49 protein-coding genes (1 of these 49 cut by a window edge) are annotated in these 57,671 nt (G+C 55.3%); 23 read left to right on the top strand and 26 right to left on the bottom strand.

Going from position 1 to position 57,671, the window contains the following annotated elements; genetic code table 11:
* Both A936_RS03345 and ampG read left to right on the top strand, forming a co-directional pair.
* Positions 1 to 67: the 3' end of a lipoprotein gene (locus A936_RS03345; protein WP_008454604.1), read on the top strand. Its footprint begins 512 nt before the window's first position; the window shows 67 of its 579 coding nt (coding positions 513-579); the start codon falls outside the window, past its left edge; the stop codon is at positions 65 to 67.
* A gap of 57 nt (positions 68 to 124) precedes the next feature.
* Complete coding sequence (gene ampG / locus A936_RS03340) at positions 125 to 1,600, top strand: muropeptide MFS transporter AmpG (RefSeq protein WP_008454603.1); 1,476 nt, start codon at positions 125 to 127, stop codon at positions 1,598 to 1,600.
* A 78-nt stretch (positions 1,601 to 1,678) separates the two neighbouring features.
* Here ampG and A936_RS03335 read toward each other — a convergent pair whose 3' ends face one another.
* Positions 1,679 to 4,456: a flavocytochrome c gene (locus A936_RS03335; protein WP_008454602.1), complete on the bottom strand. Its 2,778-nt coding sequence runs from the start codon at positions 4,454 to 4,456 to the stop codon at positions 1,679 to 1,681.
* Positions 4,457 to 5,102: 646 nt separating this feature from the next.
* Here A936_RS03335 and A936_RS03330 point away from each other — a divergent pair.
* Positions 5,103 to 6,614, top strand: coding sequence for an anion permease (locus tag A936_RS03330; protein WP_008454601.1), 1,512 nt, complete (start codon positions 5,103 to 5,105; stop codon positions 6,612 to 6,614).
* Positions 6,615 to 6,661: 47 nt separating this feature from the next.
* Here the strand turns inward: A936_RS03330 and A936_RS03325 are convergent, their stop codons facing one another.
* The gene (locus A936_RS03325) at positions 6,662 to 7,981 is read right to left on the bottom strand and encodes a J domain-containing protein (protein ID WP_008454600.1); all 1,320 of its coding nucleotides are present in this window, start codon (positions 7,979 to 7,981) and stop codon (positions 6,662 to 6,664) included.
* A 2-nt stretch (positions 7,982 to 7,983) separates the two neighbouring features.
* On the bottom strand, positions 7,984 to 9,684 hold the full coding sequence (locus A936_RS03320) for a molecular chaperone HscC (protein WP_008454599.1): 1,701 nt from the start codon (positions 9,682 to 9,684) through the stop codon (positions 7,984 to 7,986).
* Between the two features lie 540 nt (positions 9,685 to 10,224).
* On the opposite strand from A936_RS03320, the gene cyoA reads away from it, so the two are divergent.
* The 6 genes from cyoA to A936_RS03290 all read left to right on the top strand — a co-directional run bounded on the left by cyoA (position 10,225) and on the right by A936_RS03290 (position 16,533).
* The gene (gene cyoA / locus A936_RS03315) at positions 10,225 to 11,187 is read left to right on the top strand and encodes a cytochrome o ubiquinol oxidase subunit II (protein ID WP_008454597.1); all 963 of its coding nucleotides are present in this window, start codon (positions 10,225 to 10,227) and stop codon (positions 11,185 to 11,187) included.
* 19 nt (positions 11,188 to 11,206) lie between these two features.
* Positions 11,207 to 13,198, top strand: coding sequence for a cytochrome o ubiquinol oxidase subunit I (cyoB, locus tag A936_RS03310; RefSeq protein WP_008454596.1), 1,992 nt, complete (start codon positions 11,207 to 11,209; stop codon positions 13,196 to 13,198).
* The gene (locus A936_RS03305; RefSeq protein ID WP_008454595.1) at positions 13,188 to 13,796 is read left to right on the top strand and encodes a cytochrome o ubiquinol oxidase subunit III; all 609 of its coding nucleotides are present in this window, start codon (positions 13,188 to 13,190) and stop codon (positions 13,794 to 13,796) included. Before cyoB ends, A936_RS03305 begins: the two co-directional genes overlap by 11 nt.
* Positions 13,796 to 14,125: a cytochrome o ubiquinol oxidase subunit IV gene (locus A936_RS03300; RefSeq protein WP_008454594.1), complete on the top strand. Its 330-nt coding sequence runs from the start codon at positions 13,796 to 13,798 to the stop codon at positions 14,123 to 14,125. Before A936_RS03305 ends, A936_RS03300 begins: the two co-directional genes overlap by 1 nt.
* Positions 14,126 to 14,136: 11 nt before the next feature.
* Positions 14,137 to 15,024, top strand: a complete 888-nt coding sequence (gene cyoE / locus A936_RS03295; RefSeq protein WP_008454592.1) for a heme o synthase — start codon at positions 14,137 to 14,139, stop codon at positions 15,022 to 15,024.
* Between the two features lie 147 nt (positions 15,025 to 15,171).
* A complete protein-coding gene (locus tag A936_RS03290) occupies positions 15,172 to 16,533 on the top strand; it encodes an MFS transporter (RefSeq protein ID WP_008454583.1) in 1,362 nt (453 codons plus the stop codon).
* Between the two features lie 69 nt (positions 16,534 to 16,602).
* Here the strand turns inward: A936_RS03290 and A936_RS03285 are convergent, their stop codons facing one another.
* Positions 16,603 to 17,094 carry a YajQ family cyclic di-GMP-binding protein gene (locus A936_RS03285; RefSeq protein WP_008454581.1) on the bottom strand — a complete coding sequence of 164 codons (492 nt, stop codon included), beginning with the start codon at positions 17,092 to 17,094 and terminating at the stop codon, positions 16,603 to 16,605.
* A 141-nt stretch (positions 17,095 to 17,235) separates the two neighbouring features.
* On the opposite strand from A936_RS03285, the gene panE reads away from it, so the two are divergent.
* The gene (panE, locus tag A936_RS03280; protein WP_008454580.1) at positions 17,236 to 18,153 is read left to right on the top strand and encodes a 2-dehydropantoate 2-reductase; all 918 of its coding nucleotides are present in this window, start codon (positions 17,236 to 17,238) and stop codon (positions 18,151 to 18,153) included.
* Positions 18,113 to 18,709, top strand: a complete 597-nt coding sequence (gene yajL / locus A936_RS03275) for a protein deglycase YajL (RefSeq protein WP_008454578.1) — start codon at positions 18,113 to 18,115, stop codon at positions 18,707 to 18,709. Before panE ends, yajL begins: the two co-directional genes overlap by 41 nt.
* Positions 18,710 to 18,960: 251 nt before the next feature.
* On the opposite strand, the gene thiI is transcribed toward yajL, so the two are convergent.
* Positions 18,961 to 20,409, bottom strand: coding sequence for a tRNA uracil 4-sulfurtransferase ThiI (thiI, locus tag A936_RS03270; RefSeq protein ID WP_008454575.1), 1,449 nt, complete (start codon positions 20,407 to 20,409; stop codon positions 18,961 to 18,963).
* A 221-nt stretch (positions 20,410 to 20,630) separates the two neighbouring features.
* Between thiI and xseB the strand changes: the two genes are divergently transcribed.
* From xseB to A936_RS03250, 4 genes are all read left to right on the top strand, one after another.
* Entirely contained in the window at positions 20,631 to 20,873 is a 243-nt protein-coding gene (xseB, locus tag A936_RS03265; RefSeq protein ID WP_008454569.1) for an exodeoxyribonuclease VII small subunit, read from the top strand.
* Position 20,874: 1 nt separating this feature from the next.
* Positions 20,875 to 21,774, top strand: coding sequence for a (2E,6E)-farnesyl diphosphate synthase (ispA, locus tag A936_RS03260; RefSeq protein ID WP_008454568.1), 900 nt, complete (start codon positions 20,875 to 20,877; stop codon positions 21,772 to 21,774).
* A gap of 29 nt (positions 21,775 to 21,803) precedes the next feature.
* Positions 21,804 to 23,666: a 1-deoxy-D-xylulose-5-phosphate synthase gene (dxs, locus tag A936_RS03255; RefSeq protein WP_008454567.1), complete on the top strand. Its 1,863-nt coding sequence runs from the start codon at positions 21,804 to 21,806 to the stop codon at positions 23,664 to 23,666.
* Positions 23,667 to 23,849: 183 nt separating this feature from the next.
* Complete coding sequence (locus tag A936_RS03250; protein ID WP_008454566.1) at positions 23,850 to 24,824, top strand: aldo/keto reductase; 975 nt, start codon at positions 23,850 to 23,852, stop codon at positions 24,822 to 24,824.
* Positions 24,825 to 24,909: 85 nt separating this feature from the next.
* Here A936_RS03250 and thiL read toward each other — a convergent pair whose 3' ends face one another.
* The 5 genes from thiL to nrdR form a co-directional block, all read right to left on the bottom strand.
* Complete coding sequence (thiL, locus tag A936_RS03245; protein ID WP_008454565.1) at positions 24,910 to 25,884, bottom strand: thiamine-phosphate kinase; 975 nt, start codon at positions 25,882 to 25,884, stop codon at positions 24,910 to 24,912.
* A gap of 63 nt (positions 25,885 to 25,947) precedes the next feature.
* Positions 25,948 to 26,367, bottom strand: coding sequence for a transcription antitermination factor NusB (gene nusB, locus A936_RS03240; RefSeq protein ID WP_008454563.1), 420 nt, complete (start codon positions 26,365 to 26,367; stop codon positions 25,948 to 25,950).
* Positions 26,368 to 26,386: 19 nt separating this feature from the next.
* Positions 26,387 to 26,857, bottom strand: coding sequence for a 6,7-dimethyl-8-ribityllumazine synthase (ribH, locus tag A936_RS03235; protein ID WP_008454557.1), 471 nt, complete (start codon positions 26,855 to 26,857; stop codon positions 26,387 to 26,389).
* A 76-nt stretch (positions 26,858 to 26,933) separates the two neighbouring features.
* Positions 26,934 to 28,052 (bottom strand): bifunctional diaminohydroxyphosphoribosylaminopyrimidine deaminase/5-amino-6-(5-phosphoribosylamino)uracil reductase RibD, encoded by a 1,119-nt coding sequence (gene ribD, locus A936_RS03230; protein WP_008454555.1) that lies wholly within the window; start codon positions 28,050 to 28,052, stop codon positions 26,934 to 26,936.
* Between the two features lie 5 nt (positions 28,053 to 28,057).
* Positions 28,058 to 28,507, bottom strand: a complete 450-nt coding sequence (nrdR, locus tag A936_RS03225) for a transcriptional regulator NrdR (RefSeq protein ID WP_008454553.1) — start codon at positions 28,505 to 28,507, stop codon at positions 28,058 to 28,060.
* A 153-nt stretch (positions 28,508 to 28,660) separates the two neighbouring features.
* Here nrdR and A936_RS03220 point away from each other — a divergent pair, with 153 nt between their 5' ends.
* Complete coding sequence (locus tag A936_RS03220; protein WP_008454551.1) at positions 28,661 to 29,221, top strand: SadB/YajI family lipoprotein; 561 nt, start codon at positions 28,661 to 28,663, stop codon at positions 29,219 to 29,221.
* Between the two features lie 547 nt (positions 29,222 to 29,768).
* The gene (locus tag A936_RS03215) at positions 29,769 to 30,623 is read left to right on the top strand and encodes a nucleoside-specific channel-forming protein Tsx (RefSeq protein ID WP_008454549.1); all 855 of its coding nucleotides are present in this window, start codon (positions 29,769 to 29,771) and stop codon (positions 30,621 to 30,623) included.
* 41 nt (positions 30,624 to 30,664) lie between these two features.
* Here the strand turns inward: A936_RS03215 and A936_RS03210 are convergent, their stop codons facing one another.
* The 7 genes from A936_RS03210 to queA all read right to left on the bottom strand — a co-directional run bounded on the left by A936_RS03210 (position 30,665) and on the right by queA (position 37,553).
* The gene (locus tag A936_RS03210; RefSeq protein WP_034807592.1) at positions 30,665 to 31,366 is read right to left on the bottom strand and encodes a helix-turn-helix transcriptional regulator; all 702 of its coding nucleotides are present in this window, start codon (positions 31,364 to 31,366) and stop codon (positions 30,665 to 30,667) included.
* Positions 31,367 to 31,426: 60 nt separating this feature from the next.
* Positions 31,427 to 31,792, bottom strand: a complete 366-nt coding sequence (locus A936_RS03205) for a VOC family protein (protein ID WP_008454545.1) — start codon at positions 31,790 to 31,792, stop codon at positions 31,427 to 31,429.
* Between the two features lie 132 nt (positions 31,793 to 31,924).
* The gene (secF, locus tag A936_RS03200; RefSeq protein ID WP_008454542.1) at positions 31,925 to 32,896 is read right to left on the bottom strand and encodes a protein translocase subunit SecF; all 972 of its coding nucleotides are present in this window, start codon (positions 32,894 to 32,896) and stop codon (positions 31,925 to 31,927) included.
* A 10-nt stretch (positions 32,897 to 32,906) separates the two neighbouring features.
* On the bottom strand, positions 32,907 to 34,754 hold the full coding sequence (gene secD / locus A936_RS03195) for a protein translocase subunit SecD (RefSeq protein ID WP_008454540.1): 1,848 nt from the start codon (positions 34,752 to 34,754) through the stop codon (positions 32,907 to 32,909).
* A 27-nt stretch (positions 34,755 to 34,781) separates the two neighbouring features.
* Complete coding sequence (yajC, locus tag A936_RS03190) at positions 34,782 to 35,114, bottom strand: preprotein translocase subunit YajC (RefSeq protein ID WP_008454538.1); 333 nt, start codon at positions 35,112 to 35,114, stop codon at positions 34,782 to 34,784.
* A gap of 21 nt (positions 35,115 to 35,135) precedes the next feature.
* Complete coding sequence (tgt, locus tag A936_RS03185) at positions 35,136 to 36,263, bottom strand: tRNA guanosine(34) transglycosylase Tgt (RefSeq protein WP_008454535.1); 1,128 nt, start codon at positions 36,261 to 36,263, stop codon at positions 35,136 to 35,138.
* Positions 36,264 to 36,482: 219 nt separating this feature from the next.
* Positions 36,483 to 37,553, bottom strand: coding sequence for a tRNA preQ1(34) S-adenosylmethionine ribosyltransferase-isomerase QueA (gene queA / locus A936_RS03180; protein WP_008454534.1), 1,071 nt, complete (start codon positions 37,551 to 37,553; stop codon positions 36,483 to 36,485).
* Positions 37,554 to 37,667: 114 nt separating this feature from the next.
* Between queA and acpH the strand changes: the two genes are divergently transcribed.
* The gene (gene acpH, locus A936_RS03175) at positions 37,668 to 38,249 is read left to right on the top strand and encodes an ACP phosphodiesterase (RefSeq protein ID WP_008454532.1); all 582 of its coding nucleotides are present in this window, start codon (positions 37,668 to 37,670) and stop codon (positions 38,247 to 38,249) included.
* A gap of 200 nt (positions 38,250 to 38,449) precedes the next feature.
* The gene (locus A936_RS03170; protein WP_008454530.1) at positions 38,450 to 39,052 is read left to right on the top strand and encodes a peroxiredoxin C; all 603 of its coding nucleotides are present in this window, start codon (positions 38,450 to 38,452) and stop codon (positions 39,050 to 39,052) included.
* A 52-nt stretch (positions 39,053 to 39,104) separates the two neighbouring features.
* Here A936_RS03170 and A936_RS03165 read toward each other — a convergent pair whose 3' ends face one another.
* From A936_RS03165 to A936_RS03155, 3 genes are all read right to left on the bottom strand, one after another.
* Positions 39,105 to 40,973, bottom strand: a complete 1,869-nt coding sequence (locus A936_RS03165; protein WP_008454528.1) for an amidohydrolase — start codon at positions 40,971 to 40,973, stop codon at positions 39,105 to 39,107.
* 20 nt (positions 40,974 to 40,993) lie between these two features.
* Complete coding sequence (locus A936_RS03160) at positions 40,994 to 41,539, bottom strand: antibiotic biosynthesis monooxygenase (protein ID WP_008454525.1); 546 nt, start codon at positions 41,537 to 41,539, stop codon at positions 40,994 to 40,996.
* 66 nt (positions 41,540 to 41,605) lie between these two features.
* A complete protein-coding gene (locus A936_RS03155) occupies positions 41,606 to 42,247 on the bottom strand; it encodes a hydrolase (protein WP_008454522.1) in 642 nt (213 codons plus the stop codon).
* Positions 42,248 to 42,410: 163 nt separating this feature from the next.
* On the opposite strand from A936_RS03155, the gene A936_RS03150 reads away from it, so the two are divergent.
* Entirely contained in the window at positions 42,411 to 43,328 is a 918-nt protein-coding gene (locus A936_RS03150; RefSeq protein WP_008454520.1) for a LysR family transcriptional regulator, read from the top strand.
* 24 nt (positions 43,329 to 43,352) lie between these two features.
* On the opposite strand, the gene malZ is transcribed toward A936_RS03150, so the two are convergent.
* The 5 genes from malZ to phoB all read right to left on the bottom strand — a co-directional run bounded on the left by malZ (position 43,353) and on the right by phoB (position 50,632).
* Entirely contained in the window at positions 43,353 to 45,170 is a 1,818-nt protein-coding gene (gene malZ, locus A936_RS03145; RefSeq protein WP_008454517.1) for a maltodextrin glucosidase, read from the bottom strand.
* A 254-nt stretch (positions 45,171 to 45,424) separates the two neighbouring features.
* On the bottom strand, positions 45,425 to 46,795 hold the full coding sequence (proY, locus tag A936_RS03140) for a proline-specific permease ProY (RefSeq protein ID WP_008454512.1): 1,371 nt from the start codon (positions 46,793 to 46,795) through the stop codon (positions 45,425 to 45,427).
* Positions 46,796 to 46,867: 72 nt separating this feature from the next.
* The gene (gene brnQ / locus A936_RS03135) at positions 46,868 to 48,187 is read right to left on the bottom strand and encodes a branched-chain amino acid transporter carrier protein BrnQ (RefSeq protein ID WP_008454510.1); all 1,320 of its coding nucleotides are present in this window, start codon (positions 48,185 to 48,187) and stop codon (positions 46,868 to 46,870) included.
* Positions 48,188 to 48,612: 425 nt separating this feature from the next.
* The gene (phoR, locus tag A936_RS03130) at positions 48,613 to 49,920 is read right to left on the bottom strand and encodes a phosphate regulon sensor histidine kinase PhoR (RefSeq protein ID WP_008454508.1); all 1,308 of its coding nucleotides are present in this window, start codon (positions 49,918 to 49,920) and stop codon (positions 48,613 to 48,615) included.
* 22 nt (positions 49,921 to 49,942) lie between these two features.
* Positions 49,943 to 50,632 (bottom strand): phosphate response regulator transcription factor PhoB, encoded by a 690-nt coding sequence (gene phoB, locus A936_RS03125; RefSeq protein ID WP_008454506.1) that lies wholly within the window; start codon positions 50,630 to 50,632, stop codon positions 49,943 to 49,945.
* Between the two features lie 199 nt (positions 50,633 to 50,831).
* Between phoB and sbcD the strand changes: the two genes are divergently transcribed.
* Positions 50,832 to 52,049, top strand: a complete 1,218-nt coding sequence (gene sbcD, locus A936_RS03120; protein WP_008454503.1) for an exonuclease subunit SbcD — start codon at positions 50,832 to 50,834, stop codon at positions 52,047 to 52,049.
* Complete coding sequence (gene sbcC, locus A936_RS03115; RefSeq protein ID WP_008454501.1) at positions 52,046 to 55,201, top strand: exonuclease subunit SbcC; 3,156 nt, start codon at positions 52,046 to 52,048, stop codon at positions 55,199 to 55,201. The genes sbcD and sbcC overlap by 4 nt, the downstream gene beginning before the upstream one ends.
* Positions 55,202 to 55,681: 480 nt before the next feature.
* On the opposite strand, the gene mak is transcribed toward sbcC, so the two are convergent.
* Positions 55,682 to 56,593 (bottom strand): fructokinase, encoded by a 912-nt coding sequence (gene mak, locus A936_RS03110; RefSeq protein ID WP_008454499.1) that lies wholly within the window; start codon positions 56,591 to 56,593, stop codon positions 55,682 to 55,684.
* A 125-nt stretch (positions 56,594 to 56,718) separates the two neighbouring features.
* Here mak and rdgC point away from each other — a divergent pair, with 125 nt between their 5' ends.
* Complete coding sequence (rdgC, locus tag A936_RS03105) at positions 56,719 to 57,630, top strand: recombination-associated protein RdgC (RefSeq protein ID WP_008454497.1); 912 nt, start codon at positions 56,719 to 56,721, stop codon at positions 57,628 to 57,630.
* Positions 57,631 to 57,671 lie beyond the last annotated feature (41 nt).

The raw sequence follows: 57,671 nt of genomic DNA, 5'->3' as shown, positions 1-57,671 counted from the left end.
CGATACCATTGCGGATATGGCTCAGGACACCAGCGTTCACGACTTCGTTAAGCAGAACGCTCGTTAATTTTTACCCCGTTGGCCTGCTCACGCGGGCCAACAACAGAGTTTGTACAATTCCCCTATGTCCAATCATTATCTGCGCATCTTTCAGCAGCCAAAATCAGCCATTTTACTGATTCTGGGCTTTGCGTCCGGCCTGCCTCTAGCCCTGACTTCAGGTACGCTTCAGGCCTGGATGACCGTCGAAAACATCGACCTGAAAACCATCGGTTTCTTCTCGCTTGTGGGCCAGGCCTACGTCTTTAAGTTTCTTTGGTCGCCGGTAATGGACCGCTATACCCCGCCGCTGCTCGGGCGTCGTCGTGGCTGGCTGTTAATCACGCAAATTCTGTTGTTGGTGGCAATCGCCGCCATGGGGTTCCTTGAACCCTCCTCGCAGCTGCGCTGGATGGCTGCCCTGGCGGTGATCATCGCCTTCTGTTCTGCCTCCCAGGATATCGTCTTTGATGCCTGGAAAACTGACGTTCTGTCTGCCGAGGAACGCGGGACCGGTGCAGCCATCAGCGTGCTGGGCTACCGCCTGGCAATGCTGGTTTCCGGCGGTCTCGCGCTCTGGCTGGCGGACCGCTATTTAGGCTGGCAGGCCACCTACTGGCTGATGGCAGCCCTGCTTGTGCCCTGTATTATCGCCACGCTTTTGGCGCCAGAGCCTACAGATGCCGTCCCCGTCCCTAAAAGCCTGGAGCGCGCCGTCGTTGAACCGCTGCGTGACTTCTTTGGCCGCAACAATGCCTGGCTGATTTTGCTGCTGATTGTGCTTTATAAGCTGGGCGATGCCTTCGCCATGAGCCTGACCACCACGTTCCTGATCCGTGGCGTTGGCTTTGATGCCGGTGAAGTCGGCGTGGTGAATAAAACGCTGGGGCTGTGCGCCACCATTTTCGGCGCGCTGCTTGGCGGAATGCTGATGCAAAAGCTGACGCTGTTCCGCGCCTTGCTGATCTTCGGCATTTTGCAGGGCGTGTCCAACGCCGGTTACTGGCTGCTGTCGGTAACGGATAAAGACATGATTACCATGGCAAGCGCGGTGTTCTTCGAGAACCTCTGCGGCGGCATGGGCACTGCAGCCTTCGTGGCGCTGCTGATGACGCTGTGCAACAAGTCATTCTCAGCCACCCAGTTTGCGCTGCTTTCCGCGCTTTCCGCCGTGGGCCGCGTGTATGTCGGCCCGATTGCCGGCTGGTTCGTGGAAGCCCACGGCTGGCCGACGTTCTACCTGTTCTCCGTAGTCGCCGCTGTACCGGGGATCCTATTATTACTGGTCTGTAAGCGCACGCTGGAGTTCACCCAGCAAAACGAAACCTTCATGACGCGCAGTGAATTTGCTCCGGCTTACCGCCTGGCGCTGCGTATTCTGGGCTTTGGCTGCCTGCTACTGGCGGCGTGGCTGCTGGTTATTATCAGCAATGCGCTTGGGCTGACCGAATGGGCATTTGGTTTACAGCTGCTGGAATGGGGCGCTTTGTTCGCCATCGGTGGGATTCTGTTTGGCGGCCTGCTGGACTTCCTCGCCCTGCGCAAAACGTCACTTATCTGATAAGAATAAAAAAACCGGGCGGATAAACGCCCGGTCTGAGAAAGCCGGCAGGGTCACCCTGCCGGCTTTTTTATCGCCTTAAGCCAGCGCGTGTGCTGCCGCGTTTTGCCCGGCAAGTGTACCAAAGATGATGATATCGGCGACGGCGTTGCCGCCGATGCGGTTTGCACCGTGAATGCCGCCCACCACTTCACCTGCGGCCCAGACGCCCTGAATCACCTGATGCTGTTCGGTTACCACTTCTGCGCTGGTGTTAATAGTGACACCGCCCATCGTGTGGTGAACCCCTGGCGCAATGCGGATCGCGTAGTATGGCCCGGTGTCCAGTGGGAAACGCATCCCGGTGGTACGCCCAAAGTCTTCGTCCTTTTTCTGCTTCACAAAGCCGTTGTAGCGATCCAGCGTTTGCTGCAGCGCGTGCGCATCCATATTCAGCTTCACCGCCAGCTCTTCCGCCGTTGGCGCGCTGATCACAAACCCACGGGCAATATATTCATCCGCCGCTTTGTTGTTCTGGCGTACCTGCTCATCAAACAGGATCCAGGCACTTTTCTCCGGCAGAGCGATAATCTCTGCGGAAACCTTGTCACGGGTTTCCAGCTCATTGAAGAAGCGCTGCCCTTCCTGACTGACCAGAATAGCCCCGCCGCCGCGAATGGACTCGGAGATCAGATAAGAAGTCGTTTGCTCCACGGTCGGGTGGATCTGGATCTGATCCATGTCCACCGTACCGGCGCCGATCTTCTCCAGCAGGGCAATACCGCTCCCGGTCGCACCTTTATGGTTGGTGGTCACAAAACCTTTCAGCTCAGGGCGGTAGTGAACCACCATTTTACGGTTGGCGCTGAAGCCACCGGTAGCCACAACCACGCTTTTCGCCAGCAGAATATGGTGTTCGTTATATTCGTTCGCAACCTTAACCCCGGTTACCACGCCGTTTTCATGCAGAATCTCTTCCACGGTGGTATCCAGCAGTACGTCGATGCTGCGCTGGTTGACGTTGTTGACCAGGCCGCTTATCAGGAAGCCACCAACGGCCGAGCGGTCTGCCGGGCGGTGTGTACGGTCAATGCTCATCCCGCCGGTGATGGTAATGTCGTTCAGGACGATATCCAGGCTTGCCAGCCAGTCAATGGCGCCTGGCGCGCGCTCGACGAACTCTTTCAGCAGCTCGGTATTGTTTCTGAATTTACCGCCTTTCAGGGTCTCATCGTAGAACAGCTCTTTGCTGTCTTTGATGCCCTTCATCGCCTGGAAGCGCGTTTCCGCGGCGTTCATGCCCACGGAGGCTTTGATGGTGTTGCCGCCGATGGTTGGCATCTTCTCGATGATTACCACGCGGGCACCGGCATCGGAAGCACGAATAGCCGCCGCCAGGCCTGCACCGCCGCTGCCGATCACCGCCACATCGTAGCTTTGAGGTGCATCCGGGTTGCCGCCTTCTTCAATCACATGTTCTTTGCTGGAGGTGGTCATCGCGCGGGAGACCGCTTTCTTCAGGGCCTCACTTTGTGCCGTTGCCCCGGTCACCGCATCCACATACGGGCTGTTGGCCACCAGCATACGCGAGCGCAAAATTTCGAAACTTGGGGTGAAATCGACATCCACCGAATCGTCCTGCACCAGAGTAATGTCGGTGATACGGTCAGTGTCGAGCGTGACGCTGATTTTGAGCTTGAGCGCTTCGGCCTCCACTTTTTCCTGGAAGACCCCGGCTTTGTATTTGCGGCCAGTGGTGCTGGTATCGCGGATCATGGCATCGACCAGCGAGAAGCGCCACAGCGGCTCAGGGATCAGCAGCTCTTCACGCTTGGTGCTGTCAATGAACAGATCCAGCGTTTCATTTTTTAAAATGCGATCGGCCCAGTCCGGGTAGGCAATACAGGCTTTCCCGACGGCAATCAGGTCGTACCCGAGGCCCAGCGCTTCTTCGGCATCAGTGCGATTAACGACCCCACCCACCCCGATAACCGGCACTTTCGCCAGCGTTTCAGACCGCATCGCCAGATACTTGTTGATCAACATGGTCGGATCCTTGGTATCGACAATCGACAAACGCTTGAAGTAGCCCACGGAGAAGTGCACGTAATCAACGCCCCTTTCCGCCAGCTTTTCCAGCAGGTACATGGTGTCGTCGAAGCGGATGCCCGGCACCTCAATCTCTTCCGGCGAGAAACGGTAGCCGATAATAAAGGAAGCATCGGCGAAGCGGCTGGCCATTTTGTGGGTGATTTCGAGCACTTCCAGCGGGAACCTGGCGCGGTTGTCGCGGCTGCCGCCCCACTTATCGTCACGCTGGTTAGAGTTTGGCGAATAGAACTGCTGAATCAGGTAAGTGTTTGCGCCGTGGATCTCCACGCCGTCGAATCCGGCTTTGATTGCACGGTTCACGGCATCGCCAAACTTGGTGATCATCACATCCACTTCTTCGGCGGTCAGGGCTTCTGGCGTGGTGGCCCCTTCACGCGGTGCGGCAATGGCGCTCGGCGCGACGGGCTTCTTGCCGCCAATCAGCTCCGGCTCAACCATTCGGCCGCCGTGATAAATCTGCAGAATGGCTTTAGAGCCGCGGGATTTAATCGCGCTGGCAATTCGCGCCAGGCCAGGAATTTTGTTGTCACTGTCGATAGCCAGAGCACCGGGGAAAGCGGGGCCTTTAGGATCGATAAAGCAGCATTCGACGATAACGGTGCCGATGGTGCCCGCGCGTTCGCGGTAATACTCAACCAAATCGCTGGGCACGCTGCCGTCGTAAAAACCGGTACAGGTGGTCATCGGCGCCATGATCAGGCGGTTTTTCAGCACCGCGCCGTTGGGCAAGGTGAGTGGCTTCAGGATCGGAGTTTTGGAGTTCATTCTTTATCATTCCAGCAGGTGAGGTCGACATTGTCCGGCACTCAATGAATAGCCCCGGCAGGCAACACAATTATCAGGGAGTAACGTAATTTGAATTAGAGAACAGAAACGGCAATTTTGCGGAATATATTTTTCGAATGTTAGTCAACGCCTTAAAAAAAGCAAATACAAATAATAACCATAAATAACAAAAGGTTTTATATCACTTTGCTTCTACTGAATAGTCGATGGCAATCAGCGAAGCGGCTTATTTACATCAGGTTACGATTTAATCTTTAACCGCTTAAAGACTATGGATATAAATGAAGCGGATTTTTTTAGTTAAATAAAATCGTTGGCTTTTTGCTATACAGAAACCAAAATCAAATACCTGACACGGTCAGCAGGAGCGCAAAAGAAGGGATAATCCCCCATTGTTTCAGTATGATGAAGGATTCGAGAAACAATCGCTTATCACTCAATAAATATGAGGTTAAATGGAGGCAGGGAGCAGGTGCGATGGGCGGTCAGATTTGCACCGGTTAAAAAAACTATCATGAATGTATAAAATTCTGCCTATAAAAGATGAGGTGGAAATAAAAGTCGGGAAACAGGTTTTGCAGGGAATATTAATCGAATTCATCATGATAACTTTAAGGCACAGGCTATGACTAACACCTCACCAATAAGCGCGACAGCGAAAGCATCGCCCCCGGACGCGGGGAATAAAAAGCGCTTGATATTGCTATTTTTACCTATCCTTATCAGCATCATTATATTACTGCTTCCGGTTCCGGCCGGATTAGAGCCCTACGCATGGCACTTCTTCGCCATCTTCGTCGGGGTGATTGTCGGGCTAATCTTCGAACCCTTACCAGGCGCAGTTATCGGGCTGACAGGCATCGTGGTTATCGCGCTGTTCAGCCAGTGGCTATTGTTTAGCCCGGCCGAGCTGGCAGACCCTAAATTTAAGCTGGCGAGCCAGTCCTTCCAGTGGGCGGTCAGCGGCTTTAGCAACTCCACCGTTTGGCTGATCTTCGGCGCCTTTATGTTTGCCGCCGGCTACGACAAAACGCAGTTTGGCCGCCGTCTGGCGCTGATCCTGGTGAAATACCTGGGCCGACGCAGCCTGACGCTGGGTTACGCGATCACCTTCGCCGACCTGCTTCTCGCCCCGTTCACTCCGTCTAACACCGCGCGCAGTGGGGGCACGATTTACCCGATTATTGCTAACCTGCCGCCGCTGTATGGCTCTCTGCCCAATGACCCAAGCTCGCGCAGAATTGGCTCTTACCTGATGTGGGTGGCGATCAGCGCCGCCTGTATCACCAGCTCGATGTTCCTCTCCGCGCTGGCACCGAACCTGCTGGCGCTGGCGCTGGTGAAAAGCATCATCGGCTTTGAGATCTCCTGGGGCATGTGGTTCCTGGCCTTCCTGCCGCTGGGCGTGCTGCTGATCCTCACCATGCCGCTGCTGGCTTATTGGTTCTATCCGCCGGAAGTAAAGGTGAATGACGAAGTGCCGAAATGGGCTGCCGCAGAGCTGGAAAAACTGGGCAAACTGTCGCGCAAAGAAATCCTGCTGCTGCTGTTTGTCTGTAGCGCCCTGCTGATGTGGATTTTTGCCGCCGCATGGATTGAGCCTGCCATGGCCGCTCTGCTGGTTATTATCCTGATGCTGTGGACCGGCGTGCTGAACTGGAACGACATTATCAGCAATAAACCGGCCTGGAATACCTTTGCCTGGTTTGCCACCCTGGTGGCGCTGGCCGATGGCCTCGCTCGCGTGGGCTTTATTGCCTGGCTGGGTAAAGAAGGTGCCGCGCTGCTGCACGGCTTCGACCCGCAGGTATCGGCGGTGATGCTGCTGGTGGCGTTCTACCTGCTGCACTATCTGTTTGCCAGCACCACGGCGCACACCACCGCGCTGCTGCCGGCCACGCTGACCATCGCCGCATCCATTCCGGGTATCAATATGCCTGTCTTCTGCCTGATGATGGTGACTTCACTCGGCGTGATGGGGATCATCACCCCTTACGGCACCGGTCCAAGCCCGATTTACTACGGCAGCGGCTACCTGCCAACCAAAGATTACTGGCGAATGGGTACCATCTTTGGCGCTATCTTCCTCTGTTCGCTGATGCTTATCAGCTACCCGTGGATGGTGCTGATGTTCTGATGCACAACGTTTGATGCAAAAGCCCCCGGCATAAACCGGGGGCTTTTTTATTTTATGAAGTAAACCATTTCGATGGTGATGCCATAAAGCATAGGCAGCAATATCATGCCCAATAGATTCACCAGGGGAGGAAGCTGACGGATAAATAAAACAGGGAACATCAGGACAACAACCACAATCCTGACAGGTAAGTTACGCCAGTCGCCACGTCTTTGCCAAAGCGCCCATCCCACCGGGATAACAAGGAAGAGCAGGATAACCAGCGCCCGCATCGTTATGACATCTTTTCCCTGCCATGCGCTCGCTCCACGCCATGCGCTATAAAATGCCATCGCAAGAAGCAGCCACGATGCCAGCCAGAAAACAGTATGGACGCATTTGCTTGCCGCTCCTCCGGATTTAAATCGGCGTTCAAGAAACGGATATCCCCAGAGAAAAGTCGCCACTACGGCCAGCATGACACCTGACTGAAACGCGGCTTTCGGTGACTCATGGCCCGTTAGCCAGGCCGTATACCCCCAGAAAACTACGGCAATGATGGCTCCCCAGCTTAGGGCCAGGGTTGGTTTTTGCAGCACCTCAAGGAGTGAAGGATTAAGGCGCTCCAACAATGCGGGCGACTGCTGGCGTAATTCCCCCACCTGCTTCGCCAGCTGCGACAGCAGATCGGGAACCAGCCTTACCCACCCTGGAATCGCCATCCCTTTTTCCGTCAGCAGTCGCCATTTCAACTGAGCATAACGATTGCCTCCATATTGCCTGGCCAGATACTGCCAGTAGTTCTCCCGGTTAGTTATCGCAATCTGCTGTTCGAGGGCATGTACCAGCCAGTCAAGAAGTTGAGATGAGCGGTAGCTGTCAATCTGCCAGTCCATCACCGCAGAGACTTCATTTAACAGGCTGCGGTTAAGCCACTTCTGCTCGCTTAGTGCTTCGGCGAGCATCAGGCTAAACACGTGTCGGGCTTCAAGTGCATCGGGGATTTCATTATCAAGGTAACGATGCAGCGTCCCCAATCCTTCAAGTTCATCCCTGATTAACAGAGTCGAAACTGACTGCGCCTGTTCCCAGAGTTCATTTTTGCTCCAGAGTGTTTGTGGCTGAGAGGTCTGCTCCTGCATCAGTTCCCGAACATAATCCATCATCGGCGTAGGTTCAGGTTTATCCGGGAAATGCTCATCTTCGTCGTTCAGAACAACCGTCGAACTGGCATAGCGTTTGGCGCTATCAAACGCCTCGCGCAACGCCTGAAACCCCTTCGGGTCTTTGTCCGGCCGCCGTAGCTTTAGCTCCCGGGCATAAGCCCGACGAATTTCGCTTTCATCTCTTGTAGGCTCAATGCCCAGCACATCCCATATCGTCGCCATCTTTACAGTCCGTCGTTAAGCTGGTCTAACACCCGACGCAGGTCGTCCCGCGCGGCAGCAATAACACGCAGATCCTGGCGGTCCAGCGCCTGTTCAAACTGCGTCGCATAATGATCGATAATCTGGCGTCTGTCTCCCAGCGTCTGCTCATAGCGTTTTGCCGCTTCGGCAGCCAATTGGCGATTTTCAGGCACGTCCCGGGGATGTTGTTTGAGCGCGTCCAGCTGTTTTAAGCGGTTTGCAATATCCTCAGCGCTGAACATGCCCGGCGATTTCTCGATCACCATTGTGGATGCGGTTTGCTCGCCGCTGACCCTGCATTCCACTTCCAGGATGCCGTCAAGGGTATAGGTGAAACGCACGTCCACGCTAACTTCCCCCGCTTTGCGCGGCGGGATCTGAATCGACATGCTGTCCAGGCGCAGGTTGTCGCTGACTTTGCGGGATTCTCCCTGATAAACCTCAATATCGATCTTGAGCTGGTTATCATTCATGGTGCTGAAGGTCTGCATCACGCTAACCGGCACGAAGGCGTTGCGCTCAATCAGCGGCGAGAAAAAGCCTTCTTCTATTTTGTCCCCGTGCCGGCGGGCCACTTCGATCCCCAATGAATAAGGCATCACATCGGTGAGCACCACGTCGTCCAGCGCTTTGTCTTCCGCTATAAGTCCGGCCTGAACGCCAGCGCCCAGCGCCACCACTTCGTCAGGATTCAGTTCATTACGAGGGAAGCGACCAAACATGCGGGTCACCAGTTGACGAACCAGCGGCATACGGGTTGCGCCGCCCACCAAAATAACGTGGTCGAGTTGCGCAACGTCAAATTGCGCATCCTGTAACGCCTGAACCACCGGTTTTTTCAGGCGGGACAGCAGCCCACTGCAACATTCCTGGAAAGCCTCTTCGGTCATATCCCAGCCGTATTCCTCACCACCGCAGGTCAGTTTCGCAGTGGCTTTTTCCTGATTGCTGAGCTGGCGTTTTAACGATTCTGCCTGGCGGGTCAGTTCTGCGGCAAACGCCGGGTCATCAAGCGTTAGCTGGGGATAGTGGCTTAGCATCCACTGGCGGATTGCTTCGGTAAAATCATCGCCCCCCAGCCAGGCATCGCCGCTGCTGGCGCGCACCTCTATGACGCCTTCAAACATATCGACGATGGAGACATCAAACGTTCCGCCGCCTAAGTCGAAGACCAGGAATTTTTGCTCACGGCTGTCGGCCAGTCCGTAGGCCAGCGCGGCTGCGGTGGGCTCATTAAGAAGGCGCTCAACGTCCAGGCCGGCCATCTGCCCGGCAGCTTTCACCGCTTTACGCTGGGTATCGTTGAAGTAAGCCGGTACGGTAATGGCCGCACGCGTGACGCTGCAGCCAAGCGTAACCTCGGCATCCGCTTTTAATTTTCTCAGCACTAACGCGGCAAGCTCTTCAGCACGAAATGACTGCTGGCCAAGAGTGAAGGTTTTATCGGTGCCCATATAACGCTTGAAACTGGCGACAGTGAGATGAGGATGACTAACCAGTCGGGCCTTTGCCGCCTCGCCAACCAGCAGATGCCCATCGTCATCCAGCCCGACAACGGAAGGGGTTAAACGCTCACCGCGGCGGCCCAAAATTAACGTTGTCCCCGCAGCACCAAACCAGGCCACGGCGCTATTGGATGTGCCGAGATCGATACCAATAATGGGTGAAATATGTCCTGCCATGATCTTATCCCTGATTATAAAGTGGCTACTTAACGCCCTTAACCCTGTCGTTTTCACCTGCTTTGTGATTAAGAAAATGTAATTAATACCGGATAGTTACTTTTTTTGTCTATTAATTACCCAGGCCATAAAGTGTTACCGTCGAGGACTATTTATCGTAATTAAATACAGTTTTCTTTAATTACTTTGTTCAATAAGCATTAAAAGATTATCCTTAACGATTCAGCCCGGTGAGAAATTAATATTTGTTGGAAACATGTGACAAATGCTGCTGCATTGTTAATTAAATGTATTTTAATTTGACTGGTTATACTCATTTCCCCGGACTATTTCCGCCAACATAGGTTTTCGTTATAACCTGCGGAGCCCGCGCACCAACGCTAGATTTTACAGTTTGTTGCATTCTGTGTGACATCGTAGGCAGAACCCGGTAACACCCTACTGACACTGCGCCATTCATGTTTACAGTAATGTAACCTTCCCGTAAAATGCCGGCACACTTTAAACGACAATAGAGCTCCCTGGAATTGAGGTCGTTAAATGAGACTCAGGAAATACAATAAAAGTTTGGGATGGTTGTCATTAATCGCAGGCGCTTTTTTACTCAGTGGCTGTGATTCTGCACTCCTGGATCCCAAAGGACAGATCGGACTGGAACAACGTTCACTGATACTGACGGCCATCGGCCTGATGTTGATTGTCGTTATCCCTGCAATTGCAATGGCTATCGGTTTTGCCTGGAAGTATCGGGCATCCAACAAAGACGCCAAATACAGCCCTAACTGGTCGCACTCGAACAAAGTGGAAGCTGTAGTCTGGACGATTCCTATCCTTATCGTTATCTTCCTCGCGGTACTGACCTGGAAAACCACTCACTCTCTTGAACCTAGCCGCCCGCTGGAACATGAAGCGAAGCCGGTGACCATCGAAGTTATCGCCATGGACTGGAAATGGTTCTTCATCTATCCGGAGCAGGGTATCGCTACGGTGAATGAAATCGCCTTCCCGGCCAATACCCCAGTGGAATTCAAAATCACCTCTAACTCGGTGATGAACTCCTTCTTTATTCCCCGCCTGGGTAGCCAAATCTACGCAATGGCAGGTATGCAGACCAAACTGCACCTGATTGCCGATGAAGCCGGCACCTACGACGGTATTTCGTCAAACTACAGCGGTAAAGGTTTCTCCGGCATGAAGTTCAAGGCTATCGCCACGCCGGACATGGACACCTTTAACCAATGGGTTGCTAAAGCGAAACAGTCTCCTGAAGTCATGAACGATATGGCGACCTACGAGAAACTGGCCGCGCCAAGCGAATACAACAAAGTCGAATACTTCTCCAGTGTTAAACCTGATTTGTTTAAAGACGTGATTAACAAATTTATGGGACACGGGAGCATGCACATGACCAAGCCGGAAGGTGAACAGGCTTCCCATGACGATATGAAAGGCATGGAAGGTATGGAAGGCATGGACATGAGTCACGCGGAAACCTCTCACTAAGGGGCCGAGGAATAATACGATGTTCGGAAAACTTACACTGGATGCAATCCCGTACCATGAGCCAATTGTCATGGTTACGGTTGCGGCAATCATCGTCGGGGGACTGGCGCTGCTTGCGGCTATCACTTACTTCGGTAAGTGGGAATATTTATGGAAAGAGTGGCTAACCTCCGTTGACCACAAACGCCTCGGCGTGATGTACATTATCGTCGCTATCGTCATGCTGCTGCGCGGCTTTGCCGATGCGGTAATGATGCGTAGCCAGCAGGTACTGGCCTCCGCCGGCGAAGCAGGCTTCCTGCCGCCTCACCACTACGATCAGATCTTTACCGCCCACGGCGTTATCATGATCTTCTTCGTAGCGATGCCATTTGTTATCGGCCTGATGAACATCGTTGTGCCTTTACAGATTGGCGCGCGTGACGTTGCCTTCCCATTCCTGAACAACCTGAGCTTCTGGTTCACCGTTGTCGGCGTGGTGCTGGTTAACCTGTCACTGGGCGTGGGCGAATTCGCTCAGACCGGCTGGGTAGCTTATCCACCGCTATCGGGGATTGAGTACAGTCCGGGCGTCGGGGTCGATTACTGGATCTGGAGTCTCCAGCTGTCCGGTATCGGTACGACACTGACCGGTATTAACTTCTTCGTGACCATTCTGAACATGCGTACCCCGGGTATGACCATGTTCAAAATGCCGGTGTTCACCTGGGCTTCGCTGTGTACTAACGTACTGATTATCGCCGCGTTCCCAATCTTCACCGTGACCGTCGCGCTGCTGACCCTTGACCGCTACCTTGGCACCCATTTCTTTACCAACGATATGGGTGGCAACATGATGATGTACATCAACCTCATCTGGGCATGGGGCCACCCGGAAGTTTATATCCTGGTGCTGCCGGTGTTTGGTGTGTTCTCTGAGGTGGTTGCAACCTTCTCTAAAAAGCGTCTGTTCGGTTACACCTCCCTGGTGTGGGCGACCATCGCGATTACCGTTCTGTCGTTCATCGTTTGGCTGCACCACTTCTTCACCATGGGCAGCGGGGCGAACGTAAACGCCTTCTTCGGTATTGCCACCATGATTATCGCCATCCCGACCGGGGTGAAGATCTTCAACTGGCTGTTCACCGTGTATCAGGGCCGCATCGTCTTTAACTCCGCGATGCTGTGGACCATTGGCTTCATCGTCACCTTCTCTATCGGTGGGATGACCGGTGTTCTGCTGGCGGTGCCGGGCGCGGACTTCGTGCTGCACAACAGCCTGTTCCTGATTGCACACTTCCACAACGTTATCATCGGCGGCGTGGTCTTCGGTTGCTTCGCAGGTCTGACCTACTGGTGGCCAAAAGCGTTCGGCTTCACGCTGAACGAAACCTGGGGCAAACGCGCCTTCTGGTTCTGGATTATCGGTTTCTTCGTGGCATTTATGCCGCTGTACGTGCTGGGCTTCATGGGCATGACCCGTCGTCTGAGCCAGCAGATCGATCCACAGTTCCACACCCTGCTGGTTGTTGCAGCCTGTGGTGCGGCGCTGATCGCTCTGGGCATTCTGTGCCAGCTGATTCAGTTCTACGTTTCTATCCGTGACCGCGAGCAGAACCGCGATCTGACCGGTGACCCATGGGGTGGCCGTACGCTGGAGTGGGCAACGTCTTCCCCACCTCCGTTCTATAACTTCGCCCACCTGCCGCACGTTCACGAGCGTGATGCATTCTGGGAGATGAAAGAGAAAGGTGAAGCGTACAAGCAGCCTGCGCACTATGAAGAGATTCATATGCCGCGTAACAGCGCAGCCGGTATCATCATCGCTGCATTCAGCACCGTGTTTGGCTTTGCCATGATCTGGCACATCTGGTGGCTGGCGATTGTTGGCTTTGCCGGCATCGTTATCACCTGGATTGCGAAAAGCTTCGACGAAGATGTGGATTACTATGTTCCGGTGGCTGAAGTCGAAAAACTGGAAAATCAGCATTTCGAAGAACTCACCAAAGCAGGGCTGAAAAATGGCAACTGAGACTGTAAATAACGCCCACGCCGCGGAGCACGGGCACCACGATGCGGGAACCAATAAGGTCTTTGGTTTCTGGATCTACCTGATGAGCGACTGCATTCTGTTCTGTTGCTTGTTCGCGACCTATGCCGTTCTGGTGAACGGCACCGCAGGTGGCCCGGCAGGGAAAGACATCTTCGAGCTGCCGTTCGTGGCCGTTGAAACTGCCCTGCTGCTGGTGAGCTCCATCACCTACGGCATGGCGATCATCGCCATGAATAAAGGCAACAAAAGTCAGGTTATCTCCTGGCTGGCGCTGACCTTCCTGTGCGGTGCAGGCTTCGTTGGGATGGAAATCTATGAATTCCATCACCTGATCAAAGAAGGCTTCGGCCCGGATCGCAGCGGCTTCCTGTCAGCGTTCTTCGCGCTGGTCGGTACCCACGGTCTGCACGTCACTTCCGGTCTGGTGTGGATGGCATTCATGATGATTCATGTTTCCCGCCGCGGCCTGACCAGCACCAACCGTGCGCGTCTGATGTGCCTGAGCCTGTTCTGGCACTTCCTTGACGTGGTTTGGATCTGCGTATTCTCTGTAGTCTATCTGATGGGGGCAATGTAATGAGTCATTCAACTGAACATAGCGGCGCCCACCACGGTAGCGTGAAGACCTACATGACAGGTTTTATCCTGTCTATCATCCTGACGGCTATTCCGTTCTGGATTGTAATGGAAGGCACGGCCTCTCACGGCACCATGCTTGCCGTGATCCTGGTGACTGCAGTCGTCCAGATTCTGGTGCACCTCGTGTGCTTCCTGCATCTGAACACCTCGTCGAGTGAGCGCTGGAACCTGGTGGCCTTCGCCTTTACGGTGCTGATTATTGCCATTCTGGTGATTGGCTCGATCTGGATTATGTGGAACCTCAACCTGAACATGATGGTTCACTAAGAGCGGCATGTATGATTAAGCAATACCTGCAAGTAACGAAACCAGGAATTATTTTCGGTAATTTAATTTCTGTCATTGGGGGATTTTTACTGGCCTCGAAGGGCAGCATTAATTACCCGCTGTTCCTCTATACGCTGGTTGGCGTATCACTGGTGGTCGCATCAGGTTGTGTTTACAACAACTTTATCGACCGCGATATCGACCAGAAGATGGAGAGAACGAAAAATCGGGTGCTGGTTAAAGGCCTGATTTCACCGAAAATTTCGCTGGTGTACGCCACCGTGTTGGGTATTGCTGGCTTCATGCTGCTGTGGTTTGGTGCAAATCCGCTGGCGATGTGGCTGGCCGTGATGGGCTTCGTGGTGTATGTCGGGGTGTATAGCCTCTACATGAAACGCCACTCGGTCTACGGCACGCTCATCGGCAGCTTGTCCGGTGCGGCTCCTCCGGTTATCGGCTACTGCGCCGTGACCAACGAGTTCGACACCGGCGCCGCTATCCTGCTGGCTATCTTTAGCCTGTGGCAGATGCCGCACTCCTATGCGATTGCCATCTTCCGCTTTAAAGATTACCAGGCCGCCAATATTCCGGTTCTGCCGGTGGTAAAAGGCATTTCCGTCGCCAAGAACCACATCACGCTGTACATCATCGCTTTTGCGGTGGCGACGCTGATGCTTTCTCTGGGCGGCTATGCCGGATACAAATATCTGATCGTCGCCGCGGCGGTCAGCGTCTGGTGGCTGGGTATGGCGCTGCGGGGCTATAAAGTGGAAGACGATAAGGTCTGGGCGCGCAAGCTGTTCATCTTCTCTATCGTGGCCATTACCTCGCTGAGCGTCATGATGTCGGTCGATTTCATGGTGCCAGACTCACATAATCTGCTGACTTACGTCTGGTAAGTCGCGAAAAGCATAAAAGGGCACCTCGGTGCCCTTTTTTATCAGTATCATCAAAGCACCTGCCCTGTAATATCTGCTAAATAACTAACGATTTACCCTCCCCTGCCCTCGCACTACACTAAGGCCGACTTTTTATCTGAGGTGGTAATGAACGATTACAAAATGACGCCCGTCGAGCTGCGTGCGACGTGGGGTTTAGGCACTGTCTTTTCCCTGCGTATGCTGGGTATGTTTATGGTATTGCCGGTTCTTACCACCTGGGGTATGGCGCTGCAGGGCGCAAGCGAAGCGCTCATCGGCCTGGCAATCGGCATTTATGGCCTGGCGCAAGCCGTCTTCCAGATCCCTTTCGGCCTGCTTTCTGACCGTATTGGCCGCAAGCCGCTTATCGTTGGCGGGCTGGCTATCTTTGTGCTCGGCAGCGTTATTGCCGCCCTGAGCGACTCCATTTGGGGCGTCATTTTAGGCCGTGCGCTGCAGGGCTCCGGCGCAATCGCCGCCGCTGTTATGGCGTTACTCTCCGATCTAACCCGTGAACAGAACCGAACCAAAGCGATGGCCTTTATCGGCGTCAGCTTCGGGGTAACCTTCGCCATCGCGATGGTGCTCGGCCCGATCATTACTCAGGCGCTTGGCCTGCAGGCGCTGTTCTGGATGATTGCCGTCTTAGCCAGCTGCGGCATTCTGATTACGATTTGGCTGGTCCCGAATAGCAAAACGCACGTGCTTAACCGCGAGTCGGGAATGGTCAAAGGCTGCTTCCGCAAAGTGATGATGGAGCCAAAGCTGCTGAAGCTGAATTTCGGCATCATGTGCCTGCACATCATGCTGATGTCCACCTTTGTCGCCCTACCGGGCCAGCTTGAACAAGCGGGGTTTCCAGCGGCTCAGCACTGGAAAGTCTATCTCTGCACCATGCTGATTTCGTTTGTTTCGGTCGTACCCTTCATTATTTATGCCGAAGTTAAACGCCGCATGAAGCACGTCTTTGTGGGCTGCGTGGCGGTACTTCTGATTGCCGAGATCGTGCTTTGGGGCGCGGGCCCGCACTTCTGGGATCTGGTGATTGGCGTGCAGCTGTTCTTCCTCGCCTTTAACCTGATGGAAGCGATTCTGCCTTCACTTATCAGCAAAGAATCTCCGGCGGGCTACAAAGGCACCGCCATGGGCATCTACTCCACCAGCCAGTTTATCGGCGTAGCCATCGGCGGCTCGCTAGGCGGCTGGCTGAACGGGCTGTTTGATTCGCAAACCGTCTTCCTGGCAGGCGCGGTGCTGGCGATGGTCTGGCTATTCGTCAGCTGGACAATGCAGGAGCCGCCTTACGTTAGCAGCCTGCGCATTGAGCTGCCGGAAAGCAGTGCGAACGACGAATATTTGCGTGAAAGGCTGCTGGCTCAGCCAGGCGTGAGTGAAGCAAACATCATTCCAGAAGAACGCAGCGCGTATGTGAAAATCGACAGCAAGCTGACGAACAGATATGAGATTGAGCAGGTGGTGAAAGGATAGAACATCCCTCACCTGATGCGGTGAGGGATTAAGCAGCATGCCCTCTCATGTTTCAGCAGAGGGCGTGAATCAGTCGCGGAAGTTCTTAAACTGGAACGGCTGCCCCAGATTGCCGCCACGAATCAGCGCCATTACGGCCTGTAAATCATCGCGAGCTTTACCCGTCACGCGGATCTCTTCGCCCTGAATCTGGGTCTGAACCTTCAGCTTGCTGTCTTTAATCAGCTTAATGATTTTCTTCGCAACGCTTGCTTCAATACCCTGTTTCAGCTTAGCTTCCACGCTCCAGGTTTTGCCGCTGTGAACAAACTCTTCAGGCACATCAATAGAGCTGCCTTCGATGCCGCGCTTAAGCAGCTTGGCGCGCAGGATATCCAGCAGCTGGTTTACCTGGAAGTCAGATTCGCTGGCAACTTTGATGGTCTGATTTTTTTCATTCAGTTCAAAGCTTGCCGGCACGTTACGGAAGTCAAAACGGGTCGCCAGCTCGCGCTCGGCGTTCTCTACCGCGTTGTTTACTTCCTGCAGGTCGATTTCAGAAACGATATCAAAAGATGGCATGTGTTTTCTCCCTCTCTGGTTTGCGTTGCATAATACCCGCTGGGCTGCGCAAAACAACCTGTTAAAGAGCCGGGAAGCCGATAACGCTATAATAGAAAGTAAGTTTAGCATTCGCGCAGTGTGCGAATGGGGGAGGCAATAATGAAAATCACCGTGCTGGGTTGCGGTGCGCTGGGTCAGCTCTGGTTGACCGCACTTCACAAGCAAGGGCATGAGCTTCAGGGCTGGCTGCGTGTGCCGCAGCCGTATTGCCACGTCAATCTGCTCGATACCACCGATGGTAGCGTCTTTAACGAGTCCTTCACGGCTAACGATCCCGAATTTCTCGCCACCAGCGACCTCCTGCTGGTGGCGCTCAAAGCGTGGCAGGTTTCTGATGCCGTGCGCACTTTGGCAGCCCAACTGCCTTCGAGCTGCCCGATATTGTTGCTGCATAACGGGATGGGGACGCTGGATGAGCTAAACGGATTGCCCCAACCTTTGTTGCTCGGATTAACCACTCAGGCCGCGAAAAGAGACGGAAACGTGATTGTGCACGTCGCTTCCGGCATCACTCACGTTGGCCCGGGGAACGCTAAAGCCAGCGACTTTAGCTACCTTGCAGATACACTCCATGCCGCGCTGCCCGATGTGGCCTGGCATAACAATATCCAGCCGGCGAGCTGGAACAAACTCGCGGTAAACTGCGTGATAAACCCGCTGACCGCGCTGTACAACTGCACTAACGGCGAATTGAAGAATCATCTCGATGAGGTGACCAGCATTTGTGAAGAAGTCGCCCAGGTAATGACGCGCGAGGGCCACCACACCTCACCCGAAAACCTGCTGGATTATGTCGGGCAGGTGATAGAAAGCACGGCAGAAAATACCTCATCGATGCTGCAGGACATCCGCCTGGAGCGCCACACGGAAATTGACTATATCACCGGCTACCTGCTGCGCAGAGCGAGAGCTCACGGCGTCCCTGTGCCTGTGAATGCCCGGCTCTATGAGCAGGTTAAACGTAAGGAGAATGAATATGAGCGCACAAGCGCTGGTCTGCCTGGCACCTGGCACTGAAGAGACCGAAGCGGTTACCACTATCGATCTGCTGGTCCGCGCCGGGATCAAGGTGACGACGGCGAGCGTTGCTCCCGATGGCGACCTGAAAATTGTTTGCTCACGCGGTGTGAAATTACTGGCGGATGCACCGCTGGTTGAAGTGGCCGACGGCGATTTTGACATCGTGGTGCTCCCCGGCGGCCTGAAAGGTGCTGAATGCTTCCGCGACAGCCCGCTGCTGGTCGAGACCGTGCGCCAGTTTCATCTGTCAGGCCGCATCGTTGCCGCCATTTGTGCGGCGGCAGGCACTGTTCTGGTCCCGCACGAGCTGTTCCCGATAGGCAACATGACCGGTTTTCCAGGCCTGAAGGACACCATTCCCGAAGGGCAATGGCAGGATAAACGCGTTGTCTGGGACCCACGGGTTAACCTGCTCACCAGCCAGGGGCCAGGAACCGCGATTGATTTTGCACTGAAGATTATCGATTTGCTGGTGAGCCGCGAAAAAGCTCATGAGGTGTCGCAGCAGCTGGTGCTGGCGGCGGGGATTTATAGCTTCAGGGATTATCAGTAAGAACCCCTCACCCTAACCCTCTCCCCAGAGGGGCGAGGGAACCAGGACGGTGCACTCCCTCTTCTTTCGAGAAATCGAGGTAACCAGAACTCTCTCCCTTTTAGGAAGAGAGTTTTAACAAGAATTCTTCCTCTCCCTTTTAGAGAGAGAACACTCCCTCAGATTTCTTCCTCTTCCTTTTAGGGAAAGAACACTCCCCCTGAATTCTCCCTCTCCCTTTTAGGGAGAGGGCCGGGGTGAGGGTCAGTCCTTTATGGGCGGTAAACCTTAATATTCTTAAAGCCCTGCTCGCTCAGATACAGAGCCTGCAGGCGGCTCATCACGCCACGCTCGCACCACAGCAGGTAAGTTTTGCTCTGATCGAGATCGCCGAACTTAGTGCTCAGCTTGTAGAACGGCAGCGCCACAACCTCAACGCCTTCCAGCGCGAAAGGTTTCTCGTCCACTTCGTCGTTGGAGCGAATGTCCAGCAATACCTCGTTGGCGCCAAACGCATTAACCGTTTCGACTTCCACGACGTCCTGCTTCGTCTGGGTCGCAATATCGCGGATATCGATATTGGTCGCCTCGGCAACCACGCGATCCAGAATCGAGAAGTCAAACTTCTGCTCTTCTTCCTCAATCTTCGCCTTCACAGCTTTCACGGTCGGGCTTTTCGAGATCACGCCGCAGTATTCTGGCATGGTGCGAGCGAAATCAGCGGTACCGATTTCACGGGCCAGATCGATAATGTGCTCTTTGTCGTGAGAGATCAGCGGACGCAGGATCAGCGTATCGGAAACGTTGTCGATCAGGCGCAGGTTGGTCAGCGTCTGGCTGGACACCTGGCCTAACGCTTCGCCGGTCACCAGTGCCTGAACGCCATAGCGCTCGGCAACCTGAGAGGCGGCGCGCACAAACATACGTTTCAGCACCACGCCCATCTGTCCGTCTTCCACTTTCTCCAGGATCTCGCCGACCACTGGCTCAAAGTTAATGGCAACAAAACGCACACGGTGAGAGCTGCCGAAGCGGTTCCACAGATAATGTGCCACCTGCTTCACGCCGATTTCATGAGCAGCGCCGCCCAGGTTGAAGAAGCAATAATGCACGCGGCAGCCGCGACGCATCAGCATGTAGCTGGACACGCCGGAGTCGAAACCACCGGAAATCAGCGACAGTACGTCTTCCTGAGTCCCGATTGGGAAACCGCCGATGCCTTCGTAACGGCCTTTAACCAGCAGCAGACGATCGTTTTCGATCTCAAGGTTAACCGTCACGTCCGGATCGTTGAGCTTAACGCGCGCGGATTCGATGTGCTGATTCAGGCCGCCGCCAACGTAGCGCTCAACTTCAATGGAGCTAAATTCGTGTTTGCCACGGCGTTTTACGCGCACGCAGAAGCTCTTACCTTCCAGCTTGTCGCGGTACAGCTCCAGCGCCTGCTCAAAGATATTGTGCATGTCGGTGTACGGCACATCTTCAACTTCAAGAATGTGGTGGATACCCGGAATGCGGGTCAGCGCTTCACGAATGGCGATACGCTGGTTTTCATCTTTGGCGCGAACTTCAATGTTGTCCCAGTGGCGAACAACCGCCAGGCTCTCATCGTAGTGTTTTAAAACGTTACGAATATTCCCGGTGAGCATCTTAATAAAGCGTATGCGCACAGATTGGCTCTTGATGGTGATTTCCGGGAACAATTTAATGATAAACTTCATGGCGGTAAGGGTTCGTTTAGTCAGCCGGGCTGGCTGCGCAGCACGCGGGCATAGAAAGAAGTACTTGCAGCGGCGTCATGCCACCTGCATCCGAGGCGCGCAAGTATATCACCATCCCACAAAGACTGCGCACCTTAACCGACTTGAACGAGCTAGCTTGATAATCACATTGACTCCGCTACCATGTCGGCGTCGAATTAAAACAGAGTCAGACATTCACCATGCCGAAAAAAACCGAATCTCCGGCCAGCTTCGAAACCGCACTGGTCGAACTGGAGCAAATAGTTACTCGTCTGGAAAGCGGCGATCTTGCCCTTGAAGAGGCGTTAAACGAATTTGAGCGCGGCGTGCAGCTGGCTCGCCAGGGACAAGTGAAACTCCAGCAGGCAGAGCAGCGCGTACAGATCTTACTGAGCGACAGCGAAGACGCCCCTCTGACTACCTTTACCCCGGACGCCGAGTAATATGGATTTTAATCAACAGCTTCAGGCCCACGTTGTACGGGTTAACGACGCTATTGCGCGCTTTCTGGCGCCGCTGCCGTTTCAGAACAGTCCACTGGTTGAAGCGATGCACTATGGCGCACTATTGGGCGGTAAACGCCTGCGCCCGTTCCTGGTGTACGCCACCGGCGAAATGTTTGGCGTCGCCGACGAAGCGCTCGACGCGCCTGCTGCGGCAGTGGAATGCATTCACGCCTACTCCCTGATTCACGATGATTTACCGGCCATGGATAACGACGATTTACGTCGTGGGCAGCCGACCTGCCACATAAAATTTGGCGAAGAGAACGCCATTCTGGCCGGAGACGCCCTGCAAACGCTGGCGTTTTCTATACTGAGTGATGCGCCAATGCCCGGCGTTGATATTGCCGATCGCTTAGCCATGGTTTCGGAATTAGCCACCGCCAGCGGTGTGGCAGGTATGTGTGGCGGCCAGGCGCTGGATTTAGAAGCCGAAGGCAAGCAAGTTGACCTGGCTTCCCTGGAGCGCATTCACCGCCATAAAACCGGGGCATTGATTCGCGCCGCCGTTCGCCTGGGCACGCTGAGCGCCGGTGAAGCAGGCCGAAAAGCTCTGCCAATTCTGGACCGCTATGCTGCAAGCATCGGCCTCGCTTTCCAGGTTCAGGATGACATCCTGGACGTTGTCGGCGATACCGCTACGATAGGCAAACGCCAGGGTGCCGACCAGCAGTTAGGCAAAAGTACCTATCCGGCGCTGCTGGGGCTTGAACAGGCGCAGGCAAAAGCGCAGGATCTCTATCAGGAAGCACTGCAGGCTCTGGCCGAACTTGCCGAGCTGTCGCTGGACACGGTGGCACTGGAAGCGTTAGCCAACTACATTATCCACCGTGATAAATAACGTATAACAACGATGAGTTTAGATTTCTGATGAGTTTTGATATCGCCAAATACCCGACCCTCGCTCTGGTGGATGCCAGCCCGGATCTGCGAGTGCTGCCTAAAGAGAGCTTACCTAAGCTTTGCGATGAGCTGCGCCGTTACCTGCTCGACAGCGTAAGCCGCTCCAGCGGGCACTTTGCCTCCGGCCTCGGCACGGTCGAACTGACCGTGGCGCTGCACTACGTCTATAACACGCCGTTCGATCAACTCATCTGGGACGTCGGCCACCAGGCCTACCCGCACAAAATTCTGACTGGCCGCCGCGATAAAATTGGCACCATTCGCCAGAAAGGCGGCCTGCATCCGTTCCCATGGCGCGCGGAAAGCGAGTACGACGTGCTGAGCGTGGGCCACTCTTCCACCTCCATTAGCGCGGGTATCGGGATCGCCGTTGCCGCTGAAAAGGAAGGGAAAGACCGGAAAACCGTTTGCGTGATTGGCGATGGCGCAATTACCGCCGGGATGGCCTTCGAAGCGATGAACCATGCCGGCGATATCCGCCCGGACATGCTGGTCGTGCTTAACGACAATGAAATGTCGATTTCCGAGAATGTCGGCGCGCTGAACAACCATCTGGCGCAGCTGCTTTCCGGCAAGCTTTATTCGACACTGCGCGAAGGTGGCAAGAAAGTCTTCTCCGGCGTGCCGCCAATCAAAGAGCTGCTGAAGCGTACCGAAGAACACATCAAAGGCATGGTGGTGCCGGGCACGCTGTTTGAAGAGCTAGGCTTTAACTACATCGGGCCAATTGATGGCCACGACGTGATTGGTCTGGTCAATACGCTGAAGAACATGCGCAGCCTGAAAGGCCCGCAGTTCCTGCATATCATGACTAAAAAAGGACGCGGTTACGCGCCAGCGGAAAAAGATCCGATCAGCTTCCACGCGGTACCTAAGTTCGATCCGCAGAGCGGGACGCTGCCGAAAAGCACCGGAGGCCTGCCAGGTTACTCGAAGATTTTCGGCAACTGGCTGTGCGAAACCGCAGCCCACGATGACAAGCTGATGGCAATCACGCCTGCCATGCGTGAAGGCTCCGGCATGGTGGAATTCTCGCGCCAATATCCTGACCAGTACTTTGATGTGGCGATTGCCGAGCAGCACGCCGTGACCTTCGCGGCGGGCCTGGCGATTGGCGGCTATAAGCCAGTGGTTGCGATCTATTCCACCTTCCTGCAGCGCGCTTACGACCAGGTGATTCACGACGTAGCGATTCAGAAGCTACCGGTGATGTTTGCCATCGATCGCGCAGGCATTGTCGGCGCTGACGGCCAGACGCACCAGGGCGCTTTTGATATCTCCTTCCTGCGCTGCATCCCGGACATGGTTATCATGACGCCAAGCGACGAAAACGAATGCCGCCAGATGCTGCACACGGGTTACCACTACAGCGCAGGCCCAAGCGCCGTGCGTTACCCGCGTGGGACCGGAACAGGCGCAGAGCTGGAACCGCTCGTGGAGCTGCCGATAGGTAAAGGCGTTGTGAAACGCGAAGGCGAAAAAATTGCGCTGCTCAACTTCGGCACTTTGCTGCCGGAAGCCGCAGCGGTAGTCGAAGCGCTGAATGCCACGCTGGTCGATATGCGTTTTGTTAAGCCACTGGATGAAGCCCTGATTCTGGAACTTGCCGCCAGCCACGACTCTCTGGTGACGATTGAAGAGAACGCCATTATGGGCGGGGCCGGGAGCGGCGTAAACGAAGTGCTGATGGCTCACCGTAAACCGGTTCCGGTGCTTAACCTCGGCCTGCCTGATTTCTTCATTCCTCAGGGCACCCAGGAAGAAGCACGTGCGGCGATTGGCCTTGATGCGGCCGGGATCGAAGCTAAGATTCGGAGCTGGGTGGGTTAACTTCATCCGTACACTAAATAATTCAACCCACAGCACAACGGCAAGTGAGCATATCCCGATGAGCTTACTCAGGTAAGTGATTCGGGTATGAGAGCGCCGCCGACACCGCAGTGGTTTGAAGGATGACGTGTACGGCCTGCTATGCTTTTAGGATAACCCTACAACATCAGCAGGAGCGATATCATGCAATACAATCCTTTAGGTACCACCGACCTTAACGTCTCCCGCCTTTGCCTCGGCTGTATGACCTTTGGCGAACCGGACCGCGGCAGCCATGCCTGGACGCTTCCCGAAGAGAGCAGCCGGGAAATAATCCGCCGCGCGCTGGAAAACGGCATCAATTTCTTCGACACCTCAAATAACTACTCCGACGGCAGCAGCGAAGAGATTTTAGGCCGCGCGCTGCGCGACTTCGCTCGCCGCCAGGACGTTGTGGTTGCCACTAAGGTTTACAACAAAGTTGGCGATCTGCCTCAGGGCCTCTCCCGCCCACAGATCCTGCGTTCGATCGACGAAAGCCTGACACGACTCGGCACCGACTACGTCGATTTGCTACAAATCCACCGCTGGGACTACAGCACGCCTATTGAAGAGACGCTAGAGGCACTTAACGACGTGGTTAAGGCCGGGAAAGCACGTTATATCGGCGCCTCTTCAATGCGCAGCGATCAGTTTGCTCAGGCCCTGGCTTTGCAGTCTCAGGCCGGCTGGGCAAGATTCGTTACCATGCAGGATCACTACAACCTGATTTACCGTGAAGAAGAGCTGGAGATGCTCCCGCTGTGCTACAAAGAAAAAATTGCGGTGATCCCCTGGAGTCCGCTCGCACGCGGCAAACTGACTCGTCCATGGGGAGATACCACAGCAAGATCTGTCTCGGATGAAGTGGGCAAATCGCTGTACCAGACCAATAACGAAAACGACGCGCTTATCGCCGAGCGGCTGGCAAATATCGCCGCAGATAAGGGCGTTTCACGCGCGCAGGTAGCGCTGGCCTGGCTGCTTAGCAAACCGGGTATTACCGCACCAATTATTGGCCCATCAAGGCAGGAACAGCTGGACGACCTGCTTGGTGCGGTAGATTTTACGTTGAAACCCGAGGAGATTGCCGAGCTGGAGACGCCATATCAACGGCATCCCGTGGCGGGATATAAATAATCGTCCTCGCAGGTTCACTCTTTCGACTTTGGGTTTTGCTCCCTCTCCCTTTTAGGGAGAGGGTTGGCGTGAGGGTCATGACCAGCTACCAGGAAAAGTGATCGTAACCCTTCATATCCAGCGTCACAGGCTTCCCTTCACGGGTAAACTGCAGTCCTTCAGAGGCAGAAACAATCTGCCCGATACAGGTATAAGGCACGCCCAGATTGCCGATAGCCACTTCCAGCGCCCCGCGATTTAGCTCCGGCACGGTGAAGCACAGCTCATAGTCTTCGCCGCCGGACATCGCCCATTTCAGCGCCTGCTCTGGCTCAACGTGCTCGCGCAACGCTTCGGAATACGGCAGCAAATCGAGATCGATACGTGCCCCGCAGTCGCTGGCCTTCAGGATATGACCGAGATCGGAAATCAACCCGTCTGAAAGATCGATGGCACTGTTGGCCAGATCGCGCAGCGCCTGCCCGTGTAAAACACGCGGCGTTGGGCGCAGGTGCCGCTTAAGCAGATAATCCGCATGCTGTGTATTCGCAACATGCAGACGCTTCTGCAGAATTGCCAGACCAGCCGCGCTGTCGCCCGGCGTGCCGGTGACATAGATCCAGTCCCCTGCTTTTGCACCGCTGCGCTTCAGCGCCCGGCCAGCCGGGATCATGCCGTGAATACCCAGCGTCAAAGAGAGCGGGCCACGGGTTGTGTCGCCGCCAATCAACTGCATATCGTAATAATCCAGCTGTTCAAACAGGCTGTCGCTGAATGCCTCCAGCCACGCTTCATCCACTTCCGGGAGCGTGATCGCCAGCGTCAGCCAGGCCGGATCTGCGCCCATTGCGGCCAGATCGCTTAAATTCACCGCCAGCGCTTTGTAGCCCAAATCACGCGGGTCGATATCCGGCAGGAAGTGATTACCGCTCACCAGCGTATCGGTGCTGATCGCCAGCAGTTGTTTTTCGGGTACCGACAGCAACGCACAGTCGTCGCCAATACCGGCTTCCACATCACGACGAGAACTTGTAACGCGATCGAAGTAACGGGCAATCAGGGAAAACTCACCGCATGCCATGCGTGATACCTCAGGAATGTCAGTTGCAGGAAAAAAGAAGGCCGGGAAAACCCGGCCAGGAGATTACTTCTTGTGGGGACGAATAGCGGGAGCAGCTTTGTCGAGAACGCCGTTAACGAACTTATGGCTGTCTTCGGCACCGAAGGTTTTCGCCAGCTCAATCGCTTCGTTGATGGCCACTTTGTATGGCACATCATCACGTTTGGACAGTTCAAACAGCGCAATGCGCAGTACCGCTTTTTCCACCTGGCCCAGCTCTTCAAGCAGACGGGACAGGTAAGGCTTCATCAGCCCATCCAGATACGCGCTGTTGGTAGCCACGCCGCTCAGCAGCTCGCGGAAATAGACAACGTCAACGTCTTTGACGTCCTGTTCCGCCAGGAACTGGTATTCAACATCAGCGATGTCGTTTTTAGACAACTGCCAGGAGTAGAGCGCCTGGACGGCACACTCACGGGCGCGGCGACGAGCAGCAGGTTTCACGGATTTCCCCTTACAAAAATCAGGCCTTGATGGCTTTCAATACATTAATCATTTCAAGCGCGGTCAGTGCAGCTTCTGCACCTTTGTTACCGGCTTTGGTGCCAGCACGTTCGATGGCTTGTTCAATGCTTTCAGTGGTCAGCACGCCGAAGGCAACGGGAATACCGCTGTCCTGGCCTACGCTTAACAGACCGTTGCTGGCACCGCCGGCAACGTATTCGAAGTGTGCAGTGCCTCCGCGAATCACGGTACCCAGCGCGATAACAGCATCGTATTTACCGGTTTTAGCCAGTGCATCAGCGGCCAGCGGCAGCTCGTAAGCGCCCGGCACCCAAACTACGGTGATGTTTTTGTCTTTCACCTGACCAATGCGTTTCAGGGCGTCGATAGCACCTTCCAGCAGGCTGTCATTGATGAAGTTGTTAAAACGCGCGATGGTGATGGCGACGCGAGCGTCAGGAGTAGCAACAGCAGCTTCAATAATGTTCATAATCTTCCTTTACGGGTTCTGTTTAGCCCCGCAGGGGGGCGGATTTTATCATAATCTTTTCGTGACTGCTTACGTTTTACTGGCGTCCGTAAATGGGCGTCAAATGCAGGCACAAATCGGGGCCAACCTGGCGGACTTCGCTAAAGCTGAACGCCGGCGCATCAGCAAGTTTTTCAAGGCCAGGAAGCTCGCACAAACCGCGGGCATCATTGCCTAATAATTTTGGCGCGACATAGACAATCAGCTCATCCACCAGGCCTGCCTGTAACAGCGCCCCGGCAAGCGTTGCCCCGGCCTCAACCCAGACAGAATTCACCTGGCGTTTGCCAAGCTGCATCATTAACACGACCAAATCAAGATGCCCATTATGTTCAGGCACCAGCAGTTGCTCGACGTCCTCCGGCCAGGATTGTTCATCCGCCTGGCTGCGGGCAAGCCAGGTTTGCCCCGGATTGGCAATAATTTGGTGCTGTGGCGTTACCCGGTTTTGACGATCCAGCACAATGCGAATCGGCTGACGTAAATCCTGTTGGGAATAAATAGCCTGGCTGGCGCTATCCAGCTCATCCCAACGAACCGTTAATGACGGGTTATCTGCCAATACGGTCGCGTCGCTGGAAAGAATCGCGGCACTTTGCGCGCGCTGGCGCTGCACATCGCGACGCGCCTGGGGAGAGGTAATCCATTTGCTCTCTCCGCTTGCCATCGCGGTACGGCCGTCCAGCGAAGCACCAAGCTTAAGCTGGATAAATGGAAAACCCGTGCGCATACGCTTGAGGAACCCGCGGTTCAGCGCTTCAGCTTCGTTCATCATCAGGCCGTGGCTGACTTCAATGCCAGCCTGCTGCAAGCGGTAGAGGCCGCGGCCGGCAACCTGCGGGTTAGGATCCTGCATGGCGGCTACCACGCGAGAAACGCCTGCGGCAATCAAGGCATCACAGCACGGTGGCGTGCGGCCATGGTGGCTGCAGGGTTCGAGCGTGACATAGGCCGTTGCGCCCCGGGCCTGTTCGCCTGCCATGCGCAAAGCGTGAACTTCCGCATGAGGTTCCCCGGCGCGAAAGTGGAACCCTTCCCCCACAATATTGCCGTCTTTAACTATCACGCAGCCGACATTCGGGTTCGGTGCAGTGGTAAAACGCCCGCGCTTAGCCAGCTCAAGCGCTCGAGCCATAAACTGTTCATCAAGGGACATCGGCATTAATCCTGTAAACGGGCGATTTCTTCACCAAATTCTTTGATATCTTCAAAGCTACGGTAGACCGAAGCAAAGCGAATATAGGCGACTTTATCCAGCTTTTTGAGCTGCTCCATCACCAGGTTACCGATGAGTTTACTCGGGATTTCGCGTTCGCCGGTTGCTCGAAGGTGCGACTTAATATGGCTGATGGCCATTTCCACGTCGTCAGAATTGACCGGACGTTTTTCCAGCGCTTTCAGGATGCCGCTGCGCAGTTTGTCTTCGTTAAACGGCTCGCGCACCTCATTACTCTTCACCACTCTCGGCATCACCAGCTCCGCAACCTCGAAAGTCGTGAAGCGTTCGTGACAGACCAGACACTGGCGCCGACGGCGTACGGAGGAACCTTCACCCACCAGGCGAGAGTCAATAACTTTGGTGTCCACGGCGAAACAGAATGGGCAATGCATAGCGTTTCCTGCTGGGATTATAAAGATGAACAATAGTTTACCGCGAAGTTGCGGGAGTACAAAGACAGCGCCGACACTGCAACATCAAATATGACTTTTCAAGCGCGAAGAACTACGCTTAAATCAGCGAACCTTAGCAAGGAAAAACTAACCATGACAAAGACTTACTTAAGAATTATCCTGGTTTCAAGCCTGATAAGCCTGACCGCTTGTGCCCAGCAAACTGAAGTGCGTCAGATGCGCAGTCAAATTGGTTCGTTAAATCAGGAAATGACTAAACTTAGCCAGCAAACGGTGAAGCTGACCCAGCAGAATGCCCTGAACGCGAAGTCGACCAGCGGCGTTTATCTGCTACCGGGTTCAAACACGGCAGCGCGCCTCAACAGCCAGATAGGTAACCTGAAAATGTCGCTGACAAACGTTGCGGCTGAAGCCAACGGCACCCGCGCCACGCTGCTGATTCAGGGAGAATCCAACGATCCGCTGCCGGCATTTAGCGGCAAAGTAGAATGGGGGCAGATCCAGGGCACCACCGACAGTTTCCAGGAAGTTAATGTGCAAACGCAGTCCATAGACGCCCCGGCCAGCATTCTCGCCCCAAGCGACGTGTCGATTCCGCTTCGCCTGTCCGGTATCACGCCCGATCAATTAGGGTTTGTGCGCGTCCATGATATCCAGCCAGTTTCTTCCGCGCAGCCAGCACCCGCGCAATAATTCTTTCGCCCCCTTATCCGCCGCTCGCTTCAACCACAGCTTCGCTTCTTACCCTCCCCCTGGCCCTCTCCCTAAAAGGGAGAGGGAATAAATCATCGGCAGTTTTCCCCCTCTTCCTCCGGGAGAGGGCCGGGGTGAGGGCTGAAGTCACCCCACTCATCCGCAAAAATGTGAAAGCAAAAGATGACTAAGAGACATTTTCCGGCGAGGCGCGCCTGTCACACTCTTTCACACCCCCCGCACAATATGTGAAGCAAACCCCCTGTTATCATCTCGTCTTTATAGTGATCCATATCACACTTACATGTAACAACTGGGCATACGTTTGCGTAATTTGTCGAAGCAGGTACAATCACGCCGTTTTTAATGTGCGCAAACGTGAACGCAATCGATTACGCATATGAGAAGAATGTGAAATAGAACATATTTTTGTGAGCAGGGATTTCTATAATAGTCGCGCTGCAAAGGTCCTTCCCTGAGACCGGCGGCCAGGGATGACATCTCACATCCGCATCGCACCAAAACTACGTAAACAGTGGCTAAAAATATGAAAAAAATTATTCTGGCAGCCGGCACCGTTCTGGCACTTTCCAGCTCTTTCTCTGCCAGCGCAGAAGAAGCAAAAAACAGCGAATACCTCTCCGACTGGTGGCACCAGAGCGTTAACGTTGTCGGCAGCTATCACACCCGTTTCGGGCCGCAGCTGCGCAACGATACCTACCTGGAATATGAAGCGTTCGCCAAAAAAGACTGGTTCGATTTCTACGGCTACGTGGATGCGCCAGTCTTCTTCGGCGGCAACACTCAGGCGAAAGGGATCTGGAACCACGGCTCCCCACTGTTTATGGAAATCGAACCTCGCTTCTCCATCGACAAGCTGACCGGGACCGACCTGAGCTTTGGTCCGTTCAAAGAGTGGTACTTCGCGAACAACTACATTTACGACATGGGTCGTAACCAGGCTAATCGCCAGAGCACCTGGTACATGGGTCTGGGTACCGACATCGATACCGGCCTGCCAATGAGCCTGTCGATGAACGTGTATGCCAAGTACCAGTGGCAGAACTACGGTGCGTCTAACGAAAACGAGTGGGATGGCTACCGCTTCAAGGTGAAATACTTCGTGCCGATTACCTCCCTGTGGGGCGGTAAGCTGAGCTATATCGGTTTCACCAACGTTGACTGGGACTCTGACCTGGGCAACGAGCAGTACCGTACCAATAACTCCGTTGCGTCCAGCCACATCCTGTCGCTGAACTACGATCACCTGCACTACTCCTTCGTGGCCCGTTACTTCCATAACGGCGGCCAGTGGAAAGATGGCGAGCAGCCGTTCTTCATGAACGAACGCGTGAAGTCGACCGGCTTCGGCTACTACGTGGTTGTCGGTTACAACTTCTAATCGCCACCACTTGTAAAAAACCGGCCCGCTGGCCGGTTTTTTTATTTCTCAGGCAGGTAACCTTTGGCCTTCTGAAGGGCAATAAAAGCCTGCAGAGAACGATCGTGTCGCTCCTGAAACACATTTCCTGTTAAATGAATATCCCGGCAGCGATCCAGCCTGAAGCTACGATAATCATTCCGAGCCTCGCACCAGGCCACCAGCAGCCAGACCTCTCCCCAAAATGACAGCCCCAGAGGGTGAATATCCCGCTCCGTCAATTCCCCTTTTTCATCCTCATACAGCAAATGAACAACCTGGCATTTGTCGATGGCGGAATGAAACAGATCGAACCGGGCTTTCACCTGCGGAAACTTGTTAAAATTTGGCGAGATAATACGGCTGCGTTCGGCAACCCGACGCTTTTCCGGGGTGAGCACTGCGAGAAGCTTTTCATGCACGGACTCGGCAGATTTCGCCAGCGTTTCTCCGCTCCAGGTTTGCACCATTCTTAACGCCGCAATCACCGCCTCCACCTCTCCGGTCGTCAGCATCAGCGGTGGAAGATCGTACCCGGCCAGCAGGCGATAGCCGCAGCCAGCCTCCCCTTCTATCGGCACGCCGGAGAGAGAAAGATCCTGAATGTCGCGGTAGACAGTCCGCTCTGAGACTTCCAGCCGTTCGGCAAGTTGTGCAGCCGTCGTCAGGCGCCTGCCGCGTAGGATTTGCACTATCTGAAATAATCGATCGGCTCTTCGGCTCATGGATATTCCGGAAAAAATAAGGCCTGCCCGAGCGGCAGGCTTTAGCGTCAGTATTGAGGCTTAAACAGGCTGATGCAACCCAACGCGATTGCCTTCGCTGTCGATCATTAACGCAATCGTGCCGATATCATAGGGCAGCACCTGAGGACCAAAGTCCAGCTGGCCTCCCGCCATCTCTACCTGCTGTAATGCTTTAACAATATCGGGAGTATAAAGATAAATCACCGCGCCTGTCGCAGAAGGCACAAACCGCTCCCCTTTCACTAAAGAGCCACCGGTGGCCGGTTGGTTATACGAAAATACAGCATTCTCCACGCCGGCTATCGTTTCGCGACGAAATTCAGCGTTCAGTACTCGTTGGTAAAAAGCGACCGCTCGCGCCATATCGGTAACGGGGATCTCAAACCAGTTGATGAGTGTGCTCATTGTTTTTCTCCTGTGTTGTCAGTAACCACGAGTCTACTGACCCCCTCCTGACACCATACTGTCAGGAGAAAATCACCGGACGAAAAAAAACCGCAGCTCGAAGGCTGCGGTTTTATCAAACGCTTAACGCTATTACGGCAGAATGGACGGCTGATCCGCCCCTTCTTTCTCTACCTTTTGCTGCAGCATGTGCTCGCGCTTCATGCCCAGTTTCAACGCCAGCGCAGAGGCGACGTAGATAGAAGACACGGTACCGATGGTGACACCGATAAGCATCGTCAGGGAGAAGCCTTTCAGCAGCGCCCCACCGAACAGATACAGCATCAGGATAACCACTAAGGTGGTACCGGATGTGATCAAGGTCCTTTGCAGCGTCTGGGTCAGGGAGACGTTAAAGATCTCGTAAGGCGTCCCGCGGCGGATCTTGCGGAAGTTTTCACGAATACGGTCCGAAACCACGATGCTGTCGTTCAGCGAGTAGCCGATAACCGACATCAACGACGCGACGATGGTCAGGTCAATCTCAATGTGGAACAGCGACAGCACGCCCATGGTAATTACCACGTCGTGCGCCAGCTTGATAACCACACCGGCAGCCAGACGCCACTCGAAGCGGAACCCAACGTACACCAGAATCGACAACAGCGCGACGAGCAGCGCCATCGCACCGTTTTGAGCCAGATCCGCTCCCACGCTTGGGCCGACAAACTCAATACGCTTCACTGCCGCATTCTGACTGGTCGCTTCGTTAATCACGCTCACAACCTTGCTGCCGAGCACCTGGCCGCCAGTTTCGCCTTTAGCAGGCGGCATGCGCACCATGATGTCACGGCTGCTGCCAAAGTTCTGCACCAGCGGCTCTTCAAAGCCCGCCTTCTGCAGCGCGGCGCGCATGGTGTCCAGCTCGGCTGGTTTTTCCAGCCCGATTTCGATAACCGTACCGCCGGTAAAGTCCAGGCCCCAGTTGAAGCCTTTCACGCCGATAATCGCGACGGAAAGGATCAGCAGGATGCCGGAGATGCCGAAGGCCCAGTTGTCCCAGCGCATAAAGTCATAGACTTTACGGCCGTGGTTCAATTGTTCAACAGTATATTCCTGTGCCACAACGCACTCCTTAGATAGACAGCTTGTTGATGCGTTTGCCGCCGTACAACAGGTTCACGATGGCACGGGTGCCGACGATTGCGGTAAACATCGAGGTCGCAACGCCAATACCGGTGGTAATAGCAAACCCTTTGATCGCCCCGGTGCCCACGGCATACAGGATGATAACTTTGATAAGCGTGGTGATGTTGGCATCGAAAATGGAGCTGAACGCGCCTTTGTAGCCTTCATCAATTGCCTGCTGTACCGAACGTCCGTTTCGCAGTTCTTCTTTGATACGTTCGTTAATCAGTACGTTGGCATCCACCGCTACCGCAAGGGTTAAGACGACACCCGCAATACCCGGCATGGTCAGCGTCGCCCCCGGCAGCAGGGACATGATCCCCACAATCAGCACCAGGTTAGCCAGCAGCGCAGAGGTCGCAATCAGGCCAAACTTCTTATAGAAGAAGATCATGAAGATGATGGAGACCACCAGACCCGCCAGACACGCTTCCAGGCCCTGCTTGATGTTTTCCAGGCCCAGGGTTGGACCGATGGTACGTTCTTCAACAATCTGAATCGGCGCAATCAGCGCACCAGCACGCAGCAGCAGAGAAAGCTGGCGAGCTTCATTCGGGTTGCTGATCCCGGTGATGCGGAAGCTGTTACCCAGGCGAGACTGAATGTTCGCCACGTTGATAACTTCTTCTTCTTTCATCAGGACGGAACGGCCATTCGCGTCTTTCTTACCGCTGTCCTTGTACTCCACAAAGAGGGTTGCCATCGGCTTGCCGATGTTGTCTTTAGTGAAGTTAGACATGATGTTACCGCCAGCGCTGTCCAGGGAAATGTTTACCTGAGGCTGGTTGTATTCATCCATGCTGGACGTGGAGTCAGTGATGTGGTCCCCGGTCAGAATCACGCGCTTGTACAGCACAACCGGCTGACCTTCGCGAGTTTGCTTCACTTCGGAGTCACCCGGCACGCGGCCAGAGGCTGCCGCAGAGGCATCCACGTTGGTGTTCACCAGGCGGAATTCCAGCGTAGCGGTCGCCCCCAGGATTTCTTTCGCACGTGCGGTGTCCTGAATACCCGGCAGCTCAACCACGATACGGTCAGCACCCTGACGCTGCACCAGTGGTTCGGCGACGCCAAGCTGGTTTACACGGTTACGCAGGATATTGATGTTCTGCTGGACCGCGTACTCACGCGCTTCGCTCAGGCGAGCATCGCTCATCACGGCACGCAGCGTATTGCTCCCCTGGTTGGAGAACACCAGATCGCGATGGCGGGAGGAGAGGTAATCTCTTGCTGAGTCGCGCGCGCTTGAATCACGGAAGACGATGTCTACGCCGTAATTGTCGGCTTTACGCACGTTGGTGTAAGCAATGCCCTTGTCACGCAGGTCGCTGCGCAGGCCATCGATATTTTGTTCCTGGAGCTTGCCCAGCGCTGTGTCCATATCGACTTCCATCAGGAAGTGGACGCCGCCGCGCAGATCAAGGCCGAGCTTCATCGGGTTCGCACCGATAGTCGACATCCAGCGAGGGGTAGCAGGAGCAAGGTTAAGCGCCACGACATAGTTGTCGCCCATCACGCTCATCAACGCTTCACGCGCACGGAGCTGGGTATCGGTAGAGTCGAAGCGAGCGAGAATAGCGCCCTCTTCCAGCGCCACAGACTTAGCGGTGATATTTTCTTGTTTTAAGGTGTTTTCGACCTGGATCAGCGTTTGTTCACTGGCGGCGGCACCGCGCACGCCAGTTAACTGAACTGCCGGATCCTCACCATACAGGTTGGGAAGCGCATACAGCAGGCCAATCGCCAGCACGGCGATCAGCATGATGTACTTCCACAAAGGATAACGGTTTAACACGTGTAGTTCCCTTAGGGAAAACGAAAATTACAGCGCCTTCATGGTGCCTTTCGGCAGAACGGCAGCTACGAAATCACGTTTGATAACCACTTCGGTGGTATCGTTCAGCGCGATAGCAATGTAGCCAGTTTCAGCTACTTTGGTTACGCGGCCAACAAGGCCACCGTTGGTCAGCACTTCATCACCCTTGGAGATGGAGTCCATCAGTTTTTTATGCTCTTTGGTACGCTTTTGCTGCGGACGCAGGATCATAAAATAGAAAATCAGGCCAAACACCACCAACATTGGAATCAAAGTCCATTGACTCTGTCCTGGAGCAGCACCCGCAGAAGCGACAGCATCAGAAATGAAAAAGCTCATTAAAATTCCCTCATTATTAAATTAATCAACGTTCAAAGGTGGAACCGGCTTACCTGTCCGCTCGTAAAAATCCGTCACGAAGTGGTCTAATTTACCCTCTTCAATGGCCTGGCGTAAACCAGCCATTAAACGCTGGTAATAGTGCAGGTTATGAATGGTATTGAGACGCGCGCCCAGTATTTCGTTGCAACGGTCGAGATGATGCAAGTAGGCACGTGAATAATTGCGACACGTATAGCAATCACACTCGGCATCGAGCGGGGCGGTGTCATCTTTATGCTTAGCATTGCGGATTTTCACTACGCCGTCCGTCACGAAGAGGTGACCGTTACGCGCATTACGAGTTGGCATGACGCAGTCGAACATGTCGATACCGCGACGAACCCCTTCAACCAGGTCTTCCGGTTTACCTACGCCCATCAGGTAACGTGGTTTGTCGGCAGGGATTTGCGGGCAAACGTGCTCCAGAATACGGTGCATGTCTTCCTTCGGCTCGCCTACCGCCAGGCCGCCGACAGCGTAGCCATCAAAGCCAATCTCTACCAGACCTTTTACCGAGATATCTCGTAAATCTTCGTAAACACTGCCCTGGATAATGCCGAACAGCGCATTTTTATTTCCAAGGGAATCAAAGCGATCGCGGCTACGCTGCGCCCAACGCAGGGACATTTCCATGGAGCGTTTAGCGTAATCCCAGTCCGCCGGGTACGGCGTACATTCGTCGAAGATCATGACGATATCGGACCCCAGATCGTACTGAATTTCCATGGATTTTTCAGGATCGAGGAAAATAGGATCGCCGTTGATCGGGTTGCGGAAATGCACGCCCGCTTCGGTGATCTTACGGATATCGCCCAGGCTGAATACCTGGAAACCACCGGAGTCCGTCAGGATTGGGCCTTTCCACTGCATAAAATCATGCAGGTCGCCGTGCAGTTTCATGATTTCCTGGCCAGGACGCAGCCATAAATGGAAGGTATTGCCCAGGATAATCTGCGCGCCCGTGGCTTCAACTTCTTCCGGCGTCATCCCTTTTACGGTGCCGTAAGTACCAACCGGCATAAAGGCCGGGGTTTCGACGGTTCCACGTTCAAAGACCAGGCGACCGCGTCGTGCGCGTCCGTCGGTGGTATCTAATTCAAATTTCACATTTCCTCCAGCACCAGAGAAACAGTCTGGTGAGTCAATTAACGCCGTGGGCGGTGCTCACGGCGGAATAAGCGGGGGTGGGTTACCCTCACCCCGGCCCTCTCACTGGAAGGGAGAGGGAGAATACTTTCTCTGTTACCCAATACTCTCACGAGGGAGAGAGGATACATCCCTTATTATCCCCTTTCCCCGCGGGGAGAGGGCCAGGGTGAGGGGCAATCACGCCCCCGGGCGTTCGTTTATCGCCTGCGGATTACAGGTAATGAACATCGCATCGCCGTAGCTAAAGAAGCGATATTCCGCTTTCACCGCCTCGTGGTAAGCGTGCATTGTGTTTTTATAACCGGCAAACGCGGAGACCAGCATAATCAGCGTAGACTCCGGCAGGTGGAAGTTCGTCACCAGCGCGTCGATCACTTTGTACTGATAGCCCGGATAGATAAAGATTTGGGTATCGCCGAAGAACGGCTCGATCAGGTCGTTCTGCGCAGCCTGAGCGGCGCTTTCCAGGGAGCGTACCGACGTAGTTCCGACCGCAATAACGCGATTGCCACGCGCTTTACAGGCCAGCACTGCGTCCACAACGTCCTGAGGCACTTCGGCATACTCAGAGTGCATGATGTGGTCTTCGATGCTGTCCACGCGCACCGGCTGGAACGTCCCCGCCCCGACGTGCAGCGTGACGAACGCCATATCGACACCTTTATTGCGCAGTTTTTCCAGCAGCGGCTCGTCAAAGTGCAGACCTGCTGTCGGCGCAGCAACCGCCCCCGGCTTCTGGCTATAAACCGTTTGATAAAGCTCGCGGTCGGCTTCTTCATCCGGGCGGTCGATGTACGGTGGCAGCGGCATATGGCCGATGTTATTTAAGATATCCAGTACGGCGCGCTCGTCGTTAAACTCGACCTCAAACAGCGCATCGTGGCGCGCAACCATGGTGGCGTGTACGCTTTCATCATCGCCCAACAGCAGCTCGGCGCCGGGTTTTGGCGCTTTAGAGGCGCGAATATGTGCCAGAATGCGTTTATCATCCAGCATACGCTCGACCAGTACTTCAATTTTCCCGCCGCTGGCTTTACGGCCAAACAGGCGAGCCGGGATTACGCGGGTGTTATTGAACACCAGCAGGTCGCCGGGGTTGAGCTTGTCGAGCAAATCGGTGAAAGTGCCATGCGCCAATGCGCCCGTCGGCCCGTCAAGTGACAGCAAGCGGCAGCTGCTGCGCTCGGCTTGCGGATAATGAGCAATCAGGGATTCAGGCAGTTCAAAGGAAAAATCAGCAACGCGCATGGTATAGCACTCAGACTTAAAAACAGGCGGCTTAGTCTAGTGGCAGGGGGCTTTCCCTGCAACACGTTTACCCTGCTCAGGCCGTTTTAACGCCATAAATGGAATAACTATTCGATGAATTTTCTCGCCCACCTGCATTTGGCACATCTGGCCCAAAGTTCACTGCTGGGAAATTTGCTGGCGGATTTCGTGCGCGGCAGCCCGGACGACAGCTTTTCGCCCGAGGTCGTGGCCGGCATTTATATGCACCGCAGAGTCGATGTCCTGACGGACGGACTGCCGGAGGTGGCTCTAGCGCGCGGCTGGTTCAGCCCAGAGACGCGGCGAGTGTCGCCGATTTCTCTGGATGTCATGTGGGACCACTTCCTGTCGCGCCACTGGCATAAAGTCTGCCCGGATATCGGGCTCGAGGATTTTATCGCCTATGCTCGCGGGCAGATTGTGCCCAAGCTTAACGACACGCCGCCGCGCTTCATTAACCTTAATAACTATTTATGGCGTGAACGCTGGCTGGAGCGTTATCAGGATATGGATTTTATTGCTAACGTTCTCAATGGGATGGCAAGCCGTAGACCAAAACTTGATGCCCTGCGAGCCTCCTGGCACGATCTCGACGCCCATTATGACCAGTTGGAGGAGTTGTTCTGGCAGTTCTACCCACGCATGATGGTGATGGCGGAACAAAAAAGTTTGTGATCGTTCCCGGTTCACGTTAGAACAACTTGCCCTTTTCGAAAAAAGGGCTATCTTGGTTATCGGCATCAAGATATGCGTCTTTTTGATAGCCAAAACCTATCTGATTGATTGGCAAGATGCCATTGAGCTACATGGAATGGAGCCCCTATACTCCCCCCGTTGCGTTAACATTCACTTTAACAAAATTAACAGGAGTACATATGGTCCTGGTTACTCGTCCAGCCCCTGACTTTACCGCTGCTGCCGTTCTGGGCAATGGCGAAATCGTTGAAAACTTCAACTTCAAAAAACACACCAACGGTAAAGCAACCGTTGTGTTCTTCTGGCCGATGGACTTCACCTTCGTTTGCCCGTCTGAACTGATCGCGTTCGACAAGCGTTACGAAGAATTCCAGAAACGTGGCGTAGAAGTCGTTGGTGTATCTTTTGACTCCGAGTTCGTTCACAACGCATGGCGTAAAACCCCGGTTGATAAAGGCGGCATCGGCGAAGTGAAATACGCGATGGTTGCTGATATCAAACGTGAAATCCAGCAAGCCTACGGCATCGAACACCCGGAAGCGGGCGTTGCGCTGCGCGGTTCCTTCCTGATCGACAAAGCCGGTATCGTTCGCCACCAGGTTGTGAACGATCTGCCGCTGGGTCGTAACATCGACGAAATGCTGCGTATGGTTGACGCGCTGCAGTTCCACGAAGAGCACGGCGAAGTGTGCCCGGCTCAGTGGGAAAAAGGGAAAGAAGGCATGAACGCGTCTCCGGACGGCGTTGCTAAGTACCTGAGCGAGAACGTTGCTAAGCTGTAATCGCTAAGCAAGTTCGAAGAAAAGGCCGCGATTGCGGCCTTTTTTGTTTTTGTCAGAAGGCGAAGCAGGAACAGCCCATCACGCCCCAGAACGCCGTCTCATCGCCGATGGGAATCGAGGAATTACGCGCCACATCATGCTGATGCCCGTGAACGTTACAGCTCCCGCAGCACTGATGCACCGATGCCATCATCCCCACTTTTGCCGCCGCTGGTGGCGCGGAGCGGTAATGCCCCGGCACGTTCACCACAGGCGACCAGTCAGGCACAACGGGAATGGCTGGCGGTGCCAGAGGCGTAAAGGCTCCGGTGGCATAAACCACTTTTCCATCCACCACGGTCATCACCGATTCAATACCCTTGATAGCCTCTTCCGCCACGCTGAAGTAGTCCTGAGACAGCACAACCAGGTCAGCCAGTTGCCCCGCCTGAATCCGCCCTTTCTTGCCCTGCTCGTTAGAGAACCAGGCGCTGCCTGCGGTCCATAGCTCAAGGGCGACATCGCGGGACATACGGTTATTCTCGTCGTACATCTGCATACCGCCCACAGTGCGCCCGGACACCAGCCAGTAAAGCGCCGTCCACGGGTTGTAGCTCGCCACGCGCGTGGCGTCGGTGCCTAACCCCACGGGCACACCTGCGGCTAGCATTTTCGCCACCGGCGGCGTTTGTTTCACCGCCTCAATCCCGTAGCGCTCCGCATAGTATTCGCCCTGGAAAGCCATGCGGTGCTGAACCGCAATCCCACCGCCCAGCGCCTTAACCCGGTCGATATTGCGTTCGGTAATCGTCTCTGCGTGGTCAAACAGCCAGTGCAGACCGTTGAACGGAATATCGCGATTGACCTTTTCGAACACGTCCAGCATGCGGCTGATGGACTCGTTGTAGGTGGCATGCAGCCGGAACGGCCAGCGGTGTTCAACCAGATGGCGCACCACACGCTCCAGCTCCTGTTCCATGCCGTCCGGCAAATCCGGGCGTGGCTGCAGGAAGTCTTCAAAGTCTGCAGCCGAGAACACCAGCATTTCACCGGCCCCGTTGGCGCGGTAGAAGTCGGTGCCCTGCCCCGGCGTCAGCATGTCGGTCCATTTTTCAAAATCTTCCAGCTCATGCTGAGGGCGCTGGGTAAACAGGTTATAGGCAATGCGCACCGTCATCTGCTTTTTACTGTGCAGCTCGTCGATAACCTGGTAATCCTCAGGGTAGTTCTGGAAACCACCGCCCGCGTCAATCGCGCTGGTCACGCCCAGGCGGTTCAGCTCTCGCATAAACTGCCGCGTTGAGTTCACCTGCATCTCCAGCGGCAGTTTCGGCCCTTTTGCCAGCGTGGAATAAAGGATCATCGCGTTAGGCTTCGCCACCAGCATTCCGGTCGGATTCCCGTTGCCGTCACGGACAATCTCGCCACCCGGCGGGTTTGGCGTCTCTTTGGTATAGCCCACCGCTTTCAGCGCGGCGCGGTTGAGCAAAGCTCTGTCGTACAGATGCAGAACGAATACCGGCGTATCGGGCGCGGCCTCGTTAAGTTCTTCGATGGTAGGCATGCGGCGTTCGGCAAACTGGAACTCTGTCCAGCCCCCCACCACGCGTACCCACTGCGGAGACGGCGTGCGCAGCGCCTGTTCTTTTAGCATGCGCAGGGCATCGGCCAGTGAAGGCACGCCTTCCCAGCGCAGCTCAAGGTTGTAGTTCAGCCCGCCGCGAATCAGGTGCAGGTGCGAATCGTTCAGGCCGGGGATCACCGTGTGGCCTTTCAAATCGACGACCTGGCTACCTTCTCCGGCAAAGCTCATCGCATAGGCGGTGCTGCCCGCTGCCAGAATTGTACCGTCTTTAATCGCTACCGCTTCTGCAAGCGGATTCTCTTTATCCAGCGTGTGAAACTGGCCATGAGTTAAAATCAGTGAGGCATGTTGAGACATAATCAGGGACTCCTGAGAAATCATGCTTTTTTTAGCCAACCGGCAAACAGCTTCGTCACCATCGGCATCCAGAGCCAGACCACCAGCGCTACCACGCAGGCATCGTTAAGCAAGTGCCCGGGAAGCGTGCCGCGTAAACCTGGGAACAACATGCCCGTCAGCCACGGCACAAGGTTGGTACTGGGGAAGATTACCAGCAGCGTGATCAGGAACTGCTTCCACTGCGGCGGGCGTTTCACCGTCGCGCTTTCCGGGGTAAACCAGAAGGCCGTTTCGGTGTGCACCTGCACTTTGTCGTCATCGGCAAGAGAGGATTTGATCTCTGCCACAAGGCGATGGCGTTCAGGGGAGTCAGTCCAGGCATTGAGATGCTCGAGCGTGTCGAAGCGAATCACCACGTTATAGGTGTCGTTCCCGGCCGTGGGGCGAATCACATGCACCCCAAGGTGACCGGGGAAACGAGCGGCGGTCGGCATGATCTTTTCCAGCCATTGTTCGTAGCGAGCGGCCTCGCCTGGCCGGATTGCGTGGGTGATCACCAGCGTAACGGTATTGTTGTCGGCCATGCCGCAATTCCTGAGTCAGAATAGGGAGGAAAAACGGAGCGGCGAACCCGCCCCGAGTGTGATCCATCAGGCTTTACGTTCCGGCGCGCCGTGAACCATCGTATAAGCGTAGTCGACGCCCATGCCGTAAGCCCCGCTGTGCTCACGAACCAGGTTCATCACCGCGTCATAAGTTTCTTTGCGTGACCAGTCGCGCTGGTACTCCAGCAGAACCTGCTGCCAGGTCACCGGCACGGCACCGGCCTGCACCATCCGGTCAATGGCGCGTTCGTGGGCATCCACAGAAGTCCCGCCGGAAGTGTCGGTCACCACATACACTTCAAAGCCTTCTTCCAGCGCCATCAGCGCCGGGAAGGTCAGGCACACTTCGGTCCACAGCGCTGAAATAATCAGTTTTTTACGGCCCGTCGCCTTCACCGCCTCAACAAAGGCTTTATCTTCCCAGGAGTTCATGGAAGTACGCTCAATGGGCTTAATGTCAGGATGAACGGCTAATAATTCAGGCCAGATATAGCCGCTGAAGCTTTTGGTTTCGACGGAGGTATAAATCGTCGGCACCTTAAATATTTTGCCCGCCTTTGCCAGCGCCACAGTGTTATTTTTCAGGGTCTGGCGATCGATATTCGCCACGCCGAAAGCCATTTGCGGCTGGTGATCGATAAAAATAAGGGCGGAGTTAGTTGGGTCAATCAGTTCACGAATAGACATTTTATTCCCTCAGCTATCAATGAGTTATTAAGGTATCCATCTCTGGATGACGCCTTTATTTTCTGCATACTGCCGCAGGGTTGATAGCCGGAATTTTCTAACGTCTTATTTAATTTTTTGGTGATAGACTTTTGCAAGGCCAAAGCCCGAACGGATTATCACTATGCGTGTAAATTTAGATGTGCTGCTCATTCTTGATGCCTTAGATAAGCACGGCAGTTTTGCCGCCGCCGCTGAATCGCTGTTTAAAACGCCTGCGGCGCTGAGTTATATGGTGCAGAAGCTAGAAAACGATCTGAATATTAAACTGCTGGATCGCTCAGGCCATCGGGCAAAATTTACCGACACCGGCAGGATTGTGCTGGAAAAAGGGCGGATGGTGCTCAGCGCCGCGAAGGATCTGGAAAGCCAGGCTTTACGCTCCACCTCCGGCTGGGAAAAAACGCTGACTATTGCGCTGGACGGTTCATTTCCCTTCCATCTGCTGCTGCCGCTGATGGAGGAGTTCTACGCCCTCGACCAGCAAACCACGCTTAATTTTACCCACCATACGCTGGCAGGTGCCTGGGAAGAGCTGACCCACAACGGCGCGAACATTATTCTCGGCGCCATTAACGAGCCGCCGACGTCATCCGAATACGCCTACAAGATGCTGGGCACGCTGGACAACGTGTTTGTCGTCTCCCCCAAGCACGCGCTGGCAAAAGCGGAACATGTGCTTTCCAGTGACGAAGTTTGCCGCCATCGTGCGGCCATCATAGGCGATACGGCACGTTACTGCCAGCCAATCAACACCAATTACATTGAAGAGCAAGAACGCGTGGTGGTGTTCGACTTCCCTAGCAAGGTCGCTATTTTAGTCTCGGGCCTGGCCTGCGGATTTTTACCCCGCCACATCGCCCAGCCACTCCTGAGCAGCGGCAAATTAATTGAAAAACCGGTTGTATCGTTCCGCCAGACGGACGTGACCTACATCGGCTGGCATAACCGGGGTGAAGGCCTGGCCGCACGCTGGTGGCGAGAAAAGATCATTGAAGGGGATTTGGTCAACGCCCTTTATCAGCCCCCGGCGGAGAGCTAAACCTCTTCCCGCCGGGTTACCGACCTAAAGACTGCGCCAGACCGCGGCGCTGACGGCAGGCAAGCTCAGCTCGCGGTTATTGAGCGACGCCTCGCCTTCGATCTGCGTCCAAGCTCTGCCGCTCAGCAAGGCATCCCACGGGAGCGTGGCCTGAACCTCGCTGCCGCGATTGATGGCCACCAGAACACGTTCGTTTTGATAAGCACGCACGAACACTACGACATCCTGCTCAGCGTAGATGACCCGGCAACCACCGTGACGAAGCGCCCGGCTTTGCTTGCGCAGCTTGCCGAGCCGCTGATAAAGCGCCAGCAGATCTAAATCCTGATCCTGTTTCTGCCACGGGAAAGGCTTGCGGCAGAAAGGATCGTTGTTGCCATCCAGCCCCACCTCATCGCCGTAATAAATACAGGGCACGCCGGGCCAGGCGTACAGCCAGATGACGGCCAGCGGCAAGCGGGCAACATCTTTACCAAGAATCGACTTAAAACGGGCGGTATCGTGGCTGTCGAGCTGGTTAAACATGCGCAGCTGCTGCTGATGGGAAAGTGCCGAGCGGTACTCTTCCATCCATGCTATACAGGTTTGGGCGTCAATATCCTGCGGCTCGTAAGAGATATCGGTGTTTGCCAAAAATCCCCACAGCGGGAAAGTAAAACCGCGATAGTTCATGGCGGCATCTTCGGCATCGGCCTGCAGCCACTGCCGGGCATCGCCAAAGTGCTCGCCGAGGACGTAAGCATTCTGTTTGGTTTCTTTTGCCGCCTGGGTAATGCCGCTGACGTGCAGAAGATTATTTTTCGCCCCGCCTTCCTCTCCCAGCATATGCACTACGTCCAGCCGCCAGCCGTCAATGCCCCAGGGCTCCCGCAGCCAGTGCCGCACAATGCTTTGCTCGCCGCGATAGATCTCATCCACCAGCGTGGCCGAGCGATAATCCAGCTTAGGCAGGCTGGAATAGCCCAACCAGTCCAGCGCCAACCCTTCGTCAGAAAAGCTGTACCAGTCGCGCCACGGAGACTGTGGGTGATGGCAGGCGCCATTCTCACCGTTCTGATGCCTGTCAAACCAGCCGTGCGTATCGCCGCTGTGGTTAAAAACGCCGTCCAGCATCAGCTTCATCCCCTGCCGGCGCGTATTTTCCCTCAGCCGCAGGAAAGCGGCATTACCGCCAAACTGCTCGTCTACCTGCCGGTAATCCTGAGTGTCGTACTTATGCACGCTGGGCGCGGTAAAAATAGGGTTCAGATAAAGTGCCGTCACGCCGAGCTTTTTCAGGTACGGCAGCTTTTCACTGATCCCGTCCAGATCGCCGCCGTAAAACGTCGATCCTCCGGCTTCCCCGGTTAAAGGCTCATGCCACTCCCGGCGGACGATATCCCGCCCGGCCGCATGATGAAAATAAACGTTATCCTGCACCGGCTGGCGATTAGCCCCGCGCGCAAAACGATCCGGGAAGATCTGATAGAACACCTGGTCCTGCACCCAATCCGGGCCGTCATCCGGCGTATCAAAAGCGAACTGTTCCAGCCGGGCCGGCGGCGTTGTCTGGAAGCCCTGAGGTGTGTACCAGCGCTGCCTGTCCTGCCAGAGTAGCTTAAAGCTGTAGCGACGGCGCGGCTGCCCTTCGGCGGTATCGAGGGTGACTTTCCAGGCGACAACGCCCTCAAGGGGAGCCTGTTTCTGGCGCACCATGCCCAGAGAAATCTCTTCGTTATCTTTTTCGCCGCGCAGAATCACTTTTTCCGGCAAGTCATCCCCCGCCAGCCACAGGGTAATGACAAGACTGCGTTCCCGCGTCTGGATAAACGGCGCCACCGGCAGGTGCCAGGCATTCAACATAGTAACTTTCCCATCGCTTAAAAATGACGCCACCTTGCCACAGCATAAGGCTTTATCACTCATCATTCCGGGTTAATTTAGGGGAGGACAGGAGGGGTGGAGACGGGAGAAATTATTCCCCTCACCCCGGCCCTCTCCCCAAAGGGGCGAGGGGGAAAAACGAATGAGGAGAACGCTATTTATCCCCTCTCCCTGCCAGGGAGAGGGTCAGGGTGAGGGTAAAACCAGATACCGCGTTCTAACCGAATCAGCCACTACACTGGCAACGACTGCGCCTTAACCCGGCGCTTAACAACCCAGCCAATAAGCAGCAGCGCAATCCAGCCGCAGCCCACGTACAGCGAAATACGGGTATCCGGGTGGTAACCAATCAGCCCGATAATAAACACCAGGAACACCAGGCCCACGACGGTCGTCGCTACGCCACCGGGGATCGGGAATTTCAGCGCTTTCGCCTCTTCCGGCGACAGGCGGCGGCGGAAGGCAATCTGCGACAGCAGGATCATTATCCAGACCCAAACGGTGGCGAACGTTGCCAGCGATGCAATCACCAGGAAGACGTTTTCCGGCATGATGTAGTTCAGGTAAACCGCCAGCAGCAGCGCGCAGGCCATCACCACAACTGTGACCCACGGAATACCGTTGCGGGAAGTCCTGGCGAAGATTTTAGGCGCGCTACCCTGCTCGGCCATGCCGTGCAGCATGCGGCCCACGCCAAACACATCGCTGTTAATTGCCGAGAGCGAAGCCGTGATAACCACAAAGTTCAGAATACCGGCTGCAGCGGTAATGCCCATATGCTGGAAGGTCATCACAAACGGACTGCCCTCGGTGCCCACCTGGTTCCAGGGATAAATGGACATGATGACAAACAGCGTCCCCACGTAGAACACCAGAATACGCAGCGGCACGGAGTTTATTGCGCGCGGAATGGATTTTTGCGGATCTTTCGCTTCGCCTGCGGTGATGCCGATAATCTCAATCCCGCCGTAGGCAAACATCACCATCTGCAGAGACATGATCATGCCCAGCCAGCCGTTGCTGAAGAAGCCACCGTTGCTCCACAGGTTATGGATACCGGTCGCCTGGCCGCCGTTGCCAATCCCCCACACGATAATGCCGATCCCGGCAATAATCATGATGATGATGGTGGCGACTTTAAAGAATGAGAACCAGAACTCCAGCTCGCCGAACACCTTCACGCTCATCAGGTTGATGGCGCAGATAATCAGCACCACGCTCAGCACCCAGACCCAGTGCGGCACCGCCGGGAACCAGATACCCATGTAGATGCCGAACGCGGTCACGTCGGCGATGGCAACAATCAAAATCTCAAAGCAGTAGGTCCAGCCGGTAATATAGCCAGCCAGCGGCCCAAGGTTGTCCTGAGCATAGCGAGAAAACGAGCTGGCAGAGGGATTGTGCACCGACATTTCGCCCAGCGCGCGCATAATAATATAGGCCGCCACGCCGCCGATGATATACGCCAGCAGAACGCTCGGCCCCGCCATTTTGATGGCGTCCGCCGAACCGTAAAACAGCCCTGTGCCAATCGCCGACCCCAGCGCCATAAATCGAATGTGCCGGGTGCTCAAACCGCGCTTGAGCTTGTTGGTGTTTTCCATGAATCCAGGTTCCACGCTTTACAATAAAAAAACCACGGAGGACGACTCCGTGGTTACTTAGCAATCAAAAAATTAGTGGGCGGCGGAGGTGACCTGACGCCCCGCTGCTTTGTCCCAGATAGCGGTGATCACTACCATCGCAACGGTCGGCAGCAGCCAGGCAAGTCCCTGATCCGCCAGCGGCAGTTTCGCCGCCCAGCCAGGCAGCATGTCGCTGATGGCCGATGCCTTAATGCCGTCAATCATACCAAACAGCAGGCTTATCAGCATCGCCGGGGCAATCACGCGGGTGGAGTTGTTCCACCACGGACGGGTGAAGCTCAGCACCACCAGGGCAATACAAGGTGGATAGATTGCCGTCAGTACCGGGATCGAAATCTGAATCAGGTGGCTCAGGCCCAGGTTAGATACCACCATCGAGAACAGGCCGAGGATAAATACCAGCGAGCGGTAAGAGAGCGGCAGATACTGGCTAAAGAACTCCGCGCAGGCACAGGTCAGGCCCACGGCGGTAACCAGACAAGCCAGGAAGATCAGCGCCGCCAGGAAGAAGCTACCGGCCCCGCCAAAGGTATGCGCCACATAAGCGTGCAGAATAGCCGCGCCGTTGGCTTTCTGATCGACCAGGTTCGCGCTATCGGAACCGAGGTGGAACAGTGCCAGGTAGATAACCGTCAGGCCGATACCGGCAATCAGGCCAGCCCAAATCGTGTAGCGGGTCAGCAGGCGAGATTCGGTCACACCGCGAGAGCGCGCGGCATTCACGATAACAATCCCGAACACCAGCGAAGCCAGCGTGTCCATCGTCAGGTAGCCGTTCACGAAGCCGTTAGAAAACGCCGCGTTCTGGTAGGCTTCAGTCGCCGTGCTCAGGCCACCGGCTGGCCACAGCACCGCCCCGGCCGCCAGGATCAGCAGCGCGATGATTTTCACCGGCGCCAGCACGTGGCCCACGGTGTCCAGCAGCTTACCCGGATACAGAGAAATCCCGATCACCAGCGCAAAGTACACCAGGCTGTAAATAAACAGCGGCATATCGCCCATGCCGGTCAGCGGAGCAATCCCCACTTCAAAGGAAACGGTGGTGGTACGCGGCGTGGCAAACAGCGGCCCTACGGCGAGGTAGCAGACGGTCGCCAGCAAAATACCGGCGCGGCGGCCAATCGGCGAGCTAAGGCTGTCAATACCTCCGCCGACGCGGGCAATCGCCACGATAGTCAGAACGGGTAAACCTACCGCCGTGACCAGGAAGCCAAGCGCCGCCGTCCAGACGTGCTCGCCCGCCTGTAAGCCAACCATAGGAGGGAAAATAATGTTGCCCGCGCCGACAAACAGCGCAAAGGTCATAAAGCCCAGAGCGATGATGTCACGAGATTTCAAATGATAGGTCATAAAATAAAGCAGCCTGTGGATGTGTGGTGTTGAAAATGCTCAAATTTTTAAACCGACGTTCAGTCCAAATAACGTTCGGTAAAAACGCGGTTATTACCGGTAACGACAGCGGAATATGCTTCTCCGGATCGGTGGCGAAGAATAGTTAGTCGAATTACCACGCAATTTCAGTCGGTCTGGTAATAACAGGGGGGCAATTAAAACGCTTATAGCGTTTGAAGACAAGAAGGGATCGGGAAACCAGAAATATATCCTTTAAAAATACGCATAACCAGTGAATAAAGTTGATTATACGCTTTTGTTATGGCTTATCATGCGGACAAAAAAGCATCAATTCGATATTCATCGCTTAACGAGTGGTGAAAATACAAACAAAAAGGCCAGAAAACTGGCCTGTGGAAAGTGTACTTGACGGTTGCGGTGAATTAATGTGCAGCCACCGCTGACTCAGGGGCGATTAAGCGCTCGGGCAGGATGAACGAAAACGTCGAGCCCTGCCCCGGTACGCTTTCGATATCCAGCCGCGCATCATGATGGCTAAGGGCATGCTTCACGATGGCCAGCCCCAGCCCGCTGCCTCCGGTCTGCCGGGAACGCGCTTTGTCTACTCGGTAGAAACGCTCCGTCAGGCGCGGAATGTGCTCGGCGGAGATCCCCGGCCCGGTATCCTTCACGCTGAACGCTACGCCGTGAGGCAGCCTGCGCCAGGTGACGGTGATGTGCGTCCCGGCAGGCGTGTGATTCACCGCGTTATACACCAGGTTAGAGATCGCGCTGCGCAGCTGCTCTTCGTTGCCGTAAACCTGCAGCCCTGGCTCAACGTTAAAAGTGAGCGTTTGCTTCTGCTGGCTCAACGTCTGCGCCTCTCGTTCCACCACGCGCAGCATCAGCGGCACGTCGATTTTCTCATTCATCGACAGCGTGGGCGCAGCTTCGATGCGCGACAGCGTTAACAATTGCCTCACCAGCCCTTCCATGCGCGAAGTTTGCTCGCGCATGGTATGCAGCGCTTTATCCCGCAGCGGCCCTTCCAGAGCCTGATCCTGCATCATCTCCAGGTAACCCTGTAACACGGTCAGCGGCGTGCGCAGCTCATGGCTAACGTTGGCAAAGAAATTGCGGCGAGCGCCTTCAAGCTGGTGCATCTGCGTGACGTCTCGCGCCACCATCAGCCACTGCCCGTCGGCGTAGGGCATCACGCGGAACTCAAGATGACGGCCATTGTTGAGTATCAGCGTCAGCGGGCGACCAAACTGCTGCTTCGCCACGTATTGCGAGAATTCAGGGTAACGCAGCAGGTTGAGGATATTTTGGCCGCTGTCGTCAGGCCAGCGCAGGCCAAGCAGCTGTTGCGCCAGGCCGTTACACCAAAAAATGGTGCCTTCTTCGGTGGTCAGCACCACCGCATCGGGCAGCGATTCGGCTCCGCTTCGGAAGCGTTTGATCAGGTTGCCCAACTCTTTGCGGCGCTTTTTATTACGCAGCTGCATCTGGTGCAGCCCGTACAGCAGAGGTTCCCAGCTTCCCCGCCCGGGCGGCGGGGTCATGCTGCGGTCAACCCACAGCCACCAGGAAAGACGAAGTAAATTCCAGAAATGCCAGCTTAACAGGGCGGTCACCGCCGCCAGTAAAAACCACGGCAGGTGGCCAAAAATCAATCCGAGAATTGCCGCTGGCATACAACAGAGCACCAGCTCCAGTACCAGCCTTTTCCATGACAGCCGTTCCAGCACGCGTCACGCTCCTGTCAGCATATTAAAAACGGGTTGAAAAACGATAACCCGTGCCGCGAACTGTTTGCACCATTTTGTCATGACCACTTGTTTCCAACGCTTTACGCAGGCGACGAATATGCACGTCTACGGTACGGTCTTCAACGTAAACGTTCGTTCCCCACACGTTATTGAGCAGCTGTTCACGGCTGTAAACGCGCTCCGGGTGGGTCATAAAGAAGTGTAACAGCTTAAATTCAGTTGGCCCCATGTCGAGCGGATCTTCGCCGGTCATCACGCGGTGTGAGGACGGGTCAAGGCTCAGCCCCTGCATCTCAATCACTTCTTCCACCGCCATCGGGGAAATACGGCGCATCACCGCTTTAATACGCGCCACCAGCTCTTTAGGCGAGAACGGCTTAGTGATGTAATCATCGGCACCGACTTCAAGGCCACGCACGCGATCTTCTTCTTCGCCACGCGCGGTCAGCATCATCACCGGGATTTCGCGGGTCAGCGCTTCACGCTTCAGGTGCTTGATAAACTGGATCCCGGAACCGCCTGGCAGCATCCAGTCCAGCAGGATCAGGTCGGGGAAAGGTTCAATCAGCAGGTTAACCGCGCTGTCATAATCTTCCGCCTCTACCGACTGGAAGCCATTTTGCTCGAGCACAAAGCTCACCATTTCACGAATCGGAGCTTCATCTTCTACGACTAAAATGCGTCTCGCCATGATTTACCCTGTTGAAAAGAGACCATCTCTTATTAATTGTGCGCCAGTATGCGTCAGATTTGTGACAGATTTATGAAAAAGATGACGGCAAGATATTTCACCTTTTTGAATTATGACAGCCATGGATTTTTACTGGCGGTTACGCTGCCAGCTCAATAGCTTATAATCGGTAATTCGCCTCTTTGCCATGGGACAGGTTATGCGCATTCTCCACACATCAGACTGGCACCTCGGCCAAAACTTCTATACCAAAAGCCGGGTTTCTGAACATCAGGCCTTTCTCGACTGGCTATTAAACGCCGCGGTCGAGCATCAGGTGGATGCGATCCTCGTCGCGGGAGATATCTTTGATACCGGCTCGCCGCCGAGCTACGCCCGTGAAATGTATAACCGTTTTGTCGTGCAGCTGCAGGGCACCGGCTGCCAGCTCGTGGTGCTGGCGGGGAATCACGATTCCGTAGCTACCCTGAATGAATCCCGGGAGCTGCTGGCCTGCCTGAACACCCGCGTCATTGCCAGCGCCCGCCATAACAAAGACGAACAGGCGCTGCTGCTCAATCAAAAAGACGGCACGCCGGGGGCGATTCTCTGCCCAATTCCTTTCCTGCGTCCTCGCGACATTCAAAGCAGCCAGGCGGGGCTGTCCGGCCATGAAAAACAGCGCTCTTTAATGGAAGCCATCAGCGAACATTACCAGCAATGTTATGCCGCCGCCGTGGCGCTTCGCGGTGACCAGCCGCTGCCGATAATTGCCACCGGGCACCTGACCACGGTAGGCGTCACGAAATCCGATGCGGTGCGTGACATTTATATTGGCACGCTGGATGCCTTCCCGGCGCAGCACTTCCCGCCCGCCGACTACATTGCGCTCGGGCACATTCATCGCGCGCAAAAAATTGGCGGCACGGAGCATATTCGCTACAGCGGCTCGCCGATTCCGCTGAGCTTCGACGAAACCGGCAAAGCAAAAACCGTTTTTCTGGTGACATTCAGCGGCGGAGCGCTAACCAGCGTCGAGCCTCTGGAAGTCCCCATCAGCCAGCCGCTGGCCATCGTGAAAGGGTCGCTGAGTGAAATCGAGCGGCAGCTAGAGCAGTGGCGAAACGCGCCTGCTGAACCCAAAGTCTGGCTGGATATCGAAATCGCCACCGACGAATATCTGCACGACATGCAGCGCCAGGTGCAGGCGCTCACAGACGATTTGCCGGTTGAAGTCGTTCTGCTGCGCCGCAGCCGCGAACAGCGCGAGCGGGTGATTGCCAGCCAGCATAAAGAGACGCTGAGCGAGTTAAGCGTTGAAGAAGTTTTTGAGCGGCGGCTGAGTCAGGAAGAAACCAGCGAGGAGCGCGCCGCCAGGCTAAGAACGCTGTTTGCCCAAACCCTTTCAGATTTGCACCAGCGGGAGGAACAGGCATGAAGATCCTCAGCCTGCGGTTAAAAAACATTAACTCCCTGAAAGGCGAGTGGAAAATTGATTTCACCCAGGAGCCTTTCGCCAGCAACGGGCTGTTTGCCATCACCGGCCCCACGGGCGCGGGCAAAACCACCCTGCTGGATGCCATTTGCCTGGCGCTGTACCACAAGACACCGCGCCTCAGCACCGTGTCGCAGTCGCAAAATGACTTGATGACCCGCGACACCGCAGAATGCCTGGCCGAAGTCGAGTTTGAGGTAAAAGGTACGGGCTATCGCGCCTTCTGGAGCCAGAACCGCGCCCGCAACGCGGCAAACGGCAACCTTCAGGCGCCGCGCGTGGAGCTGGCTCAAATCAGCGACGGCAAAATCCTGGCGGATAAAATCAAAGACAAGCTGGAGATTATCGCCGCGCTCACCGGGCTGGACTACGACCGTTTCACCCGCTCAATGATGCTCTCCCAGGGGCAGTTCGCCGCCTTTTTAAACGCCGATGCCAACGACCGCGCCTCGCTGCTTGAAGAGCTGACCGGCACGGAGATTTACGGCACCGTTTCCGCCGCGGTGTTTGAAAATCATAAGCAAATCAAAAGCCGCCTTGAAAACCTGCTGGCTCAGGCTTCCGGCGTCGCGCTACTAACCGCTGAGCAGCAACAGCAGCTTACCGAGAGTTTGCAGGCGCTCACTCTGGAAGAGAAAAAGCTTTCCGTGGAGCACCAACAGCAGCAGCAGCACCAGCAATGGCTCGCTCAGCTAACCCGGCTTTCTGCCGACAAAGCCCAAAAGCAGCAGGCGCTGGGCACAGCCAGTCAGGCGGTCAAAGACGCAGAGCCCATGCTGGCGAAACTGACTCGAGCTTTGCCCGCCGAAAAACTTCGCCCTGACTGGCAGCGGCTGCAGGAAAAGCAGCAGTCGCTGAAGCAAAACAGCGAGGCGGCGGAGAAAGTGAATACCCGCTTACAGCAGCTTTCCGTCCGCCGGCAGCAAACCCGAATGCTGGCCGCCGAACAGGCTCAGCGGCTGAAGAGAGAAGCTCAGCAGGTCGAAGACTGGCTCGCGGCGAATGACCGTTATCGACTTTGGTCTGCCGAACTGACGGGCTGGCGCATGGCATTCACGCAGCAGCAGCGCGACGAAAAACAGCTTACTGAGCTAAAGCAGGCGCTCGAGGCCAGTCGGCAAAAGCTGCAGGCGCTGCCGGAGCCAAAGCTTAGCCTTTCTCCTGATGAAGTGAGCGCTCATTTACAGCGGATGCTGGCAACCCGGCCTGCTCGCCAGCTGTTGGCTACTTTGCAGCCGCAGTTTGCCACGCTGGAGAAACGCAAAACCGAGCAACGGCGCGAGCTTGCCGAGCTGGAGAAACAGATTGCCGAGCGAGACGTTGACCTGGGGCAAAAGCGCCAGCAGTACAAAGACAAACGCCAGCACGAAGCGGATCTGGAAAAAGTCGTCGAACAGGAAAAGCGCATCCAAAGCCTTGAAGCCGAGCGCGCACGCCTGCAGCCTGACTCGCCGTGTCCGCTTTGCGGCTCAACCCAACACCCGGCTGTAGAGGCGTATAAGGCTCTCGAACCAGGGGAGAACCAACAGCGCCTGGCCGCCCTTAAGCAAGAAGTGGCTAAACTCGCAGAGCTTGGCTTTGCCCTTAAAGGTCAGCTTGATACCCAGCGCCAGCAGCGCGAAAAACTGGCGCAGGCCAGCACCGCCATTGAGGCAGAAAAAACTGTACTGTCAGCCCGCTGGCAGCAGCAGTGCGCGGAACTTGCCATCGCTTTAACGCCTCAGGACGATCTCAGCGCCTGGCTTGACGAGCAGGAACAGCGCGAGCTACAGATGCGCCAGCTTGGCGAGCGGCAGGCGCTGGAGGCGCAATATCAACGCGACAGCCAGCAGCATGAAAAACTGAAAGCAGACTACCTGGCACAGCGCGCGTCGCTGCAAGCGGGGCTGGAGCAGGCCGGTCTCCAGCATCCTGAGCCTGGCGAAGAGCAAACCTGGCTGGAGGCTCGCCAAAGGGAATCTCAGCAATGGCAGCACCAGCAGGACAAACTGCCGCAGCTTCGCCAGCAGCTCTCCGCTCTCGACATGCTGCTCTCAACCCTTGCGGACGATGGCTCCGCCCCGCAGCCGCTGGATGAACACGAGCACCAGGCGGCGCTGCAAAACTGGCAGGCGCTGCATAACGATTGCAACCTGCTGGAAGGGCAGCGCCAGTCCCTGCAACAGCAGCTGAAGCAAAGCGAAGAAGAAACCACGGAGGCGCAGACACAGTTCAGGAATGCGCTTTCGGCCAGCCAGTTCAGCGACGAAGCCGATTTCCGCCGCGCTCTGCTGGAAGAGACCGAGCGCCTTGAGCTGGAACAGCGTAAACAGCTTCTGGAGCGCCAGCATCAGCAGCAAGTCACTCTGCTGGAACAGGCGGAAAGTGCGTTGACTCAACACTTATCGGCGCGGCCAGACAATCTGCACGAAGAAACAGATCCTGGCGCACTGGAGGCGCAAATCTCGGCGCTTGCCCTCCAGCTGCGTGAGAATGCTTCACAACAGGGTCAAATTACCCAGCAGCTGCGGCACGACGAGGAAAACCGGGTTCGCCAGCAAACGCTGATGCAGGAAATAAAAGCCTGTGAAGCACAGGCGGAAGACTGGGGCTACCTCAACGCGCTTATCGGCTCCAAAGAAGGGGATAAATTCCGCAAATTTGCACAAGGTCTGACGCTGGATAACCTCGTCTGGCTGGCAAACAATCAGCTCAATCGCCTGCACGGGCGCTACTTGCTGCAGCGTAAAGACAGCGAAGCGCTTGAATTACAGGTGGTCGATACCTGGCAGGCCGATGCGGTACGTGACACCCGCACGCTTTCCGGCGGCGAAAGCTTCCTGGTAAGCCTGGCGCTGGCGCTGGCGTTATCCGACCTGGTCAGCCATAAAACCCGCATTGACTCTCTGTTCCTGGATGAAGGTTTTGGCACCCTGGACGCGCAGACGCTGGATACCGCACTCGACGCGCTGGATACGCTGAACGCCAGCGGCAAAACCATCGGCGTGATCAGTCACGTTGAGGCGATGAAGGAGCGGATCCCGGTGCAGATTAAGGTGAAGAAGATTAACGGGTTAGGTGTCAGCCGGCTGGATAAGGCTTTCGCGGTGGAGTGATCCTTGCCAGGCTCTCACCAGAGGGAACGCTCTTTAAGTCACAAGTACGCTTATGAAGGAACGGTTAAGGTTCCGTTCACTTCCAGTTCGGTTTCATATGTCACCACCGCATCGGTGAACGTCTCAGGGGAATCACCGTCATTCCCCTGAGAACCCGGACTCCCGGCCAAATAAATCGACCGCTGAAGCGGCAGACCTCCGTTTTATCTCCCAGTCCTGGGTCGGCTGAGATGCGTTCCCGACGCTCTCAGCCTCCGGCCGTTCCCGACGTCCGGACCCTGGCCAGTCGGAGAGAAAACGAAGGCGATTTAAGCCGGAACCGTGTTTCGCTTTAAACCCGGTACTAACTTCAACTACGCTGTCGCTTCTGGTTTTTCCCTTCCCCCTACTCCTCTCCCAGAGGCATAGGGAAAAAACCACGTTTCCGGCATCTGTTTTCCGCCTCTCCCCTTTGGGGAGAGGGCTGGGGTGAGGGGCGATTTACTTCTCTATCGGCCACAGCCACGCCGCACCTCGAACGCCGCTGGAATCCCCGTGTACCGCTTTGCGAACGGGCGTTTCACACTCGCCGCCAAACACCCACGGTTTGATCAGCTGCGGCACCGTCCGGTATAAACGCTCCACGTTGCTCATCCCGCCGCCCAGCACGATCACGTCCGGATCGAGAATGTTGACGATATGCGCCAGCGACTTCGCCAGACGCGTCTCATAGCGGCTGATAGCCAGCTCTGCCAATGGATCCTGCTGCTCTGCCAGGCTGATGATTTCGTGCCCTTTCAGCGTTTTCCCGCTCAGGCGCTGGTAGTCCGTGCCGAATCCGGTGCCGGAAATAAAAGTCTCAATACAGCCCTGTTTGCCGCAGTAGCACGGCACCTCTTTCCGAAAACGCAGTTCGTCTTCATCCATCCACGGCAGCGAGTTATGCCCCCACTCGCCCGCGGTGCCGTTGCCACCGATCGAACTTCGGCCATTGATCGCCACGCCCGCGCCGCAGCCGGTGCCGATGATCACCGCGAAGACGATCGGCGCCCCTGCGGCAGCGCCGTCAATCGCTTCCGACACCGCCAGGCAGTTAGCATCGTTCGCCAGCCTGACTTCGCGCTTGAGCGCCACGCTAAGATCCTTGTCAAACGGCTGCCCGTTCAGCCAGGTTGAGTTCGCATTTTTCACCACTCGGGTATAAGGGGAGATCGATCCCGGGATCCCAAGCCCTACCGTACCGGTCTCGCCCGTGGCTTCTTCCGCCAGCCGCACCAGCTCAACAATGTTTTTGATGGTGGCCTGGTAGTCGTTTTTTGGCGTGGGCAAACGGTGGCGATAAAGTTGTTTACCGTCGTCTGCCAGCGCGATCACTTCTGTTTTAGTCCCACCGAGATCGATACCTATGCGCACAAGAACTTCCTCATTTGGTGATAATTATCAACTACCTAAAATGCAGGCCAAGCAAAGACAATGAAACGAGGCCGTCAATTCGTTATCATGCCCGCTGCGTTTAACTGACAACCTGGGACAGAATCATGCTGTGGTTTAAAAATTTAATGGTTTACCGTTTAAGCCGTGACATCACGCTGACGGCGGATGCAATGGAAAAACAGTTAGCCGCCTTCACCTTCACCCCTTGCGGCAGCCAGGACATGGCCAAAACCGGCTGGGTGTCGCCGATGGGCTCGCACAGCGATGCATTAACCCATGTTGCCAACGGCCAGATTGTGATTTGCGCCCGTAAAGAAGAAAAAATTCTGCCCGCTCCGGTCATCAAACAGGCTCTTGAAGCCAAAATCAATAAGCTCGAAGCGGAACAGGCCCGCAAGCTGAAGAAGACCGAGAAAGATTCCCTCAAAGACGAAGTGCTGCACTCCCTGCTGCCGCGCGCTTTCAGCCGCTTTAGCCAGACTATGATGTGGATAGACACCGTCAACGGCCTGATCATGGTTGACTGCGCCAGCGCCAAAAAAGCGGAAGATACGCTGGCCCTGCTGCGTAAAAGCCTGGGTTCTCTGCCGGTGGTCCCGCTGGCGCTGGAAAACCCTATCGAACTGACGCTGACCGAGTGGGTACGTTCAGGGGATGTTCCGGCAGGCTTTGCGCTAATGGACGAAGCTGAGCTCAAGGCAATCCTTGAAGGCGGCGGCGTGATCCGCTGCAAGCAGCAAGAGCTGGTGTGCGATGAAATCGCCGCGCACATTGAAACCGGCAAAGTGGTCACCAAGCTGGCGCTGGACTGGCAGGAGCGTATTCAGTTCGTGCTGGCGGACGATGGCTCAGTCAAACGCCTGAAGTTTGCCGATATCCTGCGCGAACAGAACGACGATATCGACCGGGAAGATTTTGGCGGGCGTTTCGACGCCGATTTTATTCTGATGACCGGCGAGCTGTCGGCGCTGATTACCAACCTGGTGGAAGCCCTCGGCGGAGAAGCACAGCGTTAATTGCCGTGGCTGACGCATAAAAAAAGCCCCTCGCGGTGAAA

This window comes from Enterobacter sp. Ag1, assembly GCA_000277545.1.
Taxonomy (GTDB): Bacteria; Pseudomonadota; Gammaproteobacteria; order Enterobacterales; family Enterobacteriaceae; genus Cedecea.
Note: the sequence above shows the minus strand (reverse complement) of the source record. Positions and strands in the feature narration are given on the sequence as shown.

Excerpts from the sequence above, each read along its gene's own strand:
- ampG (WP_008454603.1), top strand. The coding sequence starts at position 125 with ATGTCCAATCATTATCTGCGCATCTTTCAGCAGCCAAAATCAGCCATT.
- A936_RS03335 (WP_008454602.1), bottom strand. The coding sequence starts at position 4,456 with ATGAACTCCAAAACTCCGATCCTGAAGCCACTCACCTTGCCCAACGGC.
- A936_RS03330 (WP_008454601.1), top strand. The coding sequence starts at position 5,103 with ATGACTAACACCTCACCAATAAGCGCGACAGCGAAAGCATCGCCCCCG.
- A936_RS03325 (WP_008454600.1), bottom strand. The coding sequence starts at position 7,981 with ATGGCGACGATATGGGATGTGCTGGGCATTGAGCCTACAAGAGATGAA.
- A936_RS03320 (WP_008454599.1), bottom strand. The coding sequence starts at position 9,684 with ATGGCAGGACATATTTCACCCATTATTGGTATCGATCTCGGCACATCC.
- cyoA (WP_008454597.1), top strand. The coding sequence starts at position 10,225 with ATGAGACTCAGGAAATACAATAAAAGTTTGGGATGGTTGTCATTAATC.
- cyoB (WP_008454596.1), top strand. The coding sequence starts at position 11,207 with ATGTTCGGAAAACTTACACTGGATGCAATCCCGTACCATGAGCCAATT.
- A936_RS03305 (WP_008454595.1), top strand. The coding sequence starts at position 13,188 with ATGGCAACTGAGACTGTAAATAACGCCCACGCCGCGGAGCACGGGCAC.
- A936_RS03300 (WP_008454594.1), top strand. The coding sequence starts at position 13,796 with ATGAGTCATTCAACTGAACATAGCGGCGCCCACCACGGTAGCGTGAAG.
- cyoE (WP_008454592.1), top strand. The coding sequence starts at position 14,137 with ATGATTAAGCAATACCTGCAAGTAACGAAACCAGGAATTATTTTCGGT.
- A936_RS03290 (WP_008454583.1), top strand. The coding sequence starts at position 15,172 with ATGAACGATTACAAAATGACGCCCGTCGAGCTGCGTGCGACGTGGGGT.
- A936_RS03285 (WP_008454581.1), bottom strand. The coding sequence starts at position 17,094 with ATGCCATCTTTTGATATCGTTTCTGAAATCGACCTGCAGGAAGTAAAC.
- panE (WP_008454580.1), top strand. The coding sequence starts at position 17,236 with ATGAAAATCACCGTGCTGGGTTGCGGTGCGCTGGGTCAGCTCTGGTTG.
- yajL (WP_008454578.1), top strand. The coding sequence starts at position 18,113 with ATGAGCGCACAAGCGCTGGTCTGCCTGGCACCTGGCACTGAAGAGACC.
- thiI (WP_008454575.1), bottom strand. The coding sequence starts at position 20,409 with ATGAAGTTTATCATTAAATTGTTCCCGGAAATCACCATCAAGAGCCAA.
- xseB (WP_008454569.1), top strand. The coding sequence starts at position 20,631 with ATGCCGAAAAAAACCGAATCTCCGGCCAGCTTCGAAACCGCACTGGTC.
- ispA (WP_008454568.1), top strand. The coding sequence starts at position 20,875 with ATGGATTTTAATCAACAGCTTCAGGCCCACGTTGTACGGGTTAACGAC.
- dxs (WP_008454567.1), top strand. The coding sequence starts at position 21,804 with ATGAGTTTTGATATCGCCAAATACCCGACCCTCGCTCTGGTGGATGCC.
- A936_RS03250 (WP_008454566.1), top strand. The coding sequence starts at position 23,850 with ATGCAATACAATCCTTTAGGTACCACCGACCTTAACGTCTCCCGCCTT.
- thiL (WP_008454565.1), bottom strand. The coding sequence starts at position 25,884 with ATGGCATGCGGTGAGTTTTCCCTGATTGCCCGTTACTTCGATCGCGTT.
- ribH (WP_008454557.1), bottom strand. The coding sequence starts at position 26,857 with ATGAACATTATTGAAGCTGCTGTTGCTACTCCTGACGCTCGCGTCGCC.
- ribD (WP_008454555.1), bottom strand. The coding sequence starts at position 28,052 with ATGTCCCTTGATGAACAGTTTATGGCTCGAGCGCTTGAGCTGGCTAAG.
- nrdR (WP_008454553.1), bottom strand. The coding sequence starts at position 28,507 with ATGCATTGCCCATTCTGTTTCGCCGTGGACACCAAAGTTATTGACTCT.
- A936_RS03220 (WP_008454551.1), top strand. The coding sequence starts at position 28,661 with ATGACAAAGACTTACTTAAGAATTATCCTGGTTTCAAGCCTGATAAGC.
- A936_RS03215 (WP_008454549.1), top strand. The coding sequence starts at position 29,769 with ATGAAAAAAATTATTCTGGCAGCCGGCACCGTTCTGGCACTTTCCAGC.
- A936_RS03210 (WP_034807592.1), bottom strand. The coding sequence starts at position 31,366 with ATGAGCCGAAGAGCCGATCGATTATTTCAGATAGTGCAAATCCTACGC.
- A936_RS03205 (WP_008454545.1), bottom strand. The coding sequence starts at position 31,792 with ATGAGCACACTCATCAACTGGTTTGAGATCCCCGTTACCGATATGGCG.
- yajC (WP_008454538.1), bottom strand. The coding sequence starts at position 35,114 with ATGAGCTTTTTCATTTCTGATGCTGTCGCTTCTGCGGGTGCTGCTCCA.
- queA (WP_008454534.1), bottom strand. The coding sequence starts at position 37,553 with ATGCGCGTTGCTGATTTTTCCTTTGAACTGCCTGAATCCCTGATTGCT.
- acpH (WP_008454532.1), top strand. The coding sequence starts at position 37,668 with ATGAATTTTCTCGCCCACCTGCATTTGGCACATCTGGCCCAAAGTTCA.
- A936_RS03170 (WP_008454530.1), top strand. The coding sequence starts at position 38,450 with ATGGTCCTGGTTACTCGTCCAGCCCCTGACTTTACCGCTGCTGCCGTT.
- A936_RS03165 (WP_008454528.1), bottom strand. The coding sequence starts at position 40,973 with ATGTCTCAACATGCCTCACTGATTTTAACTCATGGCCAGTTTCACACG.
- A936_RS03160 (WP_008454525.1), bottom strand. The coding sequence starts at position 41,539 with ATGGCCGACAACAATACCGTTACGCTGGTGATCACCCACGCAATCCGG.
- A936_RS03155 (WP_008454522.1), bottom strand. The coding sequence starts at position 42,247 with ATGTCTATTCGTGAACTGATTGACCCAACTAACTCCGCCCTTATTTTT.
- A936_RS03150 (WP_008454520.1), top strand. The coding sequence starts at position 42,411 with ATGCGTGTAAATTTAGATGTGCTGCTCATTCTTGATGCCTTAGATAAG.
- malZ (WP_008454517.1), bottom strand. The coding sequence starts at position 45,170 with ATGTTGAATGCCTGGCACCTGCCGGTGGCGCCGTTTATCCAGACGCGG.
- proY (WP_008454512.1), bottom strand. The coding sequence starts at position 46,795 with ATGGAAAACACCAACAAGCTCAAGCGCGGTTTGAGCACCCGGCACATT.
- brnQ (WP_008454510.1), bottom strand. The coding sequence starts at position 48,187 with ATGACCTATCATTTGAAATCTCGTGACATCATCGCTCTGGGCTTTATG.
- phoB (WP_008454506.1), bottom strand. The coding sequence starts at position 50,632 with ATGGCGAGACGCATTTTAGTCGTAGAAGATGAAGCTCCGATTCGTGAA.
- sbcD (WP_008454503.1), top strand. The coding sequence starts at position 50,832 with ATGCGCATTCTCCACACATCAGACTGGCACCTCGGCCAAAACTTCTAT.
- sbcC (WP_008454501.1), top strand. The coding sequence starts at position 52,046 with ATGAAGATCCTCAGCCTGCGGTTAAAAAACATTAACTCCCTGAAAGGC.
- rdgC (WP_008454497.1), top strand. The coding sequence starts at position 56,719 with ATGCTGTGGTTTAAAAATTTAATGGTTTACCGTTTAAGCCGTGACATC.